Source organism: Yimella radicis, assembly GCF_054778255.1.
In genome coordinates this window covers 172,189-229,859 of record NZ_BAAGZR010000007.1, presented here as the reverse complement: position 1 = coordinate 229,859, position 57,671 = coordinate 172,189, and the positions used below count along the sequence as shown (strand labels likewise).

The 57,671-nt window shown below is 65.8% G+C and carries 52 protein-coding genes (2 of these 52 only partly in view); 37 read left to right on the top strand and 15 right to left on the bottom strand.

The features are described from left to right. The 11 genes from ACYU8W_RS05615 to ACYU8W_RS05565 form a co-directional block, all read left to right on the top strand. Nucleotides 1–963, top strand: the 3' portion of a protein-coding gene (locus tag ACYU8W_RS05615; RefSeq protein ID WP_499467355.1) for a beta propeller repeat protein. The gene continues 303 nt to the left of window position 1, outside the view; the window shows 963 of its 1,266 coding nt (coding positions 304–1,266); the start codon falls outside the window, past its left edge; it ends in the stop codon at nucleotides 961–963. 91 nt (nucleotides 964–1,054) lie between these two features. After that, nucleotides 1,055–2,278, top strand: coding sequence for an NADP-dependent isocitrate dehydrogenase (locus ACYU8W_RS05610; RefSeq protein ID WP_499467353.1), 1,224 nt, complete (start codon nucleotides 1,055–1,057; stop codon nucleotides 2,276–2,278). A 115-nt stretch (nucleotides 2,279–2,393) separates the two neighbouring features. Continuing rightward, nucleotides 2,394–3,311 carry a nucleotidyltransferase family protein gene (locus tag ACYU8W_RS05605; protein ID WP_499467351.1) on the top strand — a complete coding sequence of 306 codons (918 nt, stop codon included), beginning with the start codon at nucleotides 2,394–2,396 and terminating at the stop codon, nucleotides 3,309–3,311. 59 nt (nucleotides 3,312–3,370) lie between these two features. Beyond that, the gene (locus tag ACYU8W_RS05600; protein ID WP_499467349.1) at nucleotides 3,371–3,586 is read left to right on the top strand and encodes a PqqD family protein; all 216 of its coding nucleotides are present in this window, start codon (nucleotides 3,371–3,373) and stop codon (nucleotides 3,584–3,586) included. Then, nucleotides 3,583–5,079 (top strand): tyrosine-protein kinase domain-containing protein, encoded by a 1,497-nt coding sequence (locus tag ACYU8W_RS05595; protein WP_499467347.1) that lies wholly within the window; start codon nucleotides 3,583–3,585, stop codon nucleotides 5,077–5,079. Before ACYU8W_RS05600 ends, ACYU8W_RS05595 begins: the two co-directional genes overlap by 4 nt. Nucleotides 5,080–5,130: 51 nt before the next feature. Continuing rightward, on the top strand, nucleotides 5,131–6,321 hold the full coding sequence (locus ACYU8W_RS05590) for an O-antigen ligase family protein (protein ID WP_499467345.1): 1,191 nt from the start codon (nucleotides 5,131–5,133) through the stop codon (nucleotides 6,319–6,321). Beyond that, complete coding sequence (locus ACYU8W_RS05585; protein WP_499467343.1) at nucleotides 6,318–7,250, top strand: NAD-dependent epimerase/dehydratase family protein; 933 nt, start codon at nucleotides 6,318–6,320, stop codon at nucleotides 7,248–7,250. The genes ACYU8W_RS05590 and ACYU8W_RS05585 overlap by 4 nt, the downstream gene beginning before the upstream one ends. Further along, nucleotides 7,243–8,148 (top strand): glycosyltransferase family 2 protein, encoded by a 906-nt coding sequence (locus ACYU8W_RS05580; protein WP_499467341.1) that lies wholly within the window; start codon nucleotides 7,243–7,245, stop codon nucleotides 8,146–8,148. The genes ACYU8W_RS05585 and ACYU8W_RS05580 overlap by 8 nt, the downstream gene beginning before the upstream one ends. Then, nucleotides 8,145–8,693 (top strand): acyltransferase, encoded by a 549-nt coding sequence (locus ACYU8W_RS05575; RefSeq protein WP_499467339.1) that lies wholly within the window; start codon nucleotides 8,145–8,147, stop codon nucleotides 8,691–8,693. The genes ACYU8W_RS05580 and ACYU8W_RS05575 overlap by 4 nt, the downstream gene beginning before the upstream one ends. Next, a complete protein-coding gene (locus ACYU8W_RS05570) occupies nucleotides 8,690–9,697 on the top strand; it encodes a glycosyltransferase family protein (RefSeq protein ID WP_499467337.1) in 1,008 nt (335 codons plus the stop codon). Before ACYU8W_RS05575 ends, ACYU8W_RS05570 begins: the two co-directional genes overlap by 4 nt. A gap of 61 nt (nucleotides 9,698–9,758) precedes the next feature. Next, the gene (locus ACYU8W_RS05565) at nucleotides 9,759–11,582 is read left to right on the top strand and encodes a glycosyltransferase WbsX family protein (protein ID WP_499467335.1); all 1,824 of its coding nucleotides are present in this window, start codon (nucleotides 9,759–9,761) and stop codon (nucleotides 11,580–11,582) included. A 15-nt stretch (nucleotides 11,583–11,597) separates the two neighbouring features. Here ACYU8W_RS05565 and ACYU8W_RS05560 read toward each other — a convergent pair whose 3' ends face one another. The 9 genes from ACYU8W_RS05560 to ACYU8W_RS05520 form a co-directional block, all read right to left on the bottom strand. Then, a complete protein-coding gene (locus ACYU8W_RS05560; RefSeq protein ID WP_499467333.1) occupies nucleotides 11,598–12,737 on the bottom strand; it encodes a glycosyltransferase in 1,140 nt (379 codons plus the stop codon). Nucleotides 12,738–12,752: 15 nt separating this feature from the next. Then, on the bottom strand, nucleotides 12,753–14,612 hold the full coding sequence (locus ACYU8W_RS05555) for an ABC transporter ATP-binding protein (protein ID WP_499467331.1): 1,860 nt from the start codon (nucleotides 14,610–14,612) through the stop codon (nucleotides 12,753–12,755). Next, nucleotides 14,602–15,534, bottom strand: a complete 933-nt coding sequence (locus ACYU8W_RS05550; RefSeq protein WP_499467329.1) for a glycosyltransferase family 2 protein — start codon at nucleotides 15,532–15,534, stop codon at nucleotides 14,602–14,604. The genes ACYU8W_RS05555 and ACYU8W_RS05550 overlap by 11 nt, the downstream gene beginning before the upstream one ends. Further along, nucleotides 15,531–16,574, bottom strand: coding sequence for a glycosyltransferase family 4 protein (locus tag ACYU8W_RS05545; RefSeq protein ID WP_499467327.1), 1,044 nt, complete (start codon nucleotides 16,572–16,574; stop codon nucleotides 15,531–15,533). Before ACYU8W_RS05545 ends, ACYU8W_RS05550 begins: the two co-directional genes overlap by 4 nt. Next, on the bottom strand, nucleotides 16,571–18,556 hold the full coding sequence (locus ACYU8W_RS05540) for a glycosyltransferase (RefSeq protein WP_499467325.1): 1,986 nt from the start codon (nucleotides 18,554–18,556) through the stop codon (nucleotides 16,571–16,573). Before ACYU8W_RS05540 ends, ACYU8W_RS05545 begins: the two co-directional genes overlap by 4 nt. Before the next feature lies 1 nt (nucleotide 18,557). After that, a complete protein-coding gene (locus ACYU8W_RS05535) occupies nucleotides 18,558–20,771 on the bottom strand; it encodes an N-acetylneuraminate synthase family protein (protein ID WP_499467491.1) in 2,214 nt (737 codons plus the stop codon). A 50-nt stretch (nucleotides 20,772–20,821) separates the two neighbouring features. After that, complete coding sequence (locus ACYU8W_RS05530; RefSeq protein WP_499467323.1) at nucleotides 20,822–21,799, bottom strand: glycosyltransferase family 2 protein; 978 nt, start codon at nucleotides 21,797–21,799, stop codon at nucleotides 20,822–20,824. Between the two features lie 275 nt (nucleotides 21,800–22,074). After that, nucleotides 22,075–22,761, bottom strand: coding sequence for an acylneuraminate cytidylyltransferase family protein (locus ACYU8W_RS05525; protein ID WP_499467321.1), 687 nt, complete (start codon nucleotides 22,759–22,761; stop codon nucleotides 22,075–22,077). Then, a complete protein-coding gene (locus ACYU8W_RS05520) occupies nucleotides 22,754–23,692 on the bottom strand; it encodes a hypothetical protein (RefSeq protein WP_499467319.1) in 939 nt (312 codons plus the stop codon). Before ACYU8W_RS05520 ends, ACYU8W_RS05525 begins: the two co-directional genes overlap by 8 nt. A gap of 90 nt (nucleotides 23,693–23,782) precedes the next feature. Here ACYU8W_RS05520 and ACYU8W_RS05515 point away from each other — a divergent pair, with 90 nt between their 5' ends. Genes ACYU8W_RS05515 through ACYU8W_RS05495 form a run of 5 tightly spaced genes read left to right on the top strand, consistent with a single transcriptional unit; the run spans nucleotide 23,783 to nucleotide 28,296 of the window. Continuing rightward, nucleotides 23,783–24,733: a glycosyltransferase family 2 protein gene (locus ACYU8W_RS05515; RefSeq protein WP_499467317.1), complete on the top strand. Its 951-nt coding sequence runs from the start codon at nucleotides 23,783–23,785 to the stop codon at nucleotides 24,731–24,733. Next, a complete protein-coding gene (locus ACYU8W_RS05510; RefSeq protein ID WP_499467315.1) occupies nucleotides 24,730–25,749 on the top strand; it encodes an RNA-binding protein in 1,020 nt (339 codons plus the stop codon). The genes ACYU8W_RS05515 and ACYU8W_RS05510 overlap by 4 nt, the downstream gene beginning before the upstream one ends. Next, on the top strand, nucleotides 25,676–26,344 hold the full coding sequence (locus ACYU8W_RS05505) for a phosphatase PAP2 family protein (protein WP_499467314.1): 669 nt from the start codon (nucleotides 25,676–25,678) through the stop codon (nucleotides 26,342–26,344). The genes ACYU8W_RS05510 and ACYU8W_RS05505 overlap by 74 nt, the downstream gene beginning before the upstream one ends. Nucleotides 26,345–26,354: 10 nt before the next feature. After that, nucleotides 26,355–27,449 carry a glycosyltransferase gene (locus ACYU8W_RS05500; RefSeq protein WP_499467312.1) on the top strand — a complete coding sequence of 365 codons (1,095 nt, stop codon included), beginning with the start codon at nucleotides 26,355–26,357 and terminating at the stop codon, nucleotides 27,447–27,449. A gap of 52 nt (nucleotides 27,450–27,501) precedes the next feature. Then, a complete protein-coding gene (locus ACYU8W_RS05495) occupies nucleotides 27,502–28,296 on the top strand; it encodes an HAD-IIA family hydrolase (protein WP_499467310.1) in 795 nt (264 codons plus the stop codon). Between the two features lie 20 nt (nucleotides 28,297–28,316). On the opposite strand, the gene ACYU8W_RS05490 is transcribed toward ACYU8W_RS05495, so the two are convergent. After that, on the bottom strand, nucleotides 28,317–29,600 hold the full coding sequence (locus ACYU8W_RS05490) for a hypothetical protein (RefSeq protein WP_499467308.1): 1,284 nt from the start codon (nucleotides 29,598–29,600) through the stop codon (nucleotides 28,317–28,319). A gap of 98 nt (nucleotides 29,601–29,698) precedes the next feature. Between ACYU8W_RS05490 and trpS the strand changes: the two genes are divergently transcribed. The 5 genes from trpS (at nucleotide 29,699) to ACYU8W_RS05465 (ending at nucleotide 34,972) form a co-directional block, all read left to right on the top strand. Then, nucleotides 29,699–30,712, top strand: coding sequence for a tryptophan--tRNA ligase (gene trpS, locus ACYU8W_RS05485; RefSeq protein ID WP_499467306.1), 1,014 nt, complete (start codon nucleotides 29,699–29,701; stop codon nucleotides 30,710–30,712). Continuing rightward, nucleotides 30,709–31,254 carry a 2'-5' RNA ligase family protein gene (locus ACYU8W_RS05480; RefSeq protein ID WP_499467304.1) on the top strand — a complete coding sequence of 182 codons (546 nt, stop codon included), beginning with the start codon at nucleotides 30,709–30,711 and terminating at the stop codon, nucleotides 31,252–31,254. The genes trpS and ACYU8W_RS05480 overlap by 4 nt, the downstream gene beginning before the upstream one ends. Nucleotides 31,255–31,513: 259 nt before the next feature. Next, a complete protein-coding gene (locus ACYU8W_RS05475; protein ID WP_239701249.1) occupies nucleotides 31,514–32,230 on the top strand; it encodes a succinate dehydrogenase cytochrome b subunit in 717 nt (238 codons plus the stop codon). Nucleotides 32,231–32,246: 16 nt separating this feature from the next. Next, nucleotides 32,247–34,232 carry a fumarate reductase/succinate dehydrogenase flavoprotein subunit gene (locus ACYU8W_RS05470; RefSeq protein WP_239701250.1) on the top strand — a complete coding sequence of 662 codons (1,986 nt, stop codon included), beginning with the start codon at nucleotides 32,247–32,249 and terminating at the stop codon, nucleotides 34,230–34,232. Next, on the top strand, nucleotides 34,232–34,972 hold the full coding sequence (locus ACYU8W_RS05465) for a succinate dehydrogenase/fumarate reductase iron-sulfur subunit (RefSeq protein ID WP_499467301.1): 741 nt from the start codon (nucleotides 34,232–34,234) through the stop codon (nucleotides 34,970–34,972). Before ACYU8W_RS05470 ends, ACYU8W_RS05465 begins: the two co-directional genes overlap by 1 nt. A gap of 55 nt (nucleotides 34,973–35,027) precedes the next feature. Here the strand turns inward: ACYU8W_RS05465 and ACYU8W_RS05460 are convergent, their stop codons facing one another. After that, on the bottom strand, nucleotides 35,028–36,110 hold the full coding sequence (locus ACYU8W_RS05460) for a glycosyltransferase family 4 protein (protein WP_499467299.1): 1,083 nt from the start codon (nucleotides 36,108–36,110) through the stop codon (nucleotides 35,028–35,030). A 142-nt stretch (nucleotides 36,111–36,252) separates the two neighbouring features. Here ACYU8W_RS05460 and ACYU8W_RS05455 point away from each other — a divergent pair, with 142 nt between their 5' ends. From ACYU8W_RS05455 to ACYU8W_RS05400, 12 genes are all read left to right on the top strand, one after another. Then, nucleotides 36,253–37,359 (top strand): mannose-1-phosphate guanylyltransferase, encoded by a 1,107-nt coding sequence (locus ACYU8W_RS05455; RefSeq protein ID WP_499467297.1) that lies wholly within the window; start codon nucleotides 36,253–36,255, stop codon nucleotides 37,357–37,359. 81 nt (nucleotides 37,360–37,440) lie between these two features. After that, complete coding sequence (locus ACYU8W_RS05450) at nucleotides 37,441–38,514, top strand: quinone-dependent dihydroorotate dehydrogenase (protein ID WP_499467295.1); 1,074 nt, start codon at nucleotides 37,441–37,443, stop codon at nucleotides 38,512–38,514. A gap of 147 nt (nucleotides 38,515–38,661) precedes the next feature. Further along, the gene (locus tag ACYU8W_RS05445; RefSeq protein WP_499467293.1) at nucleotides 38,662–39,588 is read left to right on the top strand and encodes a hypothetical protein; all 927 of its coding nucleotides are present in this window, start codon (nucleotides 38,662–38,664) and stop codon (nucleotides 39,586–39,588) included. A gap of 140 nt (nucleotides 39,589–39,728) precedes the next feature. Next, complete coding sequence (locus ACYU8W_RS05440) at nucleotides 39,729–41,306, top strand: acyl-CoA mutase large subunit family protein (RefSeq protein WP_499467291.1); 1,578 nt, start codon at nucleotides 39,729–39,731, stop codon at nucleotides 41,304–41,306. Next, on the top strand, nucleotides 41,306–41,788 hold the full coding sequence (locus ACYU8W_RS05435) for a guanyl-specific ribonuclease (protein ID WP_499467289.1): 483 nt from the start codon (nucleotides 41,306–41,308) through the stop codon (nucleotides 41,786–41,788). Before ACYU8W_RS05440 ends, ACYU8W_RS05435 begins: the two co-directional genes overlap by 1 nt. Next, a complete protein-coding gene (locus ACYU8W_RS05430) occupies nucleotides 41,785–42,186 on the top strand; it encodes a barstar family protein (RefSeq protein ID WP_499467287.1) in 402 nt (133 codons plus the stop codon). The genes ACYU8W_RS05435 and ACYU8W_RS05430 overlap by 4 nt, the downstream gene beginning before the upstream one ends. Before the next feature lie 12 nt (nucleotides 42,187–42,198). Next, a complete protein-coding gene (locus ACYU8W_RS05425) occupies nucleotides 42,199–43,410 on the top strand; it encodes an amidohydrolase (protein WP_239701258.1) in 1,212 nt (403 codons plus the stop codon). A gap of 189 nt (nucleotides 43,411–43,599) precedes the next feature. Then, entirely contained in the window at nucleotides 43,600–44,679 is a 1,080-nt protein-coding gene (locus ACYU8W_RS05420) for a BMP family lipoprotein (RefSeq protein ID WP_129625893.1), read from the top strand. A 164-nt stretch (nucleotides 44,680–44,843) separates the two neighbouring features. Further along, nucleotides 44,844–46,412: an ABC transporter ATP-binding protein gene (locus ACYU8W_RS05415; RefSeq protein WP_499467285.1), complete on the top strand. Its 1,569-nt coding sequence runs from the start codon at nucleotides 44,844–44,846 to the stop codon at nucleotides 46,410–46,412. After that, nucleotides 46,409–47,587 carry an ABC transporter permease gene (locus tag ACYU8W_RS05410; RefSeq protein WP_499467283.1) on the top strand — a complete coding sequence of 393 codons (1,179 nt, stop codon included), beginning with the start codon at nucleotides 46,409–46,411 and terminating at the stop codon, nucleotides 47,585–47,587. The genes ACYU8W_RS05415 and ACYU8W_RS05410 overlap by 4 nt, the downstream gene beginning before the upstream one ends. Beyond that, on the top strand, nucleotides 47,584–48,855 hold the full coding sequence (locus ACYU8W_RS05405) for an ABC transporter permease (RefSeq protein WP_499467281.1): 1,272 nt from the start codon (nucleotides 47,584–47,586) through the stop codon (nucleotides 48,853–48,855). The genes ACYU8W_RS05410 and ACYU8W_RS05405 overlap by 4 nt, the downstream gene beginning before the upstream one ends. Then, entirely contained in the window at nucleotides 48,855–49,244 is a 390-nt protein-coding gene (locus ACYU8W_RS05400) for a cytidine deaminase (protein WP_499467280.1), read from the top strand. The genes ACYU8W_RS05405 and ACYU8W_RS05400 overlap by 1 nt, the downstream gene beginning before the upstream one ends. A 472-nt stretch (nucleotides 49,245–49,716) precedes the next feature. Here the strand turns inward: ACYU8W_RS05400 and ACYU8W_RS05395 are convergent, their stop codons facing one another. Continuing rightward, nucleotides 49,717–50,202, bottom strand: coding sequence for a hypothetical protein (locus ACYU8W_RS05395; RefSeq protein ID WP_499467278.1), 486 nt, complete (start codon nucleotides 50,200–50,202; stop codon nucleotides 49,717–49,719). Nucleotides 50,203–50,343: 141 nt separating this feature from the next. On the opposite strand from ACYU8W_RS05395, the gene ACYU8W_RS05390 reads away from it, so the two are divergent. From ACYU8W_RS05390 to ACYU8W_RS05380, 3 genes are read left to right on the top strand one after another with little or no spacing between them, the layout of a single operon-like run. Next, the gene (locus ACYU8W_RS05390; RefSeq protein ID WP_499467276.1) at nucleotides 50,344–51,627 is read left to right on the top strand and encodes a thymidine phosphorylase; all 1,284 of its coding nucleotides are present in this window, start codon (nucleotides 50,344–50,346) and stop codon (nucleotides 51,625–51,627) included. 12 nt (nucleotides 51,628–51,639) lie between these two features. Further along, a complete protein-coding gene (locus tag ACYU8W_RS05385; RefSeq protein WP_499467274.1) occupies nucleotides 51,640–51,993 on the top strand; it encodes a cupin domain-containing protein in 354 nt (117 codons plus the stop codon). A 3-nt stretch (nucleotides 51,994–51,996) separates the two neighbouring features. Further along, nucleotides 51,997–53,088: an adenosine deaminase gene (locus ACYU8W_RS05380; protein ID WP_499467272.1), complete on the top strand. Its 1,092-nt coding sequence runs from the start codon at nucleotides 51,997–51,999 to the stop codon at nucleotides 53,086–53,088. Between the two features lie 274 nt (nucleotides 53,089–53,362). On the opposite strand, the gene ACYU8W_RS05375 is transcribed toward ACYU8W_RS05380, so the two are convergent. Beyond that, entirely contained in the window at nucleotides 53,363–54,193 is an 831-nt protein-coding gene (locus ACYU8W_RS05375; RefSeq protein ID WP_499467270.1) for an RDD family protein, read from the bottom strand. A 23-nt stretch (nucleotides 54,194–54,216) separates the two neighbouring features. Here ACYU8W_RS05375 and ACYU8W_RS05370 point away from each other — a divergent pair, with 23 nt between their 5' ends. Continuing rightward, nucleotides 54,217–55,212 carry a stage II sporulation protein M gene (locus ACYU8W_RS05370; RefSeq protein ID WP_141929093.1) on the top strand — a complete coding sequence of 332 codons (996 nt, stop codon included), beginning with the start codon at nucleotides 54,217–54,219 and terminating at the stop codon, nucleotides 55,210–55,212. Between the two features lie 113 nt (nucleotides 55,213–55,325). Here the strand turns inward: ACYU8W_RS05370 and ACYU8W_RS05365 are convergent, their stop codons facing one another. Together ACYU8W_RS05365 and ACYU8W_RS05360 are read right to left on the bottom strand one after the other, a co-directional pair. Beyond that, entirely contained in the window at nucleotides 55,326–56,621 is a 1,296-nt protein-coding gene (locus ACYU8W_RS05365; protein ID WP_499467268.1) for a DUF58 domain-containing protein, read from the bottom strand. A gap of 65 nt (nucleotides 56,622–56,686) precedes the next feature. Then, a protein-coding gene (locus ACYU8W_RS05360) for an AAA family ATPase (protein WP_499467266.1) crosses the window boundary here: on the bottom strand, nucleotides 56,687–57,671 show its 3' portion. It continues 14 nt past the right edge of the window; the window shows 985 of its 999 coding nt (coding positions 15–999); the start codon falls outside the window, past its right edge; its stop codon occupies nucleotides 56,687–56,689.

Genomic DNA, 57,671 nt, shown 5'->3' with positions numbered 1-57,671 from the left:
GTGCCCCTGCGCTCTGTCTCGTCGGGCGCCATCAACGAAGCGGGCAACCCCGTGCTGACCGGGCTGGACGCCTCCTGCAAGCCGGCGACGGTCGAACTCACCGAGCGTGAGGCGAAGGTCACCAAGACTGCTCCCGCCTGGGCCGTCGAGCCCACGGCGATGACGACTCTGCTGCGCGAGGGCAAGGCGACCGCGAAGGCGTGCGCCACCGGGCGTATCCACGACCTGGCGACCGACTCGAACGACCGCGCGAACGTGTTGTGCGACGGCGGTCTCGTCCGCCGCACCGTGGACGCCGGCAGGACGTGGACGAATGTCGGCACGGTGAAGACTGCAACCGGTATCTCCACGGCGAGCGCGGTGCAGGGCAACCGGTTGTACGTCGCGTCCCGTCAGGCCTGCGGCATCCGCGTCGCGGCGATCGCGGACGAAGCACGCGGCACGGCGTCGGAGTGTGTCAGCGGGACGTCAGCGGTGAAGTCGGCCGACATCGCGATCTGGGGTCGCAGCATCTGGGGTGCGGACGCGTCCAAGGGGTGGGTCAGTTCGACGTCAGAACCGGCTGCAGCGGCGGCGGCCACCGCGACCAGCACGTCCAGTAGTGGGTCGAGCACCGAGTCGTCCTCCACTTCGCAGGAGTCGTCCTCGAGTTCGCAGGAGTCGCAGTCGAGTTCGGCGCCGGAGTCGACTTCGTCCAGCACGCAGCCGCAGTGGACCCCAAGCAGTACTCAGCCGCAGTGGACTGCGTCGTCGACCCGTCCGCGTTGGACGCCGACCAGCACGCAGTCGCAGTGGACCCCGCCGCCGTCGACCACCGAGACGGTTCCCACGCAGACGGTTCCCACGGAACCGACCGCCGAGCCGACCAGCACGGAGGGCAACGCCGGCGCAGGTGGCGTTCAGTCGTCCGGATCCCTGGTGACCGACCCGGTCAGCACCGCCGAGAACCCGACCGGCCAGTAGGACACGGGTTCGTCCTGCGCCTTGTGCGCGGGCTAGCCTGTTCGAAGCGAACAACGCTGTACCGTCACGAGTTTCAGGAGCCTGCAACCGCATGGAGAAGATCAAGGTCAAGAACCCCATCGTCGAACTCGACGGTGACGAGATGACGCGCATCATCTGGGCGTTCATCAAGGACCGCCTGATCCACCCGTACCTCGATCTCGATCTGAAGTACTACGACCTGGGTATGGAGTCGCGCGACGCGACCGACGACCAGATCACCGTCGACGCAGCGAACGCGATCAAGCAGTACGGCGTCGGCGTCAAGTGCGCGACGATCACCCCGGACGAGGCCCGCGTCGAGGAGTTCGGCCTCAAGGAGATGTGGAAGAGCCCCAACGGCACGATCCGCAACATCCTCGGCGGCGTGATCTTCCGCGAGCCGATCATCATCAGCAACATCCCGCGTCTGGTGCCGGGCTGGACCAAGCCGATCATCATCGGCCGTCACGCGCACGGTGACCAGTACAAGGCGCAGAACTTCAAGGTGCCCGGCAAGGGCAAGGTGACGATCACCTACACCCCGGCCGACGGCAGCGAGCCGATGGAGCTCGAGGTCGCCGAGTTCGGTGAAGACGGGGGCGTCGCGATGGGTATGTACAACTACAACAAGTCCATCGAGGACTTCGCCCGCGCGTCGTTCAACTACGGCCTGCAGCGCGAGGTGCCGGTCTACCTGTCGACCAAGAACACCATCCTCAAGGCGTACGACGGCGCGTTCAAGGACATCTTCCAGCGCATCTTCGACACCGAGTTCAAGGAGAAGTTCGACGAGCTCGGCCTCACCTACGAGCACCGCCTGATCGATGACATGGTGGCGGCAGCGCTGAAGTGGGAGGGCGGTTACGTCTGGGCCTGCAAGAACTACGACGGTGACGTGCAGTCCGACATCGTGGCGCAGGGCTTCGGCTCACTGGGCCTGATGACCTCGGTGCTCATGACCCCCGACGGCAAGACGGTGGAAGCCGAGGCCGCGCACGGCACGGTCACCCGCCACTACCGTCAGCACCAGCAGGGAAAGGCGACCTCGACCAACCCGATCGCGTCGATTTTCGCCTGGACGCGTGGCATCGCCAAGCGTGGCGAGCTCGACGAGACGCCCGAGGTGACCAAGTTCGCCGAGACGCTCGAGCGCGTCTGCATCGAGACGGTCGAGGAAGGCAAGATGACCAAGGACCTCGCGCTGCTCGTGGGTAAGGACCAGGCGTTCCTCACTACCGAGGAGTTCCTCGCCGCGATCGACGAGAACCTGCAGAAGGCGATGAGCGCAGCCTGAGTTCTGCCTCGAGTTCCACCTCGCACGAGCCCGATCCCACCGCGGTGGGTCGGGCTCGTTCGCGTTTTGTGCCATGTGCCTTCGACATTCCTAGAATCCGGTTACGCTGACCGCGATGACGAACGGGGGCGACGAGCTGCAGGAGCAGGTGGATCGGCAAGTGCTGGTCACGCTTACGCACGGCTACGTGCAATTGCTCGCCGACGAATGCGGCGTCGACCTGCTGCACCTCAAAGGCCGGGCGGTCGACGAACAGTTGTGGCAGCGATCCGCGTCCGGCGCGCCCGGGCCGCGCCACAGCCTCGACGTCGACGTGCTGGTGCGGCCTGCTCATGTTGACCGGTTCGTGGCCGCGCTGCTGGCGCACGACTGGCACAAGGTCACCGGGTTCGTCGAGGGCTCTGCGTTCGCCCACGCGATGAACCTGCGCCACCGCTTCCTCGGCAATGTCGACCTGCACCGGTGGTGGCCCGGGTTCGGGCTGAGTGCCGACGAGGCGTTCGACCGGCTCTGGAACGACCACCTCAGCTCGCGCGAGATCGCGAACGTGCGCTGCACCGTCCCCGACGTCGCGATGCAGCGGCTGGTGCTGCTGCTGCATGCGGGCCGCACCGGCGGCGTGCGGCACATCGATTACGACGCGTGCTGGCGCACGGCGTCCGAGGAGCAACGCGTCGAGGTGCGGAGGCTGGCAGAGGAATTCGACGCGCAGGTCGCGTTCGCTGCCGCGATCGGCGAGCTCGAGGGGCACCGTGGCGAGCCGGAGTATCTGCTGTGGCGCCACTTCTCTCGCGGCTCGCAGAACAGGTGGGACGAGTGGGCCGGACGGTGGCGGGCCGCGCGCGGGCTGCGCGGCAAGGCGCTGGTCCTGCGCGGATTCGTGTCGATCAACCCCGACTTGATGCGCGAACGGATCGGGCGCGAACCACGTACCGGCGACTATGTCGCAGAGTATGGGCTGCGGATGCGTTCGGCGGCGGTCGATGTCGCGCGGAGCGTGCGCAGGCGCCGGACGAAGCGAGGTGGGCGCTGATGTGGCGCATACCCGCAGGGCTGGCGTGGTGCTTGTCGGATGACGAGGTGAGCACTTTCGTGACGTCCGTCGAGCTCGGCTGCGTTGTGGTGTTGTCCGACGCGGCGGGCATGATTTGGCGAACCGCTGACCGTGCCACCAGTATGGATGAGATCATCAGCCGTCTGGGGGCGGACCTCGGTCTCGAACAAGCAGTGATCGCATCCGACGTCGAATTGTGCATAACCGAGCTGGTGGAGGTCGGGTTGCTGAAGAACGAGGGGGACACCCGATGACAATCGTGGACCTGGTGCGAATTCTGCGCCGAAACCTGCTGTGGATCGTGCTCGGCGCGCTGCTGGGCGTCACGCTCGCGGGTGCCTACCTGGCCACCCGTCCGACCGTCTACACCGCGCAGGCCACCGGCGTGGTCGTGGCCGGCGATTCGCTCTCGGTGGGCGACACGATCAGCGCCAACTCGGTGACCGTGCAACGTGCGGGTATGTATGCGCGCCTGGCCAACACCAGTCAGGTCGCCGCCCAGTCGTCGAAGATCCTGCAGCAGCAGGGCATGGCCGGTGTACGCGGCGGTGTCTCAGCCTCGCCCGGCGACGGTTCGACGCCCTTCATCAATGTGACGGCCACGAGCAACACCGCCAAGGGTGCGCAGGCGCTGGCGAATGCGACCCTGCTGGGCATCCGCTCCGAGGGTCTGCGACTGGAGACCTTCGGTAAGACACAGGGCAAGCAAACCAGCGACGCCGAACTCGAGCGGCTGACGAACATCCACGTGCTCACCTACGCACCGGCGGGTTTGCCCGCCTCCCCGTCCAAGCCCAACCTCGTGCGCAACCTGGTGGCTGGTGCGCTGCTGGGTGCGATCATCGCGGGCGCTCTGTCGATAATACGCCGCGCGTTCGATGCGAAGGTGCGGACCCAGCAGGATGTTGAGACGCTCACCGGCAAGTCAGCGCTGGCGATCGTGCCCGACTCGAAGTCGTTGCGGCGCACCGGAAAACCGACCGTGGTCGGTGGCCCCGCGGGCGAGGCCATCCGGCAGCTACGCACCAACCTGCGCTTCGTGAGCGTCGATGAACCGCCGCGGTCGATCGTGGTCACCTCGCCGACACCGGGCGACGGTAAGTCGACGATCGCGGCCCACCTGGCCCAGTTGATGGCGGTGGCCGGCGAGTCTGTCGTGCTCATCGACTGCGACTTGCGTCTACCGACCCAGGGCGACCAGTTCGGGGTCGACGGCAGCGTCGGACTCACCCAGGTGGTGGCCGGCGAGCTGTCGGTCGACGACGTGCTGCTCGACAGCGGCGTGCCCGGGCTGAAGCTGTTGCCGGCTGGACGCACCCCGCCGAACCCGTCGGAGTTGCTCGGTTCGCGCACCATGCGGGCCCTTGTCGACCAGCTCAGCCAGAACCACATTGTGATCCTCGATGCGCCGCCGGCGCTCGCGGTCACCGACGCCGCGCTGGTCGGTTCGCTGGCGGACGGCGTGATCATCGTGACCCGCATGGGCGCAACCCACAAGGCGCAACTTGAGCAGTGCGCCAAGCTGCTCACCCAGGCCAACGCCACGCTGCTCGGCGTCGTCCTGAACCGCGCGTCCTTGAAGACGATGGGCGACGTGATGTACGGCTACGGCTATGGGTACGGCTCCTACGGCAACCATGAGAAGTACCAGCGGTACTACGGACAGGAGATCGAAGGTCCCGAGGACGCAGCTTCGACCCGGCGCGGACATCGCAAGAGCAGGTCGCTCAGGGCCGGTGTCCGCTGACATGACCGTCCGGACGGTCACGCCCACTCCGCTGCGGCGGAAGACGCGTCGATGACTTCAGGCATCGCCGAGCGTCGGCTGAGCCACGAACCGCACCGGCCGCGGCACATCGCCCAGTGGGCCGAGGACGTCCGCGATTACTGGTCGCAGGTGCGGGTCGCCGACTTCCTGTGCGGGGCGCTGCTGGTGTTCGCCGGATTCGTGAGCCCCCTGCCGGTGCCGTCGGGCGTGTTGGTTTCGTCCATCATCTGCCTCTGGGCGATCTGCGTGCGAGCGCAGTGGACCATCAGCTGGGGCGGCGCCATGATGGGCATCGGCGTCGTGATGCTCGGCTATCTCACCTATGTCTCGGTGGTCAACGGCATGCCGTGGGGGCAGCGCATCACCAAGTTCGCGTTGCTGCTGGGTCTGGCTGCGGCGTTCGCGCAGCGCCGCATCGACGTGCGCTCGTTCATCGTCGGCACGATGACGATGTCGGTGATCAACGTGGCGATGTTCTACGCGGGTCTCACGCCGAACCGGTACCCGCCCTACCTCACCGGCTTCTACGACGACAAGAACGTCGCGGGGATGTACTACGCGCTGTTCGGACTGCTCGGATTGCTGGTGACCCGCGGCCGATGGTGGAGTGCCGGTTGGATCGCCTTCTCCGCGCTCGCCGTCTTCCTGACCGGTTCACGCACGTCGATCTCTGCCTTCCTGCTGGCCCTGGCGTGGTTGGCGCTGCGCAACCGGGTGGCGCCCACCGTCCGGTTGGTGCTCGCCGCGGCCGGCGTCTGGACATTGATATTCGCCGAGAACACTCTGGCGCGCATCGGCATATTCGCCGATCGCAGCGGCACCGACCTGTTCCGCACCCAGATCGAACACGCGATGGCCGACAAGGTGGCATTGACGCCTTGGTACGGCGGAGGGCTCAACGAGGGTTTCGTCATGCTCGGTGGCGTCCGCCGCATGTGGTTCCACGACTCCTACCTGCAGGCATTTGCCGAGGGCGGGTGGATCTTCCTCGGCGTCACGATCCTCGCCTTCGTCGTGATCGGACTAGGGTTGTTCAGCCCTCGGTTGAGGGTCTCTCGTGAGCTGCTCATCGCCGAGGCCGGCATCGTCACTGTTCTGGTGTGCGCGTGGAAGCTCGGCGAGGTGTTCATGACCCCCGCTGGTTTCATCGCGCTCGGGCTGGCGATAGGCGCCCGATTCGGTGAGCCCCGCACCAAGCTAGAGCAGAGGCGACCGGCATGACTCGCACTGCAATCGTCACCGGGGCGTCTGGATTCATCGGCACCCACCTCGTGCGCGCGCTCGTCGGCGAGGGGTGGTCGGTAATTGCGGTGAAGCGGCCGACCGCTCAGATTGCCACCGAACTGGTCGGCCGGGTGAGGCAGGTGTCGGCCGAACTGTCCGATTACGGCGATCTGGATTCAGTCGTCGGACCGGCTCCGGAGGGCGTCCTGTTCCACCTAGCATGGGACGGTCTCATGGGCGCGGCCTTCAAGGACCACACGGGCCAATTGCTTAACGCAGCTAGGTCGGTTGACGCGGTCGCGGCCGCGGCCCGAATGGGATGCCGCAGGTTCGTGATGGTGGGCAGTATGAACGAGTACGAGATCCTCGGCCTCGGCGAGAAGGTTGGTGTCGCGCCGCGATGGGCAAACACCTACGCCGCGAGCAAGTTGGCGGCCGAGCACATCGGGAAGACTGTCGCTCACCACCAGGGCATCGAGTTCGTCACGGCCCGCCTGGCGATGGCATACGGGCCTGGCAACTACTCGATGATGTTGCCGAATGTCGTTCTTTCCCAGCTGCTTTCGGGCAAGACGCCACAACTGGTCGCCGGTGATGGGCCGTATGACCTGGTGTACAGCGATGAGATTGTGGGAGCACTTCTCGCACTGGCCGAACGCGGGGTCGACCAACGCCACTATTACGTCGGCCATGAGAAGACCCGCACGTTCCGTGAGCTCATCACAGAGATTCGTGACATCGTCGCGCCCGGAGCTGACCTGAACTTCGGTGCCTATCCGGAGGACAATGCGATCGACTATTCCTTGATCGACCGCGAGGCCCTGCGCGCCGATACTGGCTACTCGTGCTCCGCCGACTTCCGTGAGAGCATCGCGCAAACGGCCCGATGGGTGCGGGCAGAGTTGCTGAAGGAATCACATGGCTGACGGCGTGTCAGTGGTCGTCCCGCACTACGGCGATCCTCAGCCCACCGAGGTTCTCATCCAGGCGCTGCGGCATCAGGTCGGCGATGTGCCGATGCAGATCGTCGTCAGTGACGACGCCTCCCCGAGGCCTTTCCCTGCGGGCGATGGCTACGAGGTCGTGCGCAGAGACCGCAACGGTGGCTTCGGGTCCGCTGTAAACACCGGAGCGGGGGTGGCTCGCTACGACTTGCTCCTCATCCTCAACAGCGACGTCGAGATCGGCGAGTCTTTCATTCGTGACCTGGTCGAGGGAGCCAGACCGTGGCTGCCCGCCGTCGTGTCGACCAGGGTGGTCCAACCCGAGTACGACCTCATGGTCGGACGCAAGTGGCCGCGTACCACCCATCAACTTGTGGAGGCGCTCGACCCGCTCGCGAGATTCCATGGCACCGACACTCTGAACCGACTGATCGGCAACGACGTCGTCGCCGCCCGCACGAACGGGCCGGCGATCGTCGATTGGGCAGTCGGAGTGTGTTTGCTGTTGCCTCTGGAGGATTTCCGGTCAGTGGGCGGCTTCGACGAAGCGTTCTTCATGAATGCGGAGGAGATCGATTTGCAGCGCCGACTGCACGGTGAGCGAGGGCTGCCGGTCGTCGTGCTAGACCAGCCAGTCATTCACCACCAGGGCGGAGGGTCATCGGATCCAGCGCGCCGAGCGACCTGGCTGATCGATTCACGGATGAAGTACCACACGAAGTGGCTGCGGCCCGCACCGTTGCGGTTCGGCTTGCGCGCGGTTTATGTCGTCAACCTCGCTTGGGCGACCGCCCGTCGAATGGGCGGGCGTCCAGTGACGCCTTGGCGCATCTTTCGCGAGCAGAATGCTCGCCTCGACCACGCGTGGAGGACCCGTTGAGAGAGATTGCGAGGCTGCTGGTCGAAAAGCGTGCCGGCGTGCGCTACCGCAGAGCCCAATTCGTGATGCCCTTGTTGCGTCTAGCATTCGCCCACATCGGCCAGGGCACCGTCATCGTCGCATCCAAGACGTTGACAGGGGTGGATCGCATTCACCTCGGCGACGGGATCATCATACGAGATGGTGCATGGCTCGCTGCCGAAGGTGCGGGGGCTCGGTTGGCGGTGGGTGACGACACCTACATCGGTCATGCATGTCACTTGCACTCCATAGACCCGGTGAGCCTCGGTAAACGTTGTGTTCTCGCGGACAATGTGATGGTGACGTCGTCGGACCATGGCCGCGACGATCGGCGTGCCGTCCAAGGCACCGGGCCGGTCGTGATCGGGGACGATGTCTTCCTCGGTCAGAACGTCGTAGTGCTCGGAGGAGTGACCATCGGCTCGGGGGCGACAGTCGCCGCAGGCGCCGTGGTCGTGCGCGATGTTCCCGCTGGCGCCGTCGTGGGTGGCGTGCCGGCGAAGTTGATCGGAACACCGCGATGAGTCCCAAACTTCTGTTGATCTCGCCCGGCTTCCACGGCTATCACCGATCGGTTGCGCGAGCCTTCGAAACCCTGAACTATCAGGTGAAGACTTTCTGTTACGACGTCGCCAGGTCGAACGGCGAGCGGGCGTGGAACAAGGTGCGCCACGAATTGCCGGCGGTCCTTGCCGGTGGTGACGGACACATGTCCGCTGAGCAAGCGTCCGGGCGAGCGCTCGCTGTTGTTCGGCAATTTCGCCCTGACGTCGTGCTCGTGGTTCGAGGCGATGTCCTGAGTGAGGATTTCTGGGCGGAGGCGGCGTCCGGGTCGTCCGTAGGCGTGTGGATGTACGACGAGATCCGACGCACGAAGTTCGATGCCGACCTCGTCGCGAAATACGCATCGATCGCCACCTATAGTGCGCTTGACGCAAAAGCGCTGCAGGACAACAGCATTGACGCACTGCACGTCCATCTCGGATTCGACGACAGTCGCCCTACCTCCGGCTACGCCGGGGCGGCAGGTCTCGTGTCGTTCGTCGGTGCTCCGTCGCCTCGACGTGCCGCCGCCCTGCGAGCCTTGACCGCCGCGGGAATTGCGGTGCGTGCCTGGGGCAGGGGATGGTCGGATCATCCGTTCGACCGTGCACGAACATGGCGCGCCAAGGGGGTCGGCCTGCCCAACGGTCGCGATGTGACGAGCGAGGTTGCGCAGGCAATCATGCGTTCGTCGAGCGCAACCTTGAACATCCATGGTGATCAGGACGGCTTCACCATGCGCACCTTCGAGGCCGCCGGAGTGGGCGCAGTGCAGTTGATCGACAGGCTCGATGTCGGCGAGGTGTACCTGCCGGGCGAGGAGGTGCTCGTGTTCGACGGTGAGGACGACCTAGTGCAGACAGCTCGCCGCGTGGTCGCCCGACCTCAGGATTTCGTTCTGCTGCGGGAACGCGCCCGTGCCCGCACGCTTGCCGAGCACACCTTCACCCATCGGGCCCGGGAGTTGGAGCGGTTGTGGCGGTGACGTGCAGAGAACTGCTGCGTCATCTGCCGATCCTGCGCCGGGGATTGTCAGCATGGGGCTGATGAGATACCTGCTCGGACTCGCGCGCGACAGTGTCGACTTTCGAACCAATACCGAGGAGCGCCAGATGGGGCGACGGGCCCTAGCGACCCGCCTCGGGCAACAGCTGACGCCGCCGGCCACTCGACGTGGACCGACCCGTCGTCCTCTCTACCCGGCGTCTTGGCGTCTCGTGCAGCACCGGCCCCAGCACTCGACCGCGATCCTTCGGCTCGCCGACCATTCGCCGCAGCCTGTCGCCGATCCACCAGCCGCGGAGTCGATCGACGCCGATGTCGTCGTGATCACCTCGGCGCCCGCGGGCGCTGCTCAGCAGTTCGGCTGCCCGCCAGGATGGTCCGCCGCTCAGCGCCTGATCGCCGCGGCGAATTCGGGCATCCTGGACAGTTACGACCGGCTGATAATCGTCGATCACTTGCTTCCGGCTGCTGCCGATGTGCAACACGCACTCGCTCTGCTCGTCGATCCCCATATCGGTGGACTAGCTAAGGGAGTGGTGCAACCGCAGGGCGACGTCTTCCGGAGCGTCAGCCGGATTCTCAAGAGTCGCCACTGGCCGACGCCACACACCCAGTGCGATGTGCCTAGTGGCCTCGACCTCGTCAGTCGCGCATTCCTGGCCCAGGGCTTGCGGGCTCTTCGGCTCGCGCCGGACGATTTCGGCGCCGGAGCGCGCGGCGAGGAGGTGCTCGCAGCGCTGCTCGGGGTGCTGGCAGCCGAGGCCGGCATGCCGATCTGTGACGTAACAGCCAGTGCGGCAGTCGAGACTGCCCGCGAGCCGCTCGCGCCGCGCATCGTTCCCTTCTACCTCCCGCAGTTCCACCCGACGAAGGAGAACGACAGTTGGTGGGGGAAGGGCTTCACCGAGTGGACCAATACGGCTACGGCTGTTCCGCACTTCAAGGGGCATTTTCAACCGAAGCTACCCGCGGATCTCGGTTACTACGATCTGCGCCTCGACGAGGTGCGCGCGCAGCAGGCCAAGCTTGCTCGGCAGGCCGGCATCGGCGGCCTTATGTACTACCACTACTGGTTCGCTGGTCGTCGACTGCTCGGCGAACCGATCGACCGGCTGGTCAATCAACGCGACCTCGACCAACCCTTCTGCCTCATGTGGGCCAACGAGGACTGGGCGCGATCGTGGGACGGTGATCCGAAGGCGATCCTGATCAGGCAGGACTACGACAGGGTGCCGGCACGCACGTTCATTGAGCACGTGCTCGTCTTTCTCCGGGACGACCGTTACCTGACTGTCGACGGGCGCAAGCTGTTGGCCGTCTACCGTCCGGGGTCCATACCCGACTTCGCCGACGTCGCCGACGCGTGGCGTGAGCGGGCTCGTGCCGAAGGAATCGAACTGCTGTTGGTGGGGGTGGAGTACGTGGACATGGGCCCGGAAGTGCAGGCGGCTCTCGATGCCACGATGGCGTTTCCACCACATCGCAAGAAGTACGTTCCGGTCAACGGAGCAACCCTTCTGCTTGACCGCGACTTCAGTGGAGGCATCTTCTCCTACTCAAGCATGGTCGACGACGACATCGCCGGGTTCAAGATCCAGAGCAGGCACCATTTTCCGGGCGTCATGACTTCCTGGGACAACACCCCGCGGCGCGGCACGAAGGCGCATTTGTGGCTCGGTGCCAACCCGTACACCTACCGGCGATGGCTTCTCGCGGCTGCCGAATCGGTGATGGACCGCCCCGAAAGCGAGCGGGTGGTATTCGTCAATGCTTGGAATGAGTGGGCAGAGGGCGCAGTGCTCGAGCCCAGCAATGAGTGGGGACATGCCTACCTGTGCGCGACCCGGGATGTCGCCAACGGCTAGGTGCATGTAGGGGTTTCAGCGGCGGATCGAGCTGTAGAAAGCGGCCTTCTGCGCCGTGACTGCCTCTAGCGTGCGACTCGCCATGAATTCAAGGCCCTGCACGCGGGCGGCGGCGATTCGGCCGCGCTCACGCGTCAGCATCGCGATGGTGTCAGTGAGGGCTGCCGGATCATTGCGCCGCACTGACCACCCGGCCCCCGCAGCGACGATCTGCTCGAGGATTTCGGTCGTGTAGCCCAAGATCGGAGCACCGCACCCCAGTGCCTCAAAATATGTACCTGAAGGATCGCCCTGGCGGTGTGGAAGCAGCATGACGTCAACCTGATTCCGCACCCAGGGCTTCCAATCGGTTTCAAAATCGAGGTAGCCGATGACCGTGACATTCGCAACGCGCACGCTGTTGATCTGGTCCGCCAGGTCACCGCCGCCGGCGATGTAAAACCTGGCATCGATTCCCTCGTATTGACAGCGTTCGGCTACTCGTAGAACGTCGGTGGTGCCTTTGATGGCAGTCCAGCGACCCGAAAAGGCTACGCGGAGCGGTTGACCTGGCTCTGGCATCCGGGATCCACGAGCAAGCGTCAGGTCGTAATCGGCGATGCGTGAGTCGTTGTAGACAAGGACGTTGGTGTTGTATCTGCCGTACGCTGAGGCAGCAGCGATGCCATTGCACTCCAACCCCTTCGCTCGTCGAGCCATCCGCACGTAGCAACGTTCCCTACGGAGCTCTCCCATCGCCCGTCGTCCACCGTCTATGCGGTTCGCGGCAGAGGCTCGCGCCTGATCGAGGCGGGTAGTCAATGGATTTTCGGAGGTGTAGACGACGGGTACGTCGGTTCTCAGCAGCCATTCGTAGGCGGGCCGATGCAGTGCGGTCAGAAGGGCCAGCCCCCGGGCCGCGCCGGCGACATCGCGATGAAGGGTTTCCGACGAAAACGCCCTCGGCACGATGCCATTATCGGCTGTTACCCGGCCGTAGCCATCGGGTGTTCTGTCGTCCCGAGTCTGGGTCTTGGAAGCTATGACGTGTATGCCCTCGCCGAGGTGTCGCGCCATTCGTTCAAGTGCGCTGATTGACTTGCTCGGCAACCACAGCTGTCCGCCGGCGTCCTCCAAATAGTTGACGGGTGAGAAATAGCCGAGTGGACCGGTCACAGCTTTCCCAAGCACCTAGGAGGCTCGCGACGTGTCTAGGTCAGAATCCAGCCGTCCGAGTGCGACCAGGCGAGCAAACGCTGGTGCGGATTCGACGACGTGCCCGAAGGAGCCCTTCGCGGCGATGCTGCCGCCCTCCAGAAAGACTAACTGATCTACATCGCGGACAGTGGACAACCGGTGCGCAACGACGATCGTCGTGATGTCACCGCGTAACGCCTCGACGGTGCGTCCGATGCGGAATTCGGTTTCGTTATCGAGTGCTGAGGTTGCTTCGTCAAGGACGATGACCTTGGGGTTGCGATAGAGGGCACGCGCAATTCCCAGTCGTTGACGCTGACCGCCTGAGAGCCGCGAGCCTCGTTCACCGACCAGGGTGTCTATGCCATCTGGCATGTCGGCCAGCAGGTCACCGAGGGCAGCCCGCTCAATAGAGCGGATTATCTGGTCTCGGTCCTGATCCTCCTCCCGGACACCGAAGGCGACATTGCTGGCGATCGTCCCACTCATGATGAACACGTCTTGGGGCACATAGGCGACGACGTCGTGCCACCGGTCATCTGCAGTGTCGGTTCTCACATTGCCGTAGGTGACGCAGCCGCGGGTAGGGGAGATGAGGCCAAGGATGATGTCGACCAGTGTGGTCTTGCCCGACCCGCTGACTCCACATAGGGCGAGCGATTGCCCGGGCGGGATGTGAATCGTTACATCGTTCAGCACGTCGCGCTCGGCGTCGGGGTACCGGAAGCTCACCCCGTCAACCTTGATAGCAGCAGTGTCACCATCGAAGCTGGGTCCACCGTGCATTGAGTCCTCCCCTTCGATCTCACCGTCTGTACGCAGCGCATCGACTGTAATGTGCAGGCCCTCACGACCCACCCGGATAGTGCCGAGTGCCGCGGTCAAGCTCACCATCATCGGTAGCAACTTGATAGTCGCCGCGACGAACAGGCTGAGGACCGGAAGAGACGACTTTGCAGTACCGCCGAGCGTGCTGATGACTATGAAGATCGTGAGTCCGACCATCGTGACCAACTCAAGTACATACTTGGGAAGGCCGCCGAGGAAATTCGCTTTCCGTGAGGCTCGGACACAGATGATGTTGGCCTCGTCATACTGGTCGACAAAGAAGATGCGTGCATTGTGCAGTACGGCCTCGCGGAAACCCGCCATCGCGTCGAGTAGCGCGTGGCTGGCGATCCATACCGTGCGCTGGGCCTCCTTGCCGGCCCGACGGTTTGCTGGAGCGAGAACACGCTGAAGGGCAAGCACGATCCCGCCGAAGTAGGCCAGTGCGATTGCAGTGGGCATCGGTGCAACCGCGAAGAGCAGTCCGACGATGAGCGTCATTGACATCAGAATGCTTATCGTGCTGAGCGCACCGGCCAGCACCCGTGAGTAGGCGTCGTTGACTGCGGGGCCAACCGTACGAATCAGTTCACCAGTGTTTCGTCTGCGGTGCTCCAGAAGCGACTCGGACAGGTAGACGGTTAACAGCTGGCGGGAGGTCGCTGTCTGCAGCCGGCTGAGATGGCCCGACGTCCACCACATCAACGCCACGGCGAGCGCGGATTTAAGCACAAACGCGAGGATCATGCAGGCGGCGACCATGATGACGAAGGTTCGTTCGGAGGGACGGCCAAGCAGGCGGTGCAGAATGCCGAGCACGCCGTCGTCGATCGGGCTGCCCATTAGGATCTGCATGAGCGGCAAGATCGACGCGACGCCAATCAGATCGAGCATTCCGAGCACAAACTGACTGGTGGCATTGACCACGAGCAGGCGCCGGTCGCGTCGGCTTACCGTCGAAAGCAGGTAACGCAGGTCGGATAGAAGCGGCGGATTGGCCTGAGCCGCGCTGCTTTCATATGTCATTGCTTACCCCCTCCGGCTTGTTGAGCCCGGCATTGGCGGACGCTTCGACGATGAGCGAAACAGCCTTGCGAGCGAGCGGGCGGGGGAGATAAGGGATCATCGAATCGACGCCATGGGCAACGCGTACGGACGACTGGTAGTCGAGATGTCGTGAGAGTTGGCTGACGAGCGTGTTCCACGCATCTGCGCGGTCCGCAACTCGGGATCCGGACACACCAACGCCGTGAATCGTGTCGAACAGGTGGCGTGCCTGACCAGAACGGAAAGCGCGTCTTGTGCGTGAAGCCGTGCTGGTCGCAGCGACGTTGTGCGCAGTTTCCAATTTCGGGTCTATCTCTACCGGAATCCCAGCCCGATGCAGTCGGTAGCCGTAATCAACATCCTCCCAGCCGTACGCGCGGTAGCGGGAGTCGTACGGGCCTATGGCCAGCCAGGTTTCGCGTGATATCGAGCAGTTGCCGGCCCAGTAATGCCACCGTTCGTGAGGAGGCCGACAGTAGGCGCCCCGCCGATACTGTGCATCTGCTGCGCGCCCGTAGATCTCGGCATATCGCCCTTCAGGAAAGTTGTTCAGGTAGAGGCCGATGACGCCCTTCGGAGCACCCTGGTGGTGAGCGATGTGCCGACGCACGTAGTCCGGCCGTGGCTGCAGATCGTCATCGCACCTGATGAGCACGTGGCCTCCGGCGACGCTGAAGCCTTCGTTCAGGGCTGCGACTCGTCCGCGGTTCTCCGGGAAGACCGACGAGCGCACCGGGAGGTCGCGATAGCGCTCCAGCACCTGCGTGGAATTATCGATGTCACCGTCGATCACGACGACCGCCTCCCACGACTCGGTTTCCTGAGCACGTAGGGCTTCGAGGAGCACCGGTAGACGTGCCGCGCCCCCTCGGGTGGGAATGATGATCGATGCATCTGTCATGAGCTTCCTCCGGCACCTGGCTGGCGCAGTTCGTCTAGAATGATGCCCAGTTCCCGCGTTCCTGCCTCGGGTGAGAAGAACTGTGACCACCGATCGTAGGAGTTGTCGGTGTGATCCTTCGAATAGCCCGTCACGGCCTGCGCCAGGACTGCTGCGAGCGATGCCGCGTCCCCTGCTCTCGCGATCCATGGAAAGTCCGAGCCGGCCACCTCGGGCAGCGCTCCGGCGTCGCTGATCACGAAGGGACATCGCGCCGCCATAGCTTCGGTGACGACAAGACCGAACGGCTCGGCCCAAGTGGACGGAAACACCGCGAGATCGACCTGAGAAAAGAAGGCGTCGCGGTCCATCCAGCCGACGCGCTCCACGTTTGTGCCGAGACGAGCGAGCGATTCTTCGACTGCGGTCGCCTCCCGCGGCGGCACGAATCGGGTCGCACCCGCCAGCAGCAGCGTGTATCGGCCGGGGGCACGCGCTTCGAGCAGTCGCATCGTGTCGGCTAGAACGAGCACTCCCTTGTCGGGCGAGAGCCGGCCGAGAAAGCCGAGCCGCACCGGATCGCCCATCGGACGAGGCGGTCGAGTCTGCGCCGGTGGCAGCGACCAGTTCATCAGCACATCGGACCGGGCCACCTGAGACTGCATCGTTCGGGACGGCACCACCGTGCGCAGCACCCCGCGCCGGGCGATGGCGGCCAGCACCTTGAGCTTTCCTTCGGCCACCTGATGCAGATGAACGACGCGGCAAGGATGCCCGGTCGTGGCGAACGCGGGACGAAGTCCGTTGCACCACAACAGACCTCGTCGGTGCTGTCGGTCCCACCGGCGCAAATTGCGCAGGTAGGAACGGGCGTTCGCGCCGGGGATGCGGACGACGTCGAAGCCTTCATTCGCCGCGCGGTCGCACAGGTCGGGGGGCGAGGCCGGGCCGACAACAGTGACATCGTGGCCGAGATCGCGGGCCGCGGCCGCGAGCTGCAACAGCATCACCTCGCCGCCGGCGATGTCGCCCTGGTTCGACGCGATCGTGAAGCGACTCATCGGCGCCCCGGTCGGCGGTGGATCAGCTGACCCTCGAGGTTGCCGACGACGCCCCCGGCGTATGCGGACCAGCGGAAACGCTCGGCCTCGGGCGCGCGCCGGGCAGCCAGCCACTGGGGCGCCAGTTTCGCCGTCTCGGTGACGGCCCAGCGGGCGGACATGCCGCGCACCGGACGCTCCATGTCGCGGCTCTTCGCCCACAATCGCAGCTGCGAGCGCGCATACCCGCGGCGTTGTGCGAACACCGCCGCCGGGTCTGTTCGCAGCCGGTAGTCGACAACCGCGTTGTCGATGACCAGCAGCGGATGACCGGCTTCGATGAACCGCCAGGAGAGGTCGACGTCTTCGGTGCCGCCGGTGATCGTCTCGTCGAAGCCGCCGAGCGCGAGAAAGGTCGATCTTCGCACGGCGACGTTGCAGCCGATCGCGAATTGTTCGTAGCCCAGGAAACCGAATGGCCTCTGCAACACGGGTGGCTCGATGACCTCGTCGTCGGTCACGCCGAGGTAGGTGCGCCAGGCGAACTCGGGGTTCAGGCGGTCGAGGCGAAGCGGACCGGTGAGCAACGCATCGTCCCGCACGAGCGCGTCATGCATGGCGCGCACCCAGCGCTCGCCGACGATGTCGTCGGAGTCGCACATCAACAAGTAGGGTGCACGGGCGGCGGATGCTCCCAAGTTTCGAGCGTGGCTTGGTCCGCGTTCCAAGGTCGCAGTGACCACTCGGATCGCGAGCTGCTCGTGGTAAGGCGCGATCAGTGAGGCAAGTGCTGACGAACCTTCGTTGTCGGCGATGATCACCTCGAATGTCGGCGGATCCTCCTGTGCTGCTAGCGCCTCCAACTGCGCACCGAGCACTTCGTCAGCCCGGTAGTATGCCACCACCACGCTTGCTGCCGGCGTTGGACCTGAAGGCGCCGTTATGGCGGCGTCATGGGGGATGGTGCAGCGATAAACCTCGACGATCTCATCGACCATCTCGCACACGGTCGGAATGGTGTCTGGCAGCGACGGACGAAGCTCGAGACGCAGTCCCTGCTCGACAACCTTGGCCGCGAGGGGCTCGACATCATCGACTGGCGCGAGGCAGTGCGCGGGGAGGATCTCGGGGTTGCCACCGAGATCGCTGGCGACCACCCCCATGCCGGCGTTCACCGCGTCCAGCAAGGTGTAGGAGAGGTTGTCGGCCAGTGACGGTTGCAGCAGCACGTCGTGGGCGTCCATCGCGGCTGAGGCGTCGACGAACCCGGGGAAGTCGACAACTGCGGCAAGGCCGAGTTCGTCGGCGACGGCACGCAACCGGTCGGCGTCCGGACCTTCGCCGGCGAGGGTGAGCCGGGCCTCCGGATGTCGTCGGTGCACCTCGGCAAAGACCGCGAGGGTCGTCGTGAGGTTCTTCTCCGCTGACAGTCTGGTCAGGGAGAGCACTCGCAATCCGGCGGCCCGCTCGGTGGGCGGTAGTCGGTCGACTCCGTTGCGCACCACCGTGATCGGTGCGGTGGGTCGCCAATGGCGCCGCATGTCGCGTGCGGTCGAGGCACTGACAGCAAGGAGTGCATCGAACCGTCGGATCCGCGCGTGGTGCGCAAGCTGCCGAGTGCGCGCCTTGACCGGCGACCCGTGGAACACCGACTGATCTGCCTGCACGTGATGCTCGGTGGACACCAGCGTCGTGGGTTGACCGACTGTTGCCATCGCCGCGAGGAAGTCGGCTTTGGCGAGGTGCGAGTGCACCACGGCCGGCTGCAACCGCCGCACCGTCCGCCTGAGCTCAGCCACCGTGTGCCGCATCGGACGTCCGCCGACCTCCCAAGGCACGACAGGCACGCCGAGGTCACGTAGACGGTCGAGCAAGGGCCCCTCGGGCGCGGTGACCACCAACCGATAACCGGGCAGGCCGACCCGTGCGACGTCGAGAATGTGTCGGGCAACGCCCGCCAAGTTGGAGACGGGGGAGACCCACAATGCGATCAGCTCAGACACCTCAGAACCACGCCTCCAACCGGTCGAGCGCCGTCCAGAAGCCCTCGCCGTTGTTGACGTGGCCTTGCCAGATCTCCGGGATGAAGCCGACACCCGGCGCAAGCCGATCGAGCTGCGATGCGGTTGTGGGCCAGTCGATTTCGCCCTCTCCGATCTGCGGACCTTCACCGTCGAGGCCCTCGGCGTCGACGACGTGCAGGTGCTCGGCCAGCGGTGCAAGCCGCTCGACGTACTCGCTGAACGGGCGCCGGGTGAAGTTCGCGGCGAGCTTCGAGTGCGACAGGTCGAGGGTGACTCGCCGGCCGTACTGCTCGCAGAACGCGACGGTGTCGTCCAGACCCATGAACAGGTTGTGGTGCTGTTGGCCACCCATCAGCCACGGGAAGGGCGGCAGCGTCTGCGCGGTGAGCCTCACGTCGTCTTCGTCGAGGCGTTCCAGGGCCTCCGCGATGCGTGCGTACCGCGCCGGACGCTGCTCGGCGGGGATGAACGCGTCCTTGGTGAATCCGCCCATCGTGCAGATGACGACCGGAGGCTGCTCGGCGTCGAACCAGCGTCCGAGGTCACGCGTCAGGTCGATGACCTTCTGCACCTCAGCGATTGACCGCTCCCAGGTCGCGGCGTCGGCGCTGGCCAGATCGATGATGAAGTCGCCGGCGTAGAGGTCAGGGCAGTGCACGGCGTAATACAAGCCGTCGAACTTCGACTTCAGGAGGCTGCTGATCTGCTCGGAGCTCATCTCGACGTCCTTGTAGGACAAGTGAAATTCGAGGAAGTCGGGGTTGGTTGCGTTGCCCTCCAACAGTTTTCGGGCGTCGTGGTAGCGCACCGGCAGGCCCCACGGGCGGTTGAAGGAGTATGCGCGGCCCTGAGCGACAGTGTCGGACAGGTCGGAGGGGTAGAAGAAGTCACCGGCATCGATGCCACGCTGCAAGGTGCGCCCCACCAGTAGATCGAGCCGGTCGGGCTGTAGGCCACGGCCCGGTGACTTGATCGTCACGGCGTCACGCGTCACCACGTCACCCACTTCGAGACGCCTGGTGGTGACGAGCGATTTGGCGAGGTTCGCGCGGTTCATCTGCTCGCCGGTGGACACGACCCGTGCTCCGCCGCTGCCCAGTGCGCTCTCGATCTCGCGGACCCTCGTGACCATCTCGGCGAATTCTTCTGGCAAGAGCGAGACCTGGTGGTCGTTGCCCTCGAGGCTCTTGTCGATCGTGAAATGCTTCTCGATGATGCTCGCGCCCCGCGCCACAGCAGCGAGGGGAACGTGAATGCCGCGTTCATGACCGGAGTAGCCGACTGCGCAATTGCCGATCTCGGCCAGACGATCCATGTAGCGCAGGTTCACGTCCTTGAACGGCGCCGGGTAGGTGGACTGGGTCTGCAACAGCGCGAACTGAGCGCCTGCCCGGAGCAGCACCTCGACGCTCGCGGTGATCTCCTGCTCGGTGGACATTCCAGTCGACACGAGCAGCGGGAGCCCGCTCTGAGCGCATGCCCGCAGCAGGACGTGATTGGTCAGGTCGGCACTCGCGATCTTCAAGGCCGGTACGCCGTAGTCGACGAGCACCTTCAGCGAAGGTTCGTCCCACGGTGTGCAGAACGCGTCGATGTCGACGCGTTTGCAGTGGTCGAGGCACTCGATCATCTGCTCGGGACTGAACGAGTACTTGGCCAGCAAGTTCATCGTGTACTGCGGGCCAAGATCTTCACCGTCGCTGGAATCAAAATCGCCCTGGCGGTACAGGCCTGCGAGGTCACGCAACTGGAACTTCACCGCATCGGCGCCCGACTCCTTGGCGAGGTCGACCAATCGTTTGGCGAACTCGACCTCGCCCTGGTGGTTATTGCCGATCTCGGCGATGAGAAGCGCGGGATTGTCCTTGCCGACGCTGTGACGCCCGATCTGCAGCGTCCCACTGCTCGGGCGCGAAATCGCTTCCAGTCGGCCGCGTTCGTCGACGAGAGGCACCACCTCGATGCCGGGCCGGAACGCCGCCTCGATCGTCGCGGGCGCCGAGCCGTGAGCAAGGCGCACGCAGGAGGCATTCGAGGCAATGCGCACCGGGATGCTGAGGTCGATCTGCTGCGCCGTGGTGACCCACCGCCTGAAGTCACCGTCGGAGAACGAGCCGACAAGCGTGCCGTGCGAGTCGACGCAGAAGACGATGCCCGCCCTGTTCTCACCGATCTTGTTGAGTGCGGTGAGCATCGAGTCTTCGGCGAAGACGACGAAGGCGGCGGTGTTGAGGTCGATGGAGGTCACGCGTCCGCTCCCTGGATGGTGGGGTCGTGGTTGAGGGGATCATCAGCGGGACGCAGGAGCTGAGGGGCCCCGGCTTTCGACCGCACACCGCCGGGGCGGTGAGCAGCCACGTGGCCGGCGCGCGTCAACAGATCACGGCCGAGAGCCTTCTTGTCGATGCGTCCATCCTTGGCGACCTGCTGGATGGCATCCAACGGGAAACGAACCAGGCGGGTGACGACGTACAGTCCCCGACGCGGGGGGTACAACTCGGGGTGGCGATCCCAGACCACGGTCTCCGTCCGTCCGGAGCGGTAGATCTTGCGGGCCAGCACCTTCTGATCGGTCGTGCGCCGGAAGTAGACGACCATCTCCCGAGCTGCGGCGACCGTGCGGCCGGCCCGGTGCATCCGGAGGCTGAACTCAATGTCGTGCACACCGTACGGAGGGAGGGACTCATCGAATCCGCCGACGCTGAAGTAGGCCTCGCGCCGCACGCCAAGGTTGCTGGAGATGACCGACTCCATGCCGGGGCGTCCGACGAGAATGGTCTTGCGGATCCGCGGCGTGTCGACGTGGTGTGGCTCGTGCAGTTCAAGAGTGAGCCCACCGACCATGTCGGCGCTCTGCAGGGCCCGCACCCCTTGGGCAACCCAGTCGTCGCCGACCATGTCATCCGCGTCGCAGAACAGCAGTGATCGTCCCCGAGAAGCTATGGCGCCGGCGTTCCGAGCGCTGCAGGCGCCGCGGCGATGCGAGGCATCGATCAACCGCAGCGGCACCGTGAAGGTCGGGGCCAGGTCCTCGACGATGCGCCGGGTTCGGTCGGTCGAGCCGTTGTCGGCCACGACGACCTCCCACGCGTCATCGAACGGCTGTGCAGCGAGCGCCGCCAATTGTGTGGGCAGATGGTCGGCTGCGTTGTACACCGGGATGATGACGCTCGCGGCGAGTACTTCGTGTGTGCTCGCCGCAACTTTCGCCTCGGTGTTCATCTCGATTGCTCCGACTCGTTCGTCCGCCCTTTGCCCGCCACGTCGAGTGGGCAGATCCGATCCTGGCCCGCACCATCTCGCCAGGCGTCATCCGCATAAGAGTCTAGGACTCACCCGATGCCCAGGCGACCGAGCACCAGACGGGGCCAAGTGCGCTCCGGCCACTGCTGCGGGTGATGGTGGATTGGCTGCCGACCACCTTCTCGCCCACACCGATCGCCTATTGGTCGTGTACGACAACCACGGACGACGGCTCGTGGTGCCCGACTCGCGGCTCAGTGCCCAGCAAGCTGCTGGGCCAGGGCGTACTCAGCCCGGTCGAAGTCCTCAAGCGTGTCGATGTCCAGACCCTCAGAACCATCCATCACGAACAGCCCGATCCGGCCGCCGAGGCGATTGTGTTCACGTTCGTAGATTTCAGTCGCGGTGACGTACAGCGATCCGGTTTCCCGATAACGCAACTGGTCCGGGGTCATGTCCTGACGGCGCGGACGGGCCTGCCATGGGTAGTGGGCTCTGACCTCGGGGTGTTGCTGCCACACGAAGATCTCGGTCGGCACGACACCGACCATCGAGTCGACCCCGGTGTCGTGGAACTCTCGCACGGCACGTTCGAGCGTGCCGGGAAGCCGCATGGGAGAGGTCGCCTGCAGGAACATGACCTGATCTGGGCGACCACGCTCGGTCGTGATGACCTCGATCGCGTGCTCGACCACCGGCTCGGATCCGGTCGTGTCCTGAGCCAGGTCGTCCGGCCGCTCAATCACCACCGCTCCCGCAGACCGTGACACGTGGGCGATCTCTGTGTCCTCCGTCGAGACGTATGGCACCAGCCCGTCGACCTCGAGCACCTGCTCGATCGTCCAGCAGATGAGTGGTTTGCCGCCGAGCAACTTGAGATTCTTACGCGGCACGCCTTTCGATCCGCCGCGGGCGGGAATGATCGCCGGGGTCTCAGTCATGGTCGTCCCTCCGGCGTCCCAGCCAATAGGTCTCGGTTGTGGGCAAGTGCCCCGGCGTCGACAGACGGCGCTCGATCGGGTCGAGCACGTCGACCTGAGAGGTGTACTTCTGCAGACGGGCGTACTTGTCCTCGACATCCACCGGCAGCGTCAGCTCAATGAGATCGAGGGTGCTGGCTGTCGCGAGGCGCCGAGCCTGATCGTGTCCGCGCGCATGCCACAGGTAGGGCAGGTCCTCCCAGAACAGCACGTCGGTGCCGACCGCGGAAGCAACCTCGAGCCCGGTGCCGCGCACCAAGACATGGTCTGGGTTCGCCGCCATTCCTCGCCGCTGCGCCTTGCGCCGGCGCCGCTGGTGATCCGCGTGCATGAGTCGACGCACCGTCTGGGCTGCGAGTGCTTTGACTTCAGGGCGGCCGCAAACACCTGCTTGGTCGGTCGCCGTCGACGACTTCAGAGCGTCGTTCGGCGTCATCGCGCCGCCTTCACCACGAACCCGCTCGCGCAACGTTTCCCAGAACGCCGGTGCGACATGCACTCCCGCACAGATGGGTAGGGCCAGGAGGCCGTCAGGATGTTGACCGAGCCACGCGGTGAGATCGTCGCGCAGGCCGCGGGTCTGAAGACGCCTGGTCGGTCCGTCGGCGTATGCAGCGTCCAAGTAGGGCAGGTGCCGCACCACCACGTCGACGTCCGCGAATGCGGCGAGGTCCTCGGCGAGCCTGGCCGCCATTGTCTCGGCTGAATCGGCGAATCCGCAGGTGCGATCCCAATCCGTGGCCACGGCAGGGATCGGCGCCCCCGCGAACACCGTCCACACTTCCGCCTGGCTGTGCCGGATGAGCGCAGCGGTGCTCAACCACGCGTCGTCCAGGTGAGGAGAAAGGATCAGCACCGGACTGTTGGGTGGCAGATGGGAGCTGGCTTGCACCTGTGCTCCTTCCACGCTGGTCATAGGGTCTGTACTGGGTAGGTTCCGACGCCAATACTAGGGACGGAGCGAGAGGGGTCGATGTCGTCGATGACCGAGGTGACTGTCGTGATTCCCTGTCACCAGGCCGTTCGCACCGTCGGTCTGCAACTCGAAGCTCTCTCGCGGCAGGTCGACGCCCCACAGTTCGAAGTGGTGCTGGTCGACAACCGGTCGACCGACGGGCTGGCGGAGTACGCCTCGACATGGGCGAATGCGGTGTCTGCACTCCGGGTTGCCGATGCGCATGACATGGCCGGCGCCGGCTACGCACGCAATGTCGGGGTGGCTCAGTCGGCCGCGGAGAAGCTGCTCTTTTGTGATGCGGATGATCTCGTCGCCCCGGACTGGGTGGCACGCAGTGCCGAGGCGCTCGATGCGGTCGACCTCGCGTGCGGCTCCGATGTCACACTCGCCGACGCCGAGTTCACGTCCGTCGATGCCATCTGGTCGGAGTACTTCGAGCAGAGGTCGCTCCTACCGCTGGACCTCAGGTCGGCACCAAGCGATTACCCGATCGTGCTCGGCGGGAACCTGGCCATCAGACGGTCTGTCTACCTGGATCTGCGTGGCTACGACCCGTCGATGACCCTCGGCAACGAGGACAACGACCTGGCGATCCGGGCCGAGCGTGCCGGACACCTGGTGCATCGTGCACCGGCCATGCGCATCGCGATCCGGGAGCGGAGCGATCTGCGCGGCTTCTACCGGCGCGCTCGGGTCGCCGCTCGCGGCCACATGCAACTGTGTGATCGCCACGACCTGCACGACGTGTCGCCACACCTGCGGGGCGGCGCCTGGCGACTCGACCTGCCCCGCTCGGTGGTAGCCGCCGCACGAATGGCGGGCCGTCCTGCGGCACAACGGGATTGGCCTGCGATCGCGACCCGGTTAGGCGCCGCCATCGGTCTGTGGGAGGGTCAGTACGAGTCCTGGCGGGGCACGTTCCCGGCACCCGAGCCGGCGGTCGGTCTCGACGACGCCTACAGGGAAATTCGATGACCGGATTGCAGTTCACCGATCTGGCGGAGTGGCGCGACTGGAGTGACTCGCGAAACAGGCTGCGCGGCGGTCTCCGGGCGGCGAAGGTCAGGCTGCGGCCGGTGACGCCGCCGTCGGCCACGCTGTACCTCCCACCGGGCACACCGCGCGTGCTTGTTGTGCTCGATCTGATGACCCCGAGTTGCCGATTCGCAGCACACGCGCCGCTTGCGCACCTCGACCCGCGTACGACTGCGGTGCTGACCGCGCTCGCCGACCCCGACCTGCCGGTCGCCGGTACGTGGACACCCGTGGCGTACACCGACGCCGCACAACTCGAACCTTCGATCGACGAGGTGCTGTCGCTGGGCTCATATCTCGGCCTCAGCGGCGACATCAAGCAGTGGGCCTCGCGCCGCGGCGTCCGCTTCAACGTCGTGCAGCACGGGCTGCTCACCCCGTGGTCGCCTCCCGCCGCACAAGGCGACCATCTCCTCGCGTGGACGCACGCGGACGCCGAATACTGGCGATCTCGCACCCCGGGGGTGACCACCGAGGTCGTCGGCTCCCAGATGCTCTGGAATGCAACGCAGTTGCCCGCCGCCACCGTTGTCGACGAACGCCCCATCGTGCTCGGCCAACTGCACGGCATCGAACTGCGCAAGGACGACGCGCTGCGCGCGTATCTACGTTTCTGTCGTGGCCGGGAGCTGTCGTACCGCCCCCACCCCAATGAGTCGGACGCGTTGTCGCGCGCTGCACACCGGGTGATGCGTGCCGCAGGAATCGACTTCGAGACCTCAGGTCGACCGCTGGTCGACCTCGGCCGACCGGTCGTCAGCATCTTCTCCACAGGATCGCTCGAGGCCGCGCATCGCGGATTGCCGGCCTGGGTGACGCATCCGAGCCCGCCCGGTTGGGTGCGCGACTTCTGGAGCCGCTACAAGTTGAGAACATGGGGGAGTGAGCCCACCCAAGCCTGGCACCGACCGGAACGAGAGCCGGCAGCTGAGGTCGCTCGCTCGCTGGGCCACTGAGGTCACGAGCGTCGACCGCACTCGAGCGTTCGCGGCAGCCGTCGTGCTTGTCCTGGCCTATCTGTGGTTTGTGTGCACGCCGTGGGGGCAGCGGTTGGACAACCGGATCTGGGGCTGGACGACCGGTTTCGATCGCGCGACGCAGGACGACATCGGTTGGTTCGTGCGTCGGCCCCTGATCGCAGTTTCGGCCACCGTGACGGTGGTGTTCGTGCTCTGGCGCAGAAGGCTGGACGTGTTGCTGACCCTGCTGGTGTCGTGGCCGGTCACCGTCGCCGTTGCCTTCGCGCTGCGGGAAGCCCTCCCGCGCCCCTATCTGGGCAACCACGGTGGATTCCCGAGTAACAGCTTCCCGTCGACTCACGTCGTGTTGGCTGCGACGCCACTGATCGTTATGGCCATCGCACAGCATTGCCGTGGCGTGCTGGCGGCGCTGTGCGGTGTCGGCGTTGTCCTGGCGATGTTCGGCAATCTGATGCTGCTCGTGCATCGCGCGAGTGACACGATCGGATCGGTGGCACTCATGGTTGCCGTCGTCTCTTCGGTTCGTCTCGTGCTTGACAAGACGCATCCGCCGATCGAGGCGAAGCCATAATTGGTCGGCCATGAGAATCGCGATTGCGCACGACTACCTGACACAGCTCGGCGGAGCCGAACGCGTCGTCCTTTCACTGATGAAGGCGTTTCCGGGAGCGCCGGTGCACACCACGCTCTACGAACCCGACACCACCTTCCCTGAGTTCCGAGATGCCGATGTGCGCGTGTCTCCACTCAACAAAGTGGGGGCACTGCGTACCAACCACCGCATTGCGCTTCCGTTTCTCGCCCCTGCCGCCTCTCAGGTGAAGATCGACGCTGATGTCGTCGTCGCATCGTCCAGCGGGTGGGCCCACGGATTCCCGACCACCGGAAAGAAGCTCGTCTACTGTCACTCGCCGGCTCGGTGGCTCTATCTGCCGGAGGAATACCTAGGTACGAAGGCGGGTGTGATCAAACCGGTGCTCTCGGCAATGACACCGGCCCTCAGACGCTGGGACGCGCTGGCCGCGAAGACCGCTGATCGCTACCTGGCCAATTCACATGTTGTGCAGGAGCGCATCAAGCAGGTGTACGGGATCAGCGCCGACGTGCTGTTTCCACCGCATCGTGTCGAGACCGCCGGTCTGCAGGAGCCCGCCGCTGAAGTGGTCCAGCGTGGATGGCCCGACTTCCATCTGCTCGTGTCGCGGCTACTTCCGTACAAGAACGTGGACAAGGCCATCGACGCATTCAATTCGATGCCGGACGAACGGCTGGTCATTGTGGGGCGCGGACCGATCGCCGATCGACTCCGTTCGTCGATGGGTGCGAATTGCGTTCTGCTGGAGGGAATTCCGGACGCCCAGCTGAGGTGGCTCTACGCTCACGCGAGGGCCTTGGTCGCGCCCAGCCGCGAGGACTTCGGCTTGACGGTTATCGAGGCCGCGGCGTTCGGCACGCCTGCCCTCGCGCTGCAATCGGGTGGCTATCTCGACACGGTGAAGCCTGGGGTGAGCGGCTACTTCTTCCCAGTGGCCGAAGCTGACCAGATCGTCGATGCGGTCCGTCGACACGCCTCGTTGCCGCTCGACCGTGCCCACGTGACCGACCATGCCGCGACCTTCAGCGAGGAAGCGTTCATCGCCTCGATCCGCCGAGCCGTCGACGAACTCGTGAACTGACTCACCACAGCACAAGCTGTCCCGCCAGCGTCGGCGTCGGGATACTGGACGCATGACGAACGACAAGCCTGTGGCGACGTGGCTCACCGACATGGACGGCGTGCTCGTGCACGAAGAACACGCGATTCCTGGCGCGGCCGAGTTCATCAAGGCGCTCCAGGACAGCGGACGCCGCTTTCTCGTCCTCACCAACAACTCGATCTACACGCCCCGCGACCTCCGGGCACGCTTGCGCGCCAGTGGGATCGAGGTGCCAGAGGACGCGCTCTGGACATCGGCGCTGGCGACCGCACAGTTCTTGGACGACCAGCGTCCGGGTGGATCCGCGTACGTCGTGGGTGAGGCGGGGTTGACCACGGCGATCCACGACATCGGCTACGTGATGTCGAGCCGCGACCCGGACTACGTGGTGCTGGGGGAGACCCGCACCTACTCCTTCGAGTCGATCACCCGGGCAATTCGGTTGATCGAGAACGGTGCCCGGTTCATCTGCACCAACCCGGACGCCAGCGGACCGTCGACCGAGGGCAAGCTGCCGGCGACCGGTGCGGTCGCTGCGCTCATCGCTCGAGCCACCGGCGTCGAGCCCTACTACGTCGGTAAACCGAACCCGCTGATGATGCGCAGTGCGCTGAACCAGATCGAGGCGCACTCGGAGACGACGGTGATGATCGGCGACCGCCTCGACACCGACATTCGCAGTGGACTGGAAGCAGGGCTACGCACCATCCTCGTACTCACTGGCTCGACGCGTCCGGAGAAGGTGGACCGGTACCCGTTCGTGCCGACGCGAATCTGTGAGTCCATCGCAGATGTGGTGCCGCTGGTGCGCGAGCTCGCCCCCTGAGCACAGCGGTTAGGGCACGGTTAGGGCTCCAACCATGCGCACGGAAGCGTCGTCGTCCACTTCGTGGAGTCATTCACCGGCGTGACCGGCAGCGTGATCGTCGAGGCGTTGGAACGCTGACAATCCGCCCGGCCGTGCTTGACCGTCGAACTCCAACTCGGCCCGTCGGACGACCTTCGGTCGCCTTGCGCGTCCGCCAGGGTCGCCACTGTGAGGACAGCCAGGCAAATGACGGCGATCGGTCGCCGAGGCGTGCGGACGATCCGTGCTGACGACAGGACCAACGCCATGCCGACGAGAATGCTCGGTGTCACCGCATAGCGTGACGCCTGGCCGACACCCCACCACCGGTCGAGTGAGATCAGCTCAGGGGTCGTGAACATCAAGGTGGCCGCGAGCAGGTAGAGACCGCAGATCGCGAGAATGGAGCTCAACCTGTCACGTGCGAGCAGGAGGACCGCAAGAGGAAGCACAAGCGCTGCGAGTGCGAGGTGTATCCCGACCAGCTTGATCAACACTTCGGCGCCGGTCTCGCCGTACTGCGGCTCGGTGATCCCGCGCACCAGGATCTGCTCGATAAGGGCGACTGGGTTGCCTAGCCACCCCGACCAGTCGGCTTGGCGTGCGCCGGTTTCCATCAGGACGAAGTGGCACGCGATGCCGACAATGGTTGCCACCGGGGTGACCCGAGCCCAGCCGCCGGAACGTACCGCTGCCCATAGCGCGAGCGGCAGCAGCAGGAGCGACAACGGGTCCGTCAGCACACATGCCACCGCTGTCACGGCTGCCGCAGCGCCGAGCCGCCCGCGGAATCGTCCGATCAGAAGCACCACCAGAGCGGCATCGCAGAACCAGCGCAGATTGGTGAGGTTCGCAAGTGCTTCCTGCTGCCCAACCGGCACGAAGATGAACAGGCTGCTCGCCGCGATGGCTCTCGCCGTCGGCACCGAGCGGCTTCGCAACGCCGCGAAGGAGATGAGCATCAGCCAGACTCGCCAGAGCGCCGCGAGAACCCCGACGGTCACGGCGAAGAGCTGCGGCGGTGCCACGCTGGCCGCGATCGCGGTGAACACTCGAGGCACGGCGTGCAGGTATCCGGTGTAGGTCGAAGAAAGGGACTGCGAACCGAGACGCGTCCAGTCGGCAAGGAAGACGGTGCCGTCTTCCTTGTGGAGGTGCAGCAGCGGCCAGCCGTTGAAGCGGGGGGTGCTCAGGAACACGAGGCCGATGACCGAGACCAGAGCCAGAGCGGCACGCGGCCGAATGCGCAAGAAGGTCGAAGAAGCAGTCAGGTGGCTTGACACGGCGCCACTGTAGTAAGGGGGCGCGGGTTCGCAGGTGGTTTCTGGAAAGTCCGGTCCGACTGACGGTGCAACCGGATCGTTTGGAACAATCACCCTCCATGACCGCCCCGCGTCCTCGCATCTTCTCGGGCATGCAACCCACGCATGACTCCCTCCACCTCGGCAACTACCTCGGAGCCCAGGTCAACTGGGTGAAGATGCAGGAGGAGTTCGACGCGATCTTCTGCGTGGTCGACCAGCACGCGCTCACCGTTACGCCAGAGCCGGGTCAACTGCGCGCACGCACCCGGCTCACCGCGGCTCAGTACTTCGCGGGCGGGATCGATCCCGAGCGGTCGACCGTGTTCGTCCAATCGCAGGTGCCTGAGCACGTACAACTCGCATGGGTGCTGAACTGCTTCACCGGTTTCGGCGAGGCCAGCCGGATGACGCAGTTCAAGGACAAGTCGGGCAAGCGTGGCGCCGAGGGCACCAACGTCGGGCTGTTCACCTACCCGATGCTGATGGCCGCCGACATCCTGCTGTACGACGCGCAGAAGGTGCCGGTGGGGGAGGACCAGCGCCAGCACCTCGAGCTGACCCGCGACCTCGCGCAGCGGATGAATGCGCGCTACGGCGACCTGTTCGTGGTGCCCGAGCCGCACATCCCGGCCGACGCGGCGAAGATCATGTCCCTGCAGGAGCCGACCGCGAAGATGAGCAAATCGGCCGACGACCAGCGCGGCAACCTGATGATGCTCGACGAGCCGAAGGCGAACACCAAGAAGATCAAGTCGGCCGTGACCGACCTCGACAACGCGGTGCGTTGGGATCCGGAGAACAAGCCCGGTATCGCCAACCTGCTGCGCATCCACCATGCCTTTTCCGGCGAGTCGATCGAGGCGCTCGTCGAGCGTTACGCAGGCGAGAACAAGTACGGGGCGCTGAAGACTGACGTCGCCGACCTCTTCCGCTCGGTGCAGGAGCCGTTCAAGGACAAGGTCGACATGTACATGGATGACCCTGCCCAACTGGACGAGATCCTTGCGCGTGGCGCACAGCGGGCCCGCGAGATCGCTGCTCCGACCCTCTCACGTGTCTACGACGCGGTGGGATTCATCCAAACCCGATGATTCGAGCCGCAGACATGAAGACCATCGGCGTCTCCATCCCGATTCCCACTCCGTACGCGAGCCAGCTGCGCACCGTACGCCAGGCAGTGGGTGATCCACTCGCGGACGCCGTCCCCCCGCACATCACACTGATGCCGCCGACCGACGTGCGCCTGATCGATTTGCCGGCGTTCGGTGAGCACCTGCGCACGGTGGCTGCGACCTCGAAACCGTTCCGCATGATCCTGCGCGGCACCGGCACCTTCCGCCCGATCTCACCGGTCGTCTTCGTGCAGGTGTCGCGCGGAATCGGCGAGTGCGAGCAACTCGAGTCGCGAGTGCGTCAAGGACCCGTCGAGCGCGAGCTGGAGTTTCCGTACCACCCACACGTGACCATCGCGCACCACCTGGACGACGTCGCCCTGGACGAGGCCTTCGACGAACTGGCCGATTTCAAGGCGACCTTCGACGTCGTCGGTTTCGACCTGTACGAGCACGGCCCGGACGGTGTCTGGCGCTCGGTCGACCGCTTCGAGTTCGGCTCGGCACCGCAGGGTGGCTGAGACGACTGCAGTCTGACCTGCGGGGTGTACGCCGACGCCACAAAGCAGGAGCGGCCCCGGTCACCGCGATGGTGGGAGCCGCCCACGCACGCGGTGAGGGTGCGCCGACTCGGTCCGCTTTGTTCGGACGCCAGGTTGAGCCCCAATCAGTCTTTCGTCGCGGGCCACTCGGCGTTGCAGCATTGCCGCCCGGCGTAGTGCCGCGATGAAAGGTGCCCCTTACCCGACGACACGTTCAGCCTGGCGATACCCTGCCATCGTGGCAACTCAAACCCTTCCTGCGAAGCGCACAGGCAAGGCCGGCAGCACCATCTTCCTGAAGACCTTGATGGCCGTCAGTGGGCTGATTTTCGTCGGTTACGTCCTGCTGCACATGTACGGCAACCTCAAGGTGTTCTCGGGCGAAGAGGCCTTCAACACCTACGCCCACCACCTGCGTACCTTCGGTGAGCCGATGCTCCCGTACGGCGGCCTGTTGTGGATCTTCCGCGTCGTCCTGCTGCTCGCTCTGATCGCGCACGTCTACAGCGCCTCGCAGCTGTGGAAGCGCGCCAACCAGGCGCGTCCGCAGAAGTATGCGGTCAAGAAGACCGTCGCCGCCTCGTTCTCCTCCAAGTGGATGCGTTGGGGCGGCGTTGCGCTGCTGCTGTTCGTGATCTGGCACCTGCTGCACTTCACGATCGGCAAGATCAATGTGGGCGAGGGCGGCCAGGCCGCTGCGATCACCCAGAACCCCTACCAGCTCGTCGTGCACAGCTTCGGCGCCTGGTGGATGGTGCTGATCTACATCCTCGCGATGGTCGCGCTCGGCATGCACCTGCACCACGGCATCTGGAGCGCCTGCCAGACGCTCGGCTTCACCGGCACCCCGCAGGCCCGCAAGATCGCGAAGACCGCGGCCACCGCGATCGCGCTGATCGTCGCCGTCGGGTTCGCGCTGCCGCCCCTGTTCATCCTCTTCGGCGTGATCGACTAAGGGACTTCGAATTCATATGACTGACACGCTCATCGACGACATGTACCGCCTCGGCGACAACATCGCCGACACCAAGGCGCCCACCGACGTTCCGATCGGGGAGCGGTGGACGAAGGCGAAGTTCGAGAACAAGCTCGTCAACCCCTCCAACCGACGCAAGCTGTCGGTGATCATCGTCGGCACCGGCCTGGCCGGAGCCTCCGCCGCCGCCACCATGGGCGAGGCCGGTTACAACGTGAAGGCGTTCTGCTACCAGGACAGCCCGCGTCGTGCCCACTCGATCGCCGCCCAGGGTGGCATCAACGCGGCCAAGAACTACAACGACGACGGCGACTCGGTCTACCGACTCTTCTACGACACCGTGAAGGGCGGCGACTACCGCAGCCGCGAGAACAACGTCTACCGCCTGGCCGAGGTGTCGACGAACATCATCGACCAGTGCGTGGCGCAAGGTGTTCCGTTCGCGCGTGATTACGGCGGCCTGCTCGACAACCGTTCGTTCGGTGGTGTGCAGGTGGCCCGCACGTTCTACGCCCGTGGTCAGACCGGCCAGCAGTTGCTGATCGGTGCCTACCAGGCGATGGAGCGTCAGGTCGCGGCCGGCACGGTCAAGGAGTACGTGCGCCACGAGATGCTCGAGCTGATCGTTGTCGACGGCAAGGCTCGCGGCATCATCGCGCGCGACATGGTCACCGGTGAGATCGAGACCCACCTCGCCGACGTGGTCGTGCTCGCCACCGGCGGATACGGCAACGTGTTCTTCCTGTCGACCAACGCGATGGGCTGCAACGTCACGGCCACCTGGCGCGCGCACCGCAAGGGTGCCTACTTCGCCAACCCGTGTTACACGCAGATCCACCCGACCTGCATCCCGGTCTCCGGCGACCACCAGTCGAAGCTGACGCTGATGTCGGAGTCGCTGCGCAATGACGGGCGCATCTGGGTGCCCAAGCGCAAGGAAGACTGCGACAAGGACCCGCGCGACATCCCCGAGGAAGACCGCGACTACTACCTCGAGCGCATCTACCCGGCGTTCGGAAACCTCGTCCCGCGTGACATCGCCTCGCGCCAGGCGAAGTACATGTGCGACGAGGGACGCGGCGTCGGCCCGATGGTCGGTGACTTCCGTCGCGGCGTCTACCTCGACTTCGCCGATGCCGTCTCGCGGATGGGTGAGGCTGCGGTGAAGGCGAAGTACGGCAACCTGTTCGACATGTACGCCCGCATCACCGGCGAGGACCCGTACAAGGTGCCGATGCGTATCTACCCGGCTGTGCATTACACGATGGGTGGCCTCTGGGTCGACTACGACCTCGAGACCTCGATCCCGGGTCTGTACGCGGTCGGCGAGGCCAACTTCTCCGACCACGGTGCAAACCGGCTGGGTGCCTCGTCGCTGATGCAGTGCCTGGGGGACGGCTACTTCGTGCTGCCCAACACGATCCGCGACTACCTCGCGGAAGGGCCCTTCGAGCCGGTCACCGAGGACCACCCCGCAGTCGTCGAGGCGCGTCAGTCGGTCGAAGGTCGAATCCAGAAGTTGCTGTCGATCAACGGCGAGCGCACCGTCGACTCCTTCCACAAGGAACTCGGCAACATCATGTGGGAGTACTGCGGCATGGAGCGCTCCGAGGAAGGTCTGCGCAAGGCGATCGACCTCATCCGCGGTCTGCGCGAGGAGTTCTGGCGCAATGTGCGGGTGCTCGGTTCGGCCAACACGCTCAACCAGTCGCTGGAGAAGGCCGGCCGTGTCGCCGACTTCCTCGAGCTGGGTGAGCTCATGTGCATCGACGCCCTGCACCGACGCGAGTCGTGTGGAGGCCACTTCCGAGCGGAGAGCCAGACCGAGGACGGTGAGGCGCTGCGTCATGACGACGAGTTCCTGTACGTCGCGGCCTGGGAGTTCGAGGGCGAGCCCTCCGGCGGCCCGAACGCGCCGATCCTGCACAAGGAAGACCTTGTCTACAACTCGATCGAGCTGAAGCAGCGGAGCTACAAGTAATGAATCTGACTCTCAAGATCTGGCGCCAGGACGGCCCCGACACCGCGGGCGAACTCGTCACCTACCCGGTCACGAACATCTCCGAGGACATGTCGTTCCTGGAGATGCTCGACGTGCTCAACGAGGAACTGATCGCCAAGGGCGAGGAGCCGATCGCTTTCGACAGCGACTGCCGCGAGGGCATCTGCGGCGCGTGCTCGTTGATGATCAACGGCGAAGCGCACGGGCCGGAGGTCACGACGACCTGCCAGTTGCACATGCGCTCGTTCCGCGACGGCGAGACCATCACGATCGAGCCGTGGCGCGCGTCGGCGTTCCCGATGGTGCGTGACCTGGTGGTCGACCGTTCCGCGTTCGACCGCATCATCCAGGCCGGCGGCTACATCTCGGTCAACACCGGTGCTGCCGTCGAAGCCAACAACATGCAGGTGCCGAAGGTCGCCGCCGACCGTGCGTTCGACACCGCCACCTGCATCGGCTGTGGCGCGTGCGTGGCGGCCTGCCCGAACGCGTCCGGCATGTTGTTCCTCGGTGCGAAGGTCACCCACCTCGGTGAGCTGCCGCAGGGCCAGGCCGAGCGCGACTCGCGCGTGGTGTCGATGCTCAATCAGCACGACCATGACGGTTTCGGCGGTTGCACCAACATCGGTGAATGCGCCGCTGCGTGCCCGAAGGAGATCCCGCTGGACGTCATCAGCCAACTGAACGCGGACTTCCGCAAGGCCAAGAAGCACGCCTGACGATTGCGCATTTGACCGGCCGGCAGATCGATCTGCCGGCCGGTTGCTTTTCGTGTCAGGCAGCCGGACGAGAGTAGGACGGCGTCACGACCGCTCCGTAGTAACCGATCAGTTCATCGACCACTCCGGACCAGGATCGGGCTTCCATCTTGCGGTGTGCGCTGTCACCCATCCGCTCGCGTAGGGCAGGGTCGATCACCAGGCTGTTCACGCTCGCGCGTAGTGCTCCTGCTGCGTCAGGGTCGAACAGGTACCCCGTGACGCCCGGTTTCACGATGTCGAGCGGACCGCCCGCTGCAGGAGCAACGACCGGGAGCCCGGCAGCCATCGCTTCTTGCAGCGTCTGCCCGAAGGTCTCGTTCACGCCGGTGTGGACGAAGACGTCGAGCGCGGCGTACGCCTGCGCCAGAGGCAGTCCCTGGCGGAAACCGAGGAAGTGCGCCTTCGGCAGCAGTTGCTCGAGCTTCTCCCGTGACGGACCGTCGCCGACGACGACAAGCGACGTGTTCGGTAGGTCGGCGACTTCAGCGAGGCGGTGTAGCTGCTTCTCCTGCGCCAACCGTCCCACGTAGCCGACGATCGTCTCTCCGTTCGGTGCGACGCCAGCGCGCAACGCGCGTACCTCGTCCGACGTCTTGAGTTCGGGGGAGTAGAGCGCGGTATCGACACCGCGACTCCACAACGCGGCGCGGGGAACGCCGTGCTTGGCCAACTCGGCGAGGGTCGCCGACGAAGGCGCCAGAGTGATATCGGCGAGTGAGTGCAGGTGGCGGATCCAGCGCCAGGAGACGTTGGAGATCCTGCCACGCAACGGGCCTGCGTGCTGGGCGAGATAGCTCGGCATGTCGGTCTGGTAGATCGCCACCGTGGGAATTCCGAGGTTGCGTCCGGCAGCAAGCCCTCGCCAGCCGAGGCCGAACGGGGATGCCGCATGGACGACGTCCGGTCGGACCTCGCGCAGGATGCGCTCCAGATCGGTCGTCGGTAGGCCGACGCGGAACTGGCGAAGGGTGAGGCCCTGGACAGTGCGTACGGGGAAACCGCGGTACGACTCCGGAGCCGGTCCGGGACAGATGACGACGGCCTCGTGGCCACGGTCGGCCAGGTGATCCAGCACCCGGCAGACACTTGTGGTCACGCCATTGAGACTGGGCAGGAACGACTCGGTCACGATCGCAACTCGCACGACTTACACAGTGCTGGACGTGAGTGGACTCACAACGCAGACGGGTCGACGGCTAGGTGAGAGTCAGGTGAACGGGATGGGTTAGCGTTCGGGCATGACTGACCTGAGCCCCGGCGAGATCCCGGGCTTTTTCGCTGTGGTTCCGGCCGGGGGATCCGGGACGCGCCTGTGGCCGCTGTCGCGTGCCGGGTCGCCGAAGTTCCTGCACGACCTGACCGGATCGGGCAAGTCGCTGATCAGGTCGACGGTCGACCGGCTGACGCCGTTGTGCGGTCCGCGGATGATGGTCGTGACCGGGGCGCGGCACGCCGAGGCGGTGCGTGAGCAGGTGCCCGAACTCGGACCGGACGACCTACTGGTCGAGCCGTCTGCGCGTGAGTCGATGCCTGCGATCGGGCTGGCCGCGGCGTTGCTGGAGCAGGTGGATCCGGAAGCGGTGATCGGCTCGTTCGCGGCCGACCATGTCATCACCGACGACGAGGAGTTCCATCAGTGCGTTCGTGAGGCGGTCGAGGTCGCCCGCACCGGCAAGCTGGTGACGATCGGGATCGAGCCCACCCATGCGGCAACGGGATTCGGTTACATCCAGACCGGTGAGGCACTCGGAATCGAGAGCGCGCCGTCTGCGTTGAGTGTGAAGGCGTTCGTGGAGAAGCCCGACGGGGAAACCGCGGAACAGTACGTCGCCAGCGGCGAATACCGCTGGAACGCAGGGATGTTCGTGGTCAAGGCGTCCGTGTTGCTCGACATGCTCGGTCAGTACCAGCCGGTTATGGCCCACCATCTGCGTTCGATCGCGAACAACCCGATGCGCCTCAACGAGCTCTGGCCGCGCCTGACCAAGATCGCGATCGACCCGGCCATCGCCGAGCCGGCCGCCGTCGATGGCAAGGTCGCGGTGGTGCCCGGTGCCTTCGGGTGGGACGACGTGGGCGATTTCGCCTCTCTCGCTTCGGTCTTGGTGGAATCGGCCGATGCGCCCGGCGTGAAGGTGCTCGGCGAGAGCGAACTCGTGTTCATGCAGGACTCCACCGGTGTCGTCGCCCCCCGATCGGGGCGCACGGTTGTGGCCCTCGGTTTGGACGACATCGTCGTGGTCGACACCCCGGACGCCGTCCTGGTGACCACCCGTGACCGGGCCCAGGACGTCAAGAAGATCGTCGAGAAGCTCAAACTGTCCGGCCGCGAAGACCTCACCTGAGCTACACCCGTAGTCGAGGCAAGTGGTTGCAGTAGCCACCACTTCCCGATCCCTCCGGTACGCGTCGTACGCTCGGTGACCATGGCTGACACACGCGCGCGAGTGTTCGATCTGGGCTATCGCAAGCTGATGCGTCCGGTGCTGTTCCGGATGGGTGAAGGCGACGCCGAGACTGCCCACCACGCGACGCTGAAGCAGATCCAGGCTTTGAGCGGCCGTCCCTCGGCGCTCAAGGCACTGTCCCGGGCGACGGCGGTGCAGACGGCGCCCGTGACGATCGCCGGTATCCGGTTCCCCAATAGGGTCGGTCTGGCAGCCGGCGTCGACAAGGACGGTGTGGGCGCGAAGGCCTGGGGTGCGCTCGGTTTCGGGCACGCCGAACTCGGCACCGTGACCGCACAGCCGCAGCCCGGCAACGACAAGCCGCGCCTGTTCCGGCTGTCCGAGAGCCAGGCGATCATCAATAGGATGGGGTTCAACAACCTCGGCGCACAGCACCTCGCCGACGCCCTGGCGCTCGCCGGCAAGCTTCCGATCCCGGTGGGCGTGAGCATCGGCAAGACGAAGGTCACCCCGGTGGAAGAGGCGGTCGAGGACTACCTGACCTCGCTGCGCGCGGTCGACGAGTACGCCGACTACATCGCCGTCAATGTTTCCAGCCCGAACACTCCCGGGCTGCGCACGCTGCAGGACAAGGAACCGCTCGCGGAGCTGCTTGCCGAACTCGTCACTGAGACAACGCGATTGGCATCGACTCGTAAGCGCGCTAAGCCGACGCCGATTTTCCTCAAGATCGCCCCGGATCTCACCGACGAAGCGATCGACGACGTCCTCGAGGTCGCCCAGCGGGCCGACGTCAGCGCGCTCATCGCCACCAACACCACGCTTTCTCGCGACGGACTGGCGGACGCTGACCTGCCGCTCGCGAGTGAGGCCGGCGGCCTCTCCGGCGCTCCCCTCACTCGCCGCGCCCGCTACGTCGTCGAGCGGGTCGCGTCCCGATCGTCTCTGCCAGTGATCGGCGTCGGCGGGGTGATGACCGCAGACGACGGGAAGGCCCTGATCGATGCGGGTGCGTCGTTGATCCAGGTGTACAGCGGCTTCATCTACGGCGGTCCGGCGTTGGTCGGCGACCTTAACCGCGCTCTCGGCTGACCGCTTCCCGAGTGTCAGGCGTTTCACGTCGTTGGCGACGTTCATCGTCTGACACTCGGTGTCCACAGGGGCGCTTGTCGGACGCGGTCATCCACAGGGTCGGCTGCATGGGTTTCGGGGCGCTCGCCACACCACGACGTTCTACGCATGGGTACTGCGAAGAATCTGGACGCTCGTCGCCGCGCCGTTCGCATGGCGGAGGATCAGGACGGAGTTCTGACACGCGCGGACGCCGCTCGACTCGGGATGGACGCCCAGGCGATCCGCAAAGAGCGGGCGCAAGGGCGAGTAGTCGTCGACGGGCGGGCGATCAGGGTCGTCGGCCAGCACCTGAGCGAACGCGGCGAATGGCGGCGGCTTCTGTCCAACAGTTCTCCTGACTGTGCCCTGGACGGGCTGACCGCATTGCGATTCTTCGGCCTGGAGAACTTCGACGACGGCCAGGTACATGTCTCTGCTGCCCGAGGAGCGAAGGTGCGCAGGCGGCGCGATTCATGCGTCCACGTCCTTCGGTGCTGGGATCCAGTGGACGTCGTCCAGCTCGACGGTCTACGCCTCGTAGTTCCTGAGATCGCGGCGGTGCGTGCGGCACGATGGGCCATCAGCGACCGTGCCGCCGCGACCGTCCTCGCCATGTCCGTGCAGCAGCGGCTCATACGAGCCGAGGACCTGCGGCAACCAGCAGCGTCCCTGCCGCGGCACCGTCGCAACAGCTTCATCCGAGCCTTGGTCGACGAGATCGCCGGCGGCTGCGAAGCCCTCGGTGAGATCGACTTCGCGCGCGAGTGTCGTCGCCGCGGTCTACCCGAACCCGTCCGACAGCAGGTCTTGAAGCGTCCGGGCGGTCGGTGGTTCCTGGACGTCCGTTGGCCTGAGTTCGGGGTCGTCGTCGAGGTGGACGGTGTCCAGCATCAGCTTCCCGAACGGGCGACCTCGGACGCGCTGAAGCAGAACGAGTCGACGCTTCGTGACGAACGCGTACTGAAGTTCACGACGCTTGCTGTGCGGACGGGCGCCGATGAGTTCTACGAGCAACTGGCTCGAGCACTACGTGCTGGGGGATGGACAGACTGACCGTGCCGAGTGTCAGACCCATTGCGTCGTGCGGGACGCAAACGGTCTGACACTCGTGAGGGGGACGCCGTTCGGCGAGCCGTCCCGGCCGTTCGCCTCGACTCGATCCAGCCGAGGAACCCGCTGACTAGGCTGTGAACATGGCCACAACTGAGTCCGATCTGCCGTTCGAGGCGCTCTACGACGCGTCCGCGCTCGCCGACTTCGACGCGGCGACGCAGCTGGGGGAGCCGGGCCGGTACCCGTTCACCCGTGGCGTTTACCCGTCGATGTACACCGGCCGTCCGTGGACGATGCGCCAGTACGCCGGCTTCGGCACCGCCAAGGAGTCGAACGAGCGGTACAAGGAACTCGTCGCCAACGGCACCGGCGGCCTCTCGGTCGCGTTCGACCTGCCGACCCAGATGGGCTACGACTCCGACGCCGAACTGGCCCATGGCGAGGTCGGCAAGGTCGGCGTCGCGATCGACAGCATCGACGACATGCAGTTGCTCTTCGACGGGCTGCCGCTCGATGAGGTCAGCACCAGCATGACCATCAACGCCCCGGCCAGCACCCTGCTCCTGATGTACCAGCTGACCGCTGAGCAACAGGGCATCGCGGCCGACAAGCTGACCGGCACGATCCAGAACGACGTGCTCAAGGAGTACATCGCCCGCGGCACGTACATCTACCCGCCGGCCGAGTCGTTGCGCCTGACGTCCGACGTGTTTGCCTACTGCCACAACGAGATTCCCAGGTGGAACACCATTTCGATCAGCGGCTATCACATGGCAGAGGCCGGCGCGACGCCCGTGCAGGAGGTGGCGTTCACCCTCGCCAACGCCAAGGAGTACGTCCGTGCCGCCATGGCCGCCGGCCTCGCCGTCGACGACTTCGCACCCCGCCTGTCCTTCTTCTTCGTCGCCCGCACCACGCTGCTGGAGGAGGTCGCGAAGTTCCGCGCAGCCCGCCGCATCTGGGCGCGGATCATGAAGGAGGAGTTCGGCGCTCAGAATCCCAAGTCGCAGATGCTGCGCTTCCACACCCAGACCGCCGGCGTCCAGCTCACCGCCCAGCAGCCCGAGGTCAACCTGGTCCGGGTCGCCCTGCAGGGCCTGGGTGCCGTGCTCGGCGGCACCCAGTCGCTGCACACCAACTCCTACGACGAAGCCATCGCACTGCCGACCGCGAAGGCCGCCCGTCTCGCGCTGCGCACCCAGCAGGTGATCGCCTACGAGACCGACGTGACCAAGACCGTCGACCCGTTCGCCGGCAGCTACGTCGTGGAGGCGCTCACCGACGACATCGAGGACGCCGTCAACGCGCTCATGCAGCAGGTCGAGGACAAGGGCGGTGCGGTGAAGGCGATCGAGGAGGGCTTCCAGAAGTCGGAGATCGAACGCTCGGCCTACGCGATCGCACTCGAGATCGACAGCAAGGAGCGCACGGTCGTCGGGCTCAACCGGTTCACCATCGACAAGGACGACAAGTACGAACCGCTGCGTGTGAACCCGGCCATCGAGGCCGAGCAGGCTGCGCGCCTCGAACAGTTGCGCAAGGAGCGTGACAACGCCGCCGTCACCAAGGGTCTGGACGCTCTGCGCAAGGCTGCCGAAGGCACCGACAACGTCCTCTTCCCGATGCGCGAGGCGCTCGCCGCCCGCGCCACCGGGGGAGAGGTCAGCAGCGCGCTGCGCGATGTCTGGGGGATGTACGTCCCGCGCGAACAGTTCTGATGCGAGACCTGGTCAGCGGCACCCGACGTAAGGCGTCCTTCCTCGGCAGTCACTTCATGGCGATCTGCTTGAGTCTGCTGATGATCGTGCTTGCTGCGACGCTGCTCACCAACTGCCAGGGCAGCGACAGCAAGGACGCGGCATCGACGCGCAGCTACGAACGCACCACCAGCACGTCCACGACCCCCACCGCGAAAGACGGCCTGCGCACGGTCGACTATGCCGAGCTGCCCACCCAGGCCAAGGCGACGATCAAACTCATCGACGACGGCGGCCCGTTCCCCTACCCCCGCGACGACGGCAAGACCTACCGCAATCTGGAAGGGCACCTGCCCAAGCAGAAGGTCGGCTACTACAAGGAGTACACGGTCAGGACGCCCGGTGAGTCCGACCGGGGCGCCCGGCGCATCGTGGCCGGCAGGGACGGCGCGATGTACTACACGTCCGACCACTACGACAGCTTCCGGAGGATCATCCGATGAGCAGCCTGACCGTCAGGCTGGCGCGCAAGGAGTCCGCCGTCCTGCGCTCGCAGCGCAGCGTGCGGGAGATCGCGGCTGTCGGGGAGCGGGCCGGCTGGACCGTGGTCGTCCTTGCTCTGGAGGCACCGACCGACAAGGCCGCCTTCCTCGACAAGTGCGCGGACGCGTTCGACCTGCCGGACTGGTTCGGGCACAACTGGGACGCCCTCGCCGACTGCATCGACGACATCCAGCACGAGCCCGGCACCCTGGTGGTGTTCGACGGTGCGCATCATCTCGCCGAGCACGATCTGGAGGTCGTCCGGCAGATCTTCACCGAGCGGGTCGACCTCGGTCCGCAGCCGTTCGTGGTCGTTGCGACCTCGGGCGCTGCCGGTCGCGACACCGACAAGCCGTAGACTCCATCGGTTGTGACCACCACTGCTTCTGCCACCGCGACCCTGATCGACCGGCTCGCTGCGCAGGTCACCGCGCTCGAGCCCGAGCTGATCGAAGTGCGTCGCCACTTCCACCAGCACCCCGAGATCGCGTTCCAGGAGCACCACACCACCCAGCGGGTGCGCGACACCCTCGTCGCCGCGGGCATCTGCGTCCGCGAGTTCGACGGCACCGGTCTGGTCGCTGAGGTCGGCCCGGCCCAGCCGTCCTTCCGCTCCGCACTGCGCGCCGACCTGGACGCGCTGCCGATCCCGGAGCGCACCGGTCTGGAGTTCGCGTCCCGCTCGGCGAACATCTGCCACGCGTGCGGTCATGATGTCCACACCTCTGCGGTGCTGGGTGCGGCGCTGGCGATGAAGAAGCACGAGGACGAACTCACCGAGCTCGGCACAGCGGTCCGGTTCATCTTCCAGCCGGCCGAGGAGGTCGTGCCCGGAGGCGCGCACACCGTCCTTGAAGAGCGCGCACTCGACGGCGTCGACCGCGTGTTCGCCGTGCACTGCGACCCGCACATCGACGTCGGCACGGTCGGATTGGCCGCCGGCCCGATCACCGCGGCGTGCGACGGCATCCACGTCATGGTCAGCGGACGGGGCGGTCACACCAGCCGCCCGCACCTGACCCAGGACGTCGTGTTCGCGCTCGCGAAGATCATCAGCGAACTGCCCGCCGTCATCTCGCGCCGGATCGACCCTCGCGCCGGGGCCACCCTGGTCTGGGGCGAGGTGCACGCTGGTAACGCCAGCAATGTCATCCCTGCGGTCGGCGAGGCACACGGCACGCTGCGCATCCTGGACGCCCAGGCGTGGGACGAGGTCGGGGCGCTCATCGAGCCGACCATCCACGAGATCGCCGCGCCCTACAAGGTCAAGGTCGAGGTGCGTCACGTCCGCGGCGTCCCGCCGGTCGTCAACGACGCGGACGCGGTCAGCGCGCTGAGCCTGGCGAGCCTGCGCGCTGTGGGGCCGCACTCGGTCGTCCCGACCCGTCAGTCGATGGGCGGTGAGGACTTCAGCTGGATGCTGCGCGACCGTCCCGGAGCCATGGCACGCCTGGGCACACGTACTCCCGGTGGCAAGACGTTCGAGCTGCACCAGGGTGATCTGGTGGTCGACGAACGGGCCATCGGGATCGGCGCTCGGCTGCTCGCCGGGGCCGCGCTGGTGCGTCCGACCGAGCACTGAACCGGCGATAGCAGACCTGGTTGGACGGCCGGTGACCGTTCGGTAACGGTTCCCCGGGAACGGACTGACCGGGCTTCTACCCGGGGGTAGAGTTCGGACCGCTTGCCCGGTACATCATGCGGGCCGGCGGTCCCGGGATGCGATGACACGTCGCGTCCGGGAAACCCCCGAGAACCAGAAGGAGACACCGTGCGCACGGTGAAGAAGCTTGCGGTCGCCTCGGCCGTCACGATGTTGTCGCTCGGCATGACCGCCTGCGGCTCGAACAAGAGCGACGAGAACAGCTCGGCCCCCGCGGGCTCGAACAGCGGCTCGGCCTCGAACTCGAAGGGTGCCCTCAAGGTCGCCCTCGCCTTCGACGTGGGTGGCCGCGGTGACCACTCCTTCAACGACTCCGCCGCCGCGGGTGTCGACAAGGCGAAGAAGGAGTTCAACCTCACCACCTCCGACGTCTCGGCCAACCACGGTGAGAACGACGCCGCACGCGTCTCGCGTCTGCAGCAGCTTGCGCAGTCGGGCAACAACGCGATCGTCGCCGTCGGCTTCGCCTATGCGCCGGCCATCGGCAAGGTCGCCAAGCAGTTCCCGAAGGTCAGCTTCGCGATGGTCGACGACGCTTCGCCCGACTCCAAGGGTGCGAACGTCGACCAGATCACCTTCACCGAGCACGAGGGCTCCTACCTCGCTGGTGCCGCCGCCGCGCTGAAGAGCAAGAGCGGACACATCGGTTTCGTCGGCGGCGTCGAGGTGCCGCTGATCAAGAAGTTCGAGGCCGGCTACGTCGCTGGTGCGAAGAAGGTCAACCCGAACATCAAGATCGACCGCACCTACCTGACCCAGCCGCCGGAGTTCAGCGGCTTCGCCGACCCGGCCAAGGGCAAGACCGCCGCGCAGGGCATGTTCCAGAACGGCGCCGACATCGTCTACCACGCTGCCGGCAAGTCCGGTGACGGCGTCTTCGAAGCGACCAAGGCGGCCGGCGCAGGCAAGTGGGCCATCGGTGTCGACTCCGACCAGGCGTTGACCGCCCCGGCAGCAGTGCGGCCGATCATCCTGACCTCGATGGTCAAGGGTGTCGACGTCGGTGTGTACAACTTCCTCAAGGCTGTGCACGAGGGCAAGTTCAAGGGCGGCAACAGCGTCTACAGCCTCAAGGAGGGTGGCGTTTCGCTGTCGACCACGGGTGGCCACATCAAGGACATCCAGGGCAAGCTCGACGAGCTGAAGAAGGGCATCGAGGACGGCTCCATCAAGGTCCCGTCCGCCTGAGACGACTCGTTCGGACGATGACCTGCGAGCTGTCGTCCGAGTAGTTCATGAGCAAATGGCCGCGGCCCGGTGCGTCGTATATGGTGCGCACCGGGCTTCGGCTTTTGTGAGGCCGGTCACGGGCTGCCTTCGGGCACCGAGCAGGAGAGTGCATCATCGCCGAGTTGAGCAAGGACGCTCCGCAGGACCGTCCGTCCCCGACACCGTCCACCGGGATCGACAATGCCGTCGAGGTTCGCGGCGTCACCAAGCGCTTCCCGGGCGTCGTGGCCAACAAGGACATCGACATCACCGTGCGCCGCGGCACGATCCACGCGCTCGTCGGTGAGAACGGCGCCGGTAAATCCACGCTGATGAAGATCCTGTACGGGGTGCAGAAACAGGACGAGGGCACGATCGCCATCGACGGCAAGGTCGTCCCGCTGAACAGCCCCTCGGATGCCATCGCCGCCGGCATCGGCATGGTGTTCCAGCACTTCAAGCTTGCCGACAACCTGACGGTGCTCGAGAACGTCGTGCTCGGCGCCGAGAAGCTGCACGGCATCGGCGCCAAGGCGCGCGCCAAGATCGAGGAGATCTCGGCGACCTACGGCCTCGGCATCCGTCCCGGTGACCTGGTCGAGAAGCTCGGCGTCGGCGATCGCCAGCGGGTAGAAATTCTCAAGGTGCTCTACCGTGGCGCGAAGATCATCATCCTCGACGAGCCGACCGCGGTGCTCGTGCCGCAGGAGGTCGACGAACTCTTCGACAACCTCATCGGGCTCAAGGGCGAAGGCCTGACGGTCATCTTCATCTCGCACAAGCTGGACGAGGTGCGCAAGGTCGCCGACGAGATCACTGTCATCCGTCGCGGCACCACAGTCGGCACCGCCGATCCCAAGCAGATCACCTCGCGGCAACTCGCCGAGATGATGGTTGGCTCCGAGCTTCCGACACCCGAGACCACCGAGTCGACGGTCACAGACAAGGTCGTCCTGGACGTCCGCGGCCTCAGCCTGCGCGAACTCGGCGTCGCGCCGGTCCTCAGCGACATCGACCTGACGATCCACGCCGGAGAGGTGCTCGGCATCGCGGGTGTCGAAGGCAACGGCCAGGCGGAGTTGGTCGAGGTCATCATGGGCATACGCGAACTCAGCGCCGGGCGCATCACCTACCTCGGCCAGGACATCACCGACTGGGACACCCGCCGCATCCGTGAGTCGGGCGTGGGCTTCATCCCCGAGGACCGTCACCGTCACGGACTCGTGCTCGAAGCTCCGTTGTGGGAGAACCGGATGCTCGGGCACCAGACCGAGGAACCGAACTCCAAGGGAATGATGTTGTCTCCCAAGGCAGCTCAGGCCGATACTGTCAGGATCGTCGAGCAGTACGACGTCCGCACCCCTTCGATCAACGTGATGGCGAGCTCTCTGTCCGGCGGTAACCAGCAGAAGCTGATCGTCGGGCGCGAGATGAGCCACAACCCCAAGGTGCTCATCGCCGCCCACCCGACCCGCGGTGTCGACGTCGGCGCGCAAGCCGCGATCTGGGACCACATCCGCGACGCGCGCCGCGAAGGCCTGGCGGTGCTGCTGATCTCGGCCGACCTGGACGAGTTGATCGGTTTGTCCGACACCATCCGAGTCATCCTGCGTGGACGCCTGTCCGGTGAGTTCGAGCCCTCGAAGGTCACCGCCGAAGACCTCGGCGCCGCCATGACCGGCGCCTCGCACGACGAAGAGAGGGCCTCGTGAGCAACAGCCCGACGTCCGACGCAAAGACCGGCACGAAGACCAAGTCGGCGAACGTGTCAAGGAAGACCGTCGACTGGCAGAAGATCGGACTGGCCGTCCTCGCGCCGTTGTTGGCGATCGCCGTCGCCGTCGTCATCACCTCGCTGGTGTTGTTGATCTCCGGCGACCCGATCGGGTCGGTGTGGAAGGTCTTCCTGTCGACGCCCGCCGAGGGGATGCCGGCCACGATCCTCAACGACACCGCCGTCCTCTACCTGTCCGGTGCCGCGGTCGCGATCGGGTTCCGGATGAACCTGTTCAACATCGGCGTCGACGGGCAGTACCGCGTCGGTATGTTCGCGGCCGCGTGGTTCGCCGGCAACGCCTGGCTGCCCGGTCCCCTCAACGTGATCGTCGCGATCGTCGTCGCGATGATCGCGGCCGCGTTCTGGGCCTGGATCGCAGGCATCCTGAAGGTCAAGCGTGGTGTCTCCGAGGTCATCTCGACGATCATGCTGAACTCCATCGCGACCGGATTGGTGGCCTGGCTGCTCACCCGCACCGCCACGTCGGTGGAGGGATCGAACGCCACGTCCACCAAGCGGATCCCGGAGAGCTCGCACGTGCCCGCACTGCCGTTCTGGAACACCGACTTCAGCAATGTGTTCGGTCTGTCGCTGCTCGCGGTGGTGGTCGGCGTTCTCTACTGGTTCGTCCTAGGACGCACCCGGTTCGGCTTCGATCTGCGCACCACCGGGTCCTCCGAGACGGCCGCGGTCGCCAGCGGCATCAACGTCAAGAAGATGACGCTGACCGCGATGGTGATCTCCGGCGCGGTGGCCGGTCTGATCGGCATGCCGCAATTGTTCGGCAATGACTACGCGTATGGCACCAACAGCCAGGCAGGCCTCGGCTTCGCGGGCATCGCGGTCGCGCTGATCGGTCGTAACCACCCGGTCGGTATCGCCTTCGGTGCGTTCCTTTGGGCGTTCCTGAACGCGCAGTCGAACAGCTTGCAGATCAACGCCGGAGTGAGTCCGGCGTTGGTGAACATCATCCAGGGCATCATGGTGCTCGCCGTGATCATCGCCTACGAGATCGTCCGTCGCATCGGTGTTCGAGCCGAGCGTAGGAAGGTGGCCCAGCAGTTGGCCGCCACCCCGTCGCCCGTCGCAGCACAAGGAGCCTCGGCATGAGCACGCCAACGTTGACCCGCAAGCGCCGCGACACCGGTACGCCTTCGCGTTTCGCACTGCCCACGAGCAAGTGGGCGCGGGCCGGCCTGGCGATCTTCGCGGTCGTCCTGCTGCTGTCGATCCTGCGCACCATCTCCGGCGCGAACGACATGGACTCCTCCGGTGCGATCGCCGCAGCCCTCGCTCTGGCCGTCCCGATCGCGCTCGCCGCGCTCGGTGGTCTGTGGGCGGAGCGGGCCGGCATCGTCAACATCGGTCTCGAGGGAATGATGATCCTCGGCACCTGGGCGGCGGCGTTCGGCACGATCAAGGGTGGCGTGGTCGTCGGCATCATCTGCGGCATCCTCGGCGGCGCCTTCGGTGGCGCACTGCACGCCCTCGCGACCGTGGTGTTCGGCGTCGACCACATCGTCTCCGGCGTCGCGATCAACATCATCGGCCTGGGTCTTGCCAAATACCTTGCCGACCGCGTCTTCTCCACGATGGAGGGCGGCGGTCCGACGCAGTCGCCGGCCTTGGACGACGTCTGGTCGTTCAGCGTCCCGGGGGTGGACGCGCTGAAGGACATCGAGACCGAACACTGGTTCTTCGTCTCCGACGTCGCCGGTATCCTCGGCGGCCTCGGCACCAACCTGTCGATGCTCACCGTGCTCGCGGTGGCACTGGTCATCGGCTCGATCTTCGTGCTGTGGCGCACCACCTTCGGTCTTCGTCTGCGTTCCTGCGGTGAGAACCCTTGGGCCGCAGAGACTCTCGGTATCAACGTCCTGATGTACAAGTTCGTCGCCGTGCTGATCTCCGGCGGCCTCGCCGGCCTGGGCGGCGCGTTCCTGGCGATGGTCGCCGGCAACGGCTACGTCGAGGGACAGACCGGCGGACGTGGCTATATCGGCCTTGCCGCGATGATCTTCGGCAACTGGCAGCCGATCGGCCTCGCCGTCGGAGCACTGCTGTTCGGCTACACCGACGCGATTCAGTTGCGTCAGGGTGGCCCGACGCTGCACGCGCTGCTGCTCGCGGTGTCCGTCACGCTGATCCTGATCGGTCTGTGGCAGCTGATCCGCAACAAGCGGATCATCTCCGGTGTCCTCGGACTGGTGCTCGGTGCCGCGCTGCTGTACTACTACTTCACCAGTGACTCGGTGCCCACCCAGTTCACCTCGATGACCCCGTACGTGACCACCTTGTTGGTGATGGCCGTCGCCTCGCAGCGATTGCGAATGCCCGCGGCCGACGGACAGGTCTATCGGAAGGGACAGGCCGGCTGATGTCTGACATCGACTGGGAAGTGTTGCACCGCAAGGCGATCGAGGCGATGCGCACCGCGTACGCGCCGTACAGCAATTTCCCGGTCGGCGTCGCCGGCTTGGTCGACGACGGGCGCATCGTGTCGGGTTGCAATGTCGAGAACGCGTCCTACGGCGTCGGCCTGTGTGCCGAGTGCGGGATGGTCAGTGAACTGGCCCGCACCGGCGGTGGACGCCTGACCGCGGTCTACTGCGTCGGCGGTGACGAGTCCGCGCTCATGCCCTGCGGACGCTGCCGCCAGCTCTTGTGGGAACACGGGGGGCCGGAGTGCCTGCTGCAGACCCCGCTCGGGGTGAAGCCGATGTCCGAAGTACTGCCCCAGGCCTTCGGTCCCGACAACCTCACCTGACCGCAGGGCGCCGAAACCCGGTGAGATGACCGCCCAGGGCCGGTCGTTGTCAGGCGGTTCCGTATCGCCTTCCGGCGGTGGGCTTTCCGGGGTGCCGAGTTCTCAAGCAGGCTTGGACGGACGGGGGTGGACGGCTCTGTTTGCCCACATCGCCTGCCTGGGGCGGGGGAGTTCGAAGTTTGCGCAGGTTACGTACAAAGGCCCGGATTACGTCCGGATGCGCACGCTGTAACGTGCGCATCCGGATGCAGCGCGGGCACCTGTACGTAACCTGCGCATCTGTACCTACGGTGCGCATCGGTGCCGACCGCGAAGGCGAGCAAGCAGCGGAAGCCCCGACCCCCGGCTACTTCAAAGCCGCTTGAGGACCGGACGCCACGAGAAGCCGACGGCCGGAAGGCGTTACGAAACCGTCCTTCGAACCGAACGTTCCAACCGGGCGAAGCTCGAAACGTGGACGCTGAAGAGTCGATCAGCTCGGCAGTGGCAGGTCGGTCGGAATGGAGCCGTTGAAGCTCTTGGACGCGCACGTGCCGCTGACCTGGGTGAACGTCTGTGAGTCGGCCGGGTCGACCTCGCCGGGCTTGCCGTCCTTCATCGCGTTCAGCGTCTTGGCGGAGAACTTCTCGTAGCCCTCGTCCACCATGCACCCCGCGAGTCTGTCGGCGGCGGGACCGGGAATGTTCTGACCCTGGTAGTACTGCTTCAGACCGTTCTTGACCTCGTCCTTGGACGGCTTGCCGGCCGCTTGGCCGTTGGATTCACCGGTCGAACTCGACTCGGGTGACGCCGACTCGCTCGAACCATCCCCGTTCTTGTCTGCGCCTTCGGTCTGTGAGGACGGCTTCGGCGGGTCTGCCTTCTCCGACTCCCCACCGAGACCGCACCCGGTGAGCCCGAGAGGGGCAGCGAGCAACAGAGCGGCGGCAGACAGCGACAAAGAACGCTTGCGGGACATGGTGTTCCTCCGGGAAGCAGGCCAGTGGCGTTGATGGTCCTAGTTGTAGCCCGATGACTCGGCGCACTGGGCGTGTGACGCGGACCCCGCCCTGATGGTTCCGCGATGACCGCGTCCAGCTGCACATGGTTGGATCGATGCATGAGTGAGCGTTTCGATGCCGTTGACGTGATCCGCACCAAGCGGGACAAGCAGACGCTGAGCGACGAACAGATCGACTGGGTCGTCGACGCGTACACCCGCGAGGTGGTCGCCGACGAACAGATGGCGGCGCTGGCGATGGCGATCCTGCTGAACGGAATGACGCGCGAGGAGATCTCCCGCTGGACGAACGCGATGATCGCCTCCGGCGAGCGCATGGACTTCTCCTCGCTGTCGCGTCCCACCGCCGACAAGCACTCCACCGGTGGCGTCGGCGACAAGATCACGCTCCCGCTCGCACCGCTGGTGGCCGCGTGCGGCGTTGCGGTACCGCAGCTGTCCGGTCGCGGCCTGGGCCACACCGGCGGCACGCTCGACAAGCTCGAGGCGATCCCCGGCTGGCAGGCCTCGCTCAGCAACGAGGCGATGCTCGATCAGCTCGAGGAGATAGGCGCGGTCATCTGCGCCGCCGGCAGCGGACTGGCACCGGCCGACAAGCGCCTCTACGCGCTGCGCGACGTGACCGGCACGGTCGAGGCGATCCCGTTGATCGCGAGTTCGATCATGAGCAAGAAGATCGCCGAGGGCACCGGCGCATTGGTGCTCGACGTGAAGGTCGGTTCGGGTGCGTTCATGAAGGACGTCGAGAACGCCCGCGAGCTCGCCTCGACCATGGTGCAACTCGGCAAGGACGCAGGTGTCACCACGGTCGCGTTGCTCACCGACATGTCGACGCCGCTCGGCCTCACCGCCGGCAACGGGCTCGAGGTGCAGGAGTCGGTCGAGGTCCTCGCCGGTGGCGGTCCGTCCGACGTCGTCGAACTCACCGTCGAACTCGCCCGCGAGATGCTCAAGGCCGCCGGCAAGGACGACGTAGACCCCGCCGACGCACTCAAGGACGGCCGGGCGATGGACGTGTGGCGCACGATGGTCGCCGCCCAGGGCGGTGACCCGGACGCCGAACTGCCGACCGCCAAGGAGACCCAGGTCATCGAAGCCGACGCGGACGGCGTCGTCACCGAACTCGACGCGCTTGCGGTCGGTGTGGCCGCCTGGCGGCTCGGCGCGGGACGTGCCCGCAAGGAGGACAAGGTGCAGGCGGCGGCCGGCGTCCAAATGCACGTCAAGCCGGGCGACCGCGTCCGCAAGGGTGACCCGTTGCTGACCCTGCACACCGACACCCCCGAGAAGTTCGAGCGCGCGGCCGAGGCTCTCGAGGGCAAATGGGCCATCGGGGAGTCAGCGGACGACCGCCCCGACCTCATCATCGATCGAATTTCCTAGAAGGACGACGACATGGTCGAGCACTACAACCAAGCAATCCGGATCCCCGTCCCGGGCGGGAAGATCATCGACGAGCACATCGGTGCGGCGAGCACGGGCGAGACGTCGATCTCGGTCGCGCACATGGTCGCGCCCGCCGGTTGGGACGAGCCCTTCCAGACCCCGCAGTTCGACGAGTACACGATCGTGCTCAAGGGCACCGTGATCGTCGACCACGACGGTGGCCGGTTGGAGGTCAACGCTGGTGAGTCAGTGAAAACCGTTGCCGGCGAACGCATTCGCTACTCCTGTGGACATCAAGGTGCGGAGTACATCGCGGTCTGTCTGCCGGCGTTCAGCCCCGATACCGTGAACCGGGAGGACTGAGCGATGCACGAGGTTCGTCCGAAGATCAAGGCCCTGCCGAAGGTGCTGCTGCACGACCACCTCGACGGTGGGGTGCGTCCGCAGACCGTCCTCGAACTGGCCAGGGAAGTCGGGTACGACGGTCTCCCGGTCGACGACGTCCAAGGACTCGCGGATTGGTTCCGCGACAGCGCCGACTCCGGCTCGCTCGTCCGTTACCTGGAGACCTTCGCCCAGACGGTCGCCGTCATGCAGACCCGGGACGCGTTGTTCCGGGTGGCGTCGGAATGCGCCCAGGACCTTGCTGACGACGGAGTCGTCTATGCCGAGGTGCGTTACGCACCCGAGCAGCACCTCGAACAGGGCCTGACCCTGGAGCAGGTGATCGAGGCGGTGAACGCGGGATTCCGCGACGGTGAGGCGCGTGCCGCCTCGGCCGGCCACCCGATCCGGGTTCGTGCGTTGCTGACCGCGATGCGGCACGCTGCCAAGAGCCGCGACATCGCCGAACTCGCCGTGCGCTACCGCGACCAGGAGGTCGCTGGGTTCGACATCGCCGGGGCCGAGGCCGGCTACCCGCCCACCCGTCACCTGGACGCGTTCGAGTACCTGCGCCGAGAGAACGCCCACTTCACCATCCACGCTGGGGAGGCGTTCGGCCTGCCGAGCATCTGGGAAGCCATCCAGTGGTGCGGTGCCGAGCGCCTCGGTCACGGCGTGCGGATCGTCGACGACATCGATGTTTCCGAGACCGATCCGAAACTCGGCCGGCTGGCGGCGTTCGTGCGCGACCGGCGCATCCCGTTGGAGATGTGCCCGTCATCGAACATCCAGACCGGTGCCGCCGAATCCATTGCGGCACACCCGATCACGATGCTGAAGGACCTTCGCTTCAGGGTCACGCTGAACACCGACAACCGGTTGATGAGCGATACCTCGATGTCGTGGGAGATGCAGCAACTGGTCGACGAAGCCGGCTGGGACCTGGACGACCTGCGCTGGGTGACGGTGAACGCGATGAAGTCGGCGTTCCTGCCGTTCGAACAGCGACTCGCCCTGATCAACGACGTGATCAAGCCCGGCTACGAAGCGGCGGCCCGCGGCGCCCTGAGCTGAGTTCGTTTTCGCTGGTTCAGCCGGTCTGCGTAGGTCCGTCCACGGGATCCGAACGTTTCCGCTGGTCGAGCCGGGTTGCGTAGGTCCATCCGCGGGATCCGAACGTTTCCGCTGGTTGAGCCACGCTGATGACGAAGGAATCAGCGTGCGCCGAAACCCGGTGAGGTTCACGGCTGCTCGGCCACGTGTTGTCGGGTGGGGCGTTGGAGGTCGCGGTGGTTTCGACGCGCGTGACTTCCTTCCTCAGTCACGCGGCTCAACCAGCGATGGCGACTCAGCGCAGGACGCGGGCGCGTAGGGCGGCTTCGCGCTGGAGGCGTTCACGGTCACGCTTGCGCCGTTCGGCGAGAACCGCGGCGAGCACGGCGTCCATCGGGGCGCCCGGGGGCGGGGGAGGAGACACCCGCGGCATCACTTCGGCCAGCAGCGCGCGTCCGACCTGCTCGCGTGCGACCGGGCTCAGCATGTCGGTGCGGGTGAGGTACTGCCGGATCTGCATGGCGACGCCGTCGGGTAGCGCCCCCATGTCGGCTCCGGACGCCCACGGAATCAGCGCAGGTGGCATCCACGGGCCCGGCTGCAAGCGCATCGCGGTCTCTTCGCGTACGACATAGGTGCCGGCGGCGAGGTCGCCGATCCGTTTCGCGCGCGTGGACAACATCGCGCTGACGACTGCGGGCACGCCCATCAGCAACCAGATCTCGATGATGCCGACAAGGCCACGCACGAACGCATGCCGGAAGGTGATCGGACCACCGTCGTCACGGACCACGCGCAGCTTCATCACGAGCTTGCCGAGGCTGCGGCCTCGGGTCAGCAGCTCAACACCCACCGGGACCACCAGGAAACCGGTGACGGTGAGCAGGATCCCGATGATCGCGGCCTGAGCTTCGGTCACGCTGCCGCCCAGCCAGGTGAGTGCAACTGTGGCGAGGACGAACCCGGAGAAGATCACGATGTAGTCGATGATCGCGGCAATGACCAACGACGCGACGGAAGTCGCGGGCACATCGATGAGCACACCCTCACCGGTGATCATCGAGTCGACGTCGGACCCGCGTAGCGCACGCTTGGGTGCGGCGGGGGAAGTCGTCGAGTTCGCCATCACCCGCAGCGTACAGTTCGGGTGTGGATCTGGACGCTTACGTGGAGGCGCACGGACACGAGTGGGCCCGCCTGCAGGAGCTGACCACGAAGCGTCGACTCGACGTGTCGGAGTCCGACGAACTCCTCGACCTCTACCAGCGCACCGCCACCCATCTGTCCCATATCCGCTCCACCGCGCCCGATCCCGGTGTGACCCAGTACCTCTCGACGATTCTCGCGAAGTCGCGGGCCAAGGCGATGGGCACGCGGTCGAGTTCGTGGACGGCGGTGGCGGGATTCTTCGTCGAGACGTTCCCGGCGATGTTGTACCGCTCCCGCCGCTGGTGGCTGATCACGATGTTCGCCAACTACGCGGTCGCCCTGGCGCTCGGGTGGTGGGTGATGGCGCACCCCGGCGTCCAGTCGTCGATGTTGTCCGCAGAAGAGATCGACCAACTGGTCAACCACGACTTCGAGAACTACTACCACGAGAGTTCGAACGCCGACTTCGCCGCTCGTGTGTGGACGAACAACGCCTGGGTGGCCGCCGTCTGCCTCGCGGCCGGAGCGCTCGGTCTGCCGGTCATCTACATGCTTTGGCAGAACATCTCCAACCTCGGACTCATCGGCGGACTGATGGCAGATCACGGCCGCCTCGACCTGTTCTTCGGGATGATCCTTCCGCACGGATTGCTCGAGCTGACAGCGGTTTTCGTCGCCGCGGGCGCCGGTCTTCGGATGTTCTGGTCGTGGGTCGAGCCAGGGCACCGCAGCCGGGCGAGCAACTTCGCCCGCGAGGCGCGTTCGACGATGACGCTGGCTCTCGGACTCATCGTCGTGCTGTTCGTAACGGGTCTGATCGAAGGCTTCGTGACACCGTCCGGACTACCGACCTGGGCGCGCATTGCCATCGGCGTCATCGCCGAACTGCTGTTCTTCGTCTACGTGTGGACCCTCGGCAGGGACGCCGCACGACGCGGTGTCACCGGCGACCTCACCGGGGTCGACGCCACCGCCGAAGCGCCGTCGCGCGGCTGAGTCAGATCGAGAGCTGAGTACCGCGGTTCGCGGACTCGGCGGCCTGGGCCACCCGGTCCGGGGAGTCGGCCTGCACGCCCGCACCGAGGATCGTCACCGGACTCGCAGTGTGGTCACAGCAACCCCTGACGTTTGAGCAGCAGGTAGTGGTCGACGAGTGCGACCGGCAGTTTGTCGGCGGGCTCGTCGATGACCGTCGCACCCAGGCGGCTGAGCGCGGACGTGGTGCGGGCACGCTGTTGCATCGTGCGTTCGGCGGCAGCGGCTTGGTAGGTCTGCGCGATTCCGTCGCGGTGGGCTGCAGCCTGCACGACCGAGCGGTCGGCCACGGAGGCGACGACGACCCGGTGGTGTTTGGTGAGGCCGGGCATCACCGGAAGAAGGCCTTCCTCCAGGGCGGCCGGTTCGAGCGGAGTCAGCAGCACGACAAGAGACCGGCGGCGGGTAAGACTGTTGACCGCACCGGCGAGCGTGTTCCAATTCGCTTCCAGCAGAACGGCTTCCAGCGGTGCCATCGCGGTCACCATCGAATGCAGCAACTCCGAGCGGTCCGACTTTCCGATCACCCGTCCGCGCACTGTGCGGTCGCCTGCGATGAGATCGACGCGATCGCCTGCGCGGGAGGCGACCGCGGTCAGGAGTAGTGCAGCATCCATCGCCGAGTCGAGCCGCGGCATGTCGTCGATGCGTCCGGCGCTGGTGCGTGAGGTGTCGAGCACCAGGATGATCCGGCGGTCGCGTTCGGGTTGCCAGGTGCGCACGACCGGGTGTTGGCGGCGAGCAGTGGCTCGCCAGTCGATGCTGCGCACGTCATCACCGTCGACGTAGTCACGCAACGAGTCGAACTCGGTGCCCTGGCCGCGGATGCGCACCGCCGAGCGTCCGTCGATCTGACGCAGTTGAGCGAGTTTGCTCGGCAGATGCTTGCGGGAGGCGAACGGGGGTAGGCAGCGCACGAACCCCGGCAGCTCGAAGGAGCGCTGTCGAGCCGCGAGGCCCATCGGGCCGAACGACCGCACCGTCACCCGGTCGGCTCGCCGGTCGCCACGCCGGGTCGGTGACAACGTGGTGGTCAGTCGGCGGGTCTCGCCGCCGGGTATCCGGGCATCGTGCCGGTCGCGGCCGGCCCCGGCGGACGGCTGCCAGGCGTCCCGGATCAGTGCGTGCAGCGTCCGACCGGTCGGGTTGCGTACCAACAGACTCGTCGTCGTGCTCTCGCCCAACCGCACCGACTCGACGGGTTCCCGGCTCAGGGTGAGCTTCTTCGGCGACGGCGCCGACAGCAGGTCGAGGGCGACGAGCACACCGACCAACGCCAGCCACAACCAGACCGACGTCTGCTGCGGACGCAGCACGACGAACACCAGGCCCAGCAGGGCCAGGAGCACGGTGCGTCCGGTGACAGCCATCAGTGGGTCCTCAGCAGGTCGTCAGCAGGTCGTCAGCAGGTCGTCAGCAGGTCGTCAGCAGTTCGTCAGCGCGGCACCGGGACGGCGCCGATGGCCGACCGCAGGACGTTCTCGGTGGTGACGCCTTCGAGTTCGGCCTCCGGGCGCAGCGCGAGACGGTGCGACAGTGTCGGCACGGCCATTGTCTGGACGTCGTCCGGAGTCACGAAGTTGCGGCCGTTCAGCCACGCCCACCCTCTGGCTGTGGACAGCAGTGCCGTCGCCCCGCGCGGGCTCACCCCCAGCGACAGCGACGGCGAGTGCCGGGTGGCGCGCGCGAGGTCGACGATGTAGGCCAGCACGTCCGGGCGCACCTCGACGGTTCGCACCGCCTGCGCGCCGGCGGCCAGGTCGGCAGGCGACGCGACGGCGCGGACGCCCGCGGCGCGCAGGTCCTTGGGATCGAATCCTTCGGCATGACGGCGCAGCACCTGCACCTCGTCGTCGCGCTGGGGCAACGGGATCGCGATCTTCATCATGAAGCGGTCCAGCTGTGCCTCCGGCAACGGATAGGTGCCTTCGTACTCGACCGGGTTCTGAGTGGCGGCGACCATGAACGGGTTCGGCAACGCACGTGGAGTGCCGTCGATCGACACCTGGCGCTCCTCCATCGCCTCCAGCAGGGACGACTGCGTCTTCGGGGGAGTGCGGTTGATCTCGTCGGCGAGCAGCAGGTTGGTGAACACCGGACCGGGCCGGAAGGTGAAATCCGAACTGCGCGAGTCGAACACGAGCGATCCGGTGATGTCGCCGGGCATCAGGTCGGGCGTGAACTGCACCCGCTTGGAGTCGATCGCCAGGCTTGCCGCGAGGGTGCGGATCAGCAGCGTCTTGGCCACACCGGGTACACCCTCGAGCAGGACATGGCCGCGCGCGAGCAGAGCGATCACGATCGCCGTGACGGCGGCATCCTGACCGACCACCGACTTCGCGACCTCGCTGCGCACCCGCTGCAACGCCTCGCGGGCCGCTTCGGGGTGATCGGCATCCGGGTCGGGGGACTGGGACTTG

Coding starts and splice junctions, on each gene's coding strand:
- ACYU8W_RS05610 (WP_499467353.1), top strand. CDS start 1,055: ATGGAGAAGATCAAGGTCAAGAACCCCATCGTCGAACTCGACGGTGAC.
- ACYU8W_RS05605 (WP_499467351.1), top strand. CDS start 2,394: ATGACGAACGGGGGCGACGAGCTGCAGGAGCAGGTGGATCGGCAAGTG.
- ACYU8W_RS05595 (WP_499467347.1), top strand. CDS start 3,583: ATGACAATCGTGGACCTGGTGCGAATTCTGCGCCGAAACCTGCTGTGG.
- ACYU8W_RS05590 (WP_499467345.1), top strand. CDS start 5,131: ATGACTTCAGGCATCGCCGAGCGTCGGCTGAGCCACGAACCGCACCGG.
- ACYU8W_RS05585 (WP_499467343.1), top strand. CDS start 6,318: ATGACTCGCACTGCAATCGTCACCGGGGCGTCTGGATTCATCGGCACC.
- ACYU8W_RS05580 (WP_499467341.1), top strand. CDS start 7,243: ATGGCTGACGGCGTGTCAGTGGTCGTCCCGCACTACGGCGATCCTCAG.
- ACYU8W_RS05570 (WP_499467337.1), top strand. CDS start 8,690: ATGAGTCCCAAACTTCTGTTGATCTCGCCCGGCTTCCACGGCTATCAC.
- ACYU8W_RS05565 (WP_499467335.1), top strand. CDS start 9,759: ATGAGATACCTGCTCGGACTCGCGCGCGACAGTGTCGACTTTCGAACC.
- ACYU8W_RS05555 (WP_499467331.1), bottom strand. CDS start 14,612: ATGACATATGAAAGCAGCGCGGCTCAGGCCAATCCGCCGCTTCTATCC.
- ACYU8W_RS05550 (WP_499467329.1), bottom strand. CDS start 15,534: ATGACAGATGCATCGATCATCATTCCCACCCGAGGGGGCGCGGCACGT.
- ACYU8W_RS05545 (WP_499467327.1), bottom strand. CDS start 16,574: ATGAGTCGCTTCACGATCGCGTCGAACCAGGGCGACATCGCCGGCGGC.
- ACYU8W_RS05535 (WP_499467491.1), bottom strand. CDS start 20,771: ATGCTCACCGCACTCAACAAGATCGGTGAGAACAGGGCGGGCATCGTC.
- ACYU8W_RS05530 (WP_499467323.1), bottom strand. CDS start 21,799: ATGAACACCGAGGCGAAAGTTGCGGCGAGCACACACGAAGTACTCGCC.
- ACYU8W_RS05525 (WP_499467321.1), bottom strand. CDS start 22,761: ATGACTGAGACCCCGGCGATCATTCCCGCCCGCGGCGGATCGAAAGGC.
- ACYU8W_RS05515 (WP_499467317.1), top strand. CDS start 23,783: ATGACCGAGGTGACTGTCGTGATTCCCTGTCACCAGGCCGTTCGCACC.
- ACYU8W_RS05510 (WP_499467315.1), top strand. CDS start 24,730: ATGACCGGATTGCAGTTCACCGATCTGGCGGAGTGGCGCGACTGGAGT.
- ACYU8W_RS05500 (WP_499467312.1), top strand. CDS start 26,355: ATGAGAATCGCGATTGCGCACGACTACCTGACACAGCTCGGCGGAGCC.
- ACYU8W_RS05495 (WP_499467310.1), top strand. CDS start 27,502: ATGACGAACGACAAGCCTGTGGCGACGTGGCTCACCGACATGGACGGC.
- trpS (WP_499467306.1), top strand. CDS start 29,699: ATGACCGCCCCGCGTCCTCGCATCTTCTCGGGCATGCAACCCACGCAT.
- ACYU8W_RS05480 (WP_499467304.1), top strand. CDS start 30,709: ATGATTCGAGCCGCAGACATGAAGACCATCGGCGTCTCCATCCCGATT.
- ACYU8W_RS05470 (WP_239701250.1), top strand. CDS start 32,247: ATGACTGACACGCTCATCGACGACATGTACCGCCTCGGCGACAACATC.
- ACYU8W_RS05465 (WP_499467301.1), top strand. CDS start 34,232: ATGAATCTGACTCTCAAGATCTGGCGCCAGGACGGCCCCGACACCGCG.
- ACYU8W_RS05455 (WP_499467297.1), top strand. CDS start 36,253: ATGACTGACCTGAGCCCCGGCGAGATCCCGGGCTTTTTCGCTGTGGTT.
- ACYU8W_RS05450 (WP_499467295.1), top strand. CDS start 37,441: ATGGCTGACACACGCGCGCGAGTGTTCGATCTGGGCTATCGCAAGCTG.
- ACYU8W_RS05445 (WP_499467293.1), top strand. CDS start 38,662: ATGGGTACTGCGAAGAATCTGGACGCTCGTCGCCGCGCCGTTCGCATG.
- ACYU8W_RS05440 (WP_499467291.1), top strand. CDS start 39,729: ATGGCCACAACTGAGTCCGATCTGCCGTTCGAGGCGCTCTACGACGCG.
- ACYU8W_RS05435 (WP_499467289.1), top strand. CDS start 41,306: ATGCGAGACCTGGTCAGCGGCACCCGACGTAAGGCGTCCTTCCTCGGC.
- ACYU8W_RS05430 (WP_499467287.1), top strand. CDS start 41,785: ATGAGCAGCCTGACCGTCAGGCTGGCGCGCAAGGAGTCCGCCGTCCTG.
- ACYU8W_RS05405 (WP_499467281.1), top strand. CDS start 47,584: ATGAGCACGCCAACGTTGACCCGCAAGCGCCGCGACACCGGTACGCCT.
- ACYU8W_RS05400 (WP_499467280.1), top strand. CDS start 48,855: ATGTCTGACATCGACTGGGAAGTGTTGCACCGCAAGGCGATCGAGGCG.
- ACYU8W_RS05395 (WP_499467278.1), bottom strand. CDS start 50,202: ATGTCCCGCAAGCGTTCTTTGTCGCTGTCTGCCGCCGCTCTGTTGCTC.
- ACYU8W_RS05390 (WP_499467276.1), top strand. CDS start 50,344: ATGAGTGAGCGTTTCGATGCCGTTGACGTGATCCGCACCAAGCGGGAC.
- ACYU8W_RS05385 (WP_499467274.1), top strand. CDS start 51,640: ATGGTCGAGCACTACAACCAAGCAATCCGGATCCCCGTCCCGGGCGGG.
- ACYU8W_RS05380 (WP_499467272.1), top strand. CDS start 51,997: ATGCACGAGGTTCGTCCGAAGATCAAGGCCCTGCCGAAGGTGCTGCTG.
- ACYU8W_RS05375 (WP_499467270.1), bottom strand. CDS start 54,193: ATGGCGAACTCGACGACTTCCCCCGCCGCACCCAAGCGTGCGCTACGC.
- ACYU8W_RS05365 (WP_499467268.1), bottom strand. CDS start 56,621: ATGGCTGTCACCGGACGCACCGTGCTCCTGGCCCTGCTGGGCCTGGTG.